Origin of the sequence: Sphingobacterium sp. UBA5639, from assembly GCF_002421245.1 — a bacterium.
In the GTDB taxonomy this organism is placed as follows: domain Bacteria; phylum Bacteroidota; class Bacteroidia; order Sphingobacteriales; family Sphingobacteriaceae; genus Sphingobacterium; species Sphingobacterium multivorum.
Window position 1 is genome coordinate 57672 of record NZ_DIJR01000002.1, and the last position, 46909, is coordinate 104580.

Here is a 46909-nt window from a genome sequence, read left to right on the forward strand (position 1 = left end):
CCTCCTAAAGATCTAACAAAAAGATTTTCCAAAATGTATTTTACATAATTGTTTCCTCGTCCATAAATCATTCCGAGGAAATGAATATGCTGGCAGATTTTGTCCGTGCTTTGCAGTACTATTAAGCTCCGAAGATGATTAATAACAGCCTGTAAAGCTCCTGCAAAATTGTGCTTCCGTAATAGGAAACTAATCTCTGATCGGATTTCTTTGTAATGGAGCGCCATATACAGACCTGCACCGTATTGATTTAATTTTTTCATGTTGTTCGTAAAACTATGTATCAAAATCTACCCGATATAGAGTTGAAAAATCATTGCAATAATCAATACCACTACGATGACCTTCGCTATACGGTCGCCCGACACATTATGAGCGGAACCTCTGCCTTTATTTTCTTGCTTCTCTTTCATATTATTTATTTTATATTTTGCCGAAAAAGTCGACCATTTTATAGAATAACCAGAAGAAAAATAGTCCAGTTATGATGAGTACAATTGTTATTACCATTGTTAAACTTTATTAGTGACTTGCGATTTCATTTTTTAAACTTGAATTTAATGCTAGTAGCTTTGCCGATCGTCCCCCTCGGCGGACTCTTACCACATACTTTTCTTTTCCGTCCTGTTTTCATATTTACATTCATTTGTCCCCATAAGCCAAATCCTGTTCCACTGTACCGAAAAACATCATAAAACACTATTAATCAGATGATATAAAAAAATAAGTCACAAAATAGAATTGGAGAATCCTATCATTTTGATAAGGTTATTTTATCAAAATGAGAATGACTATGCTGAAAATGTGATCAAATCATTATAATGTGTACCTTGTCATCTATGCTTGAAAGGTGACCAAAGAAGTATAGACGGCTTGAGCCGATTTATCTTTTAAAATGATGGGCCAGCACATTTTAAAAATTCATGAATGAATGGGAGAATATGTGAACCTCGGGATAAGTATTAGCAGAAGCACTATGTAACAAATTTGCAAAGGAATATGAAATTGTCTCCAAAAGTTCACATTAAAAATTATTTTAGGGAATACATATTGGTTGGGAAAACGTATTAAAGAGACACTTATAAAAATAAAAACAATGATAAACTTAAACCTTTTCAAAAAAATCACCTTATGGGTCTTTCTGGGCTGTATTTTACTCTCCTGTCAAAATGAAAAAAGCAGTCCCAATACATTGACAGAAGAAGAGCAACGTAATGGCTGGCAACTTTTATTTGATGGTAGCACGCTCAACAATTGGCATACGTACAATAATAGCAAAAATGCGCCTACGGCCTGGATTGTAAAAAATGGAACAATTTACTGTGACCCAAACAGTGAAAGCCAAAAATACGACTTGGTATCGGACAAAGAGTATAAAAATTATGAGTTTAAGTTTGAATGGAAGCTGGAAAAAGAGGGAAATAGTGGCGTTTTTGTCAACGTACAGGAAAGACCCGATATTAATGCGACCTACCATTCTGGACCGGAGTACCAACTGTTGGCAGATTCCCATCCTGATTTTGATAAACCGCTAAAGCGTTCGGGCTGTCTTTATACATTTCTACCGCAACAAAACTTTGTCAACATTAAAACGCAAGATGATTGGAATGAATCCAGTATCGTTCAGAAAGATGGAAAAATTACATTCTTCCTAAATGGAAAAATCACTGCTGAAATGGATTTTAATTCAGCTAAATGGAAAGATTTAGTAAAGCATAGTAATTTCAAAGATTATCCGGAGTTTGGTAAGCATATCAATGGGAAATTAGCACTGCAGGATTGGTCGAGAGGCGTATCGTTTAGAAATCTAAAAATAAAGCTTTTATAAAAAAAGTCCTTCACATATGCGAAGGACTTGGACGCTAAAACAAAAAATTGTTTTAGCGTCTCGATTATAAAAAATATCGCAAGAAGTATTCATTATAAAAGGAGATAATGCTTGGGAAACAGCATCAAGATGAGCTGCAAACTACCGCCATTCAATTCTTGTATCTATCCAAAAACAATCCCTATTCCGCCGAAATAGATCTTCTGGTCTTTGGTGATTGTAGATGAGTTCTTCCAACGCATTAAAATTATAGCGAAACATATCTTCATCCTTTGACTGAATAGGGCGCAAAATTGAATCTTCATCATCGATAAAAATATCGGATTCGAAAATATTGATTTGATGCGTATTCACCCAAGCAATTGCCATTTCCTTACTCATTCGTTCCAATGCTTTGGTCGTTTCCTGATATTGTTTCATTTCCCAGGGAAGATCTTCCGGATAATGAGAAGCAATATAGTCTTGGTACGCTTTTATATCACCTTCACGGAGACATTCATTGCGAAGCAAAAGTCTTGTCGTGTCCCGAGCAAAGCTAATATACTCCGGCCGCATAAATAGGCCGTACCTTTTACTATACAATTCTATTTTTTCTGCTAGTTCTTGCCTCATAATTTGATTATCAAGCAAAAATCATCCCAACCTACTCTTTTATAAGGAGTTTTGATTAAAAAAGTGCGTTTCAAACGACTTTGAACATTCTAGTCAAGCAAATTGAGCTCACCTATATAATTTATTTAAATCTTCCCTAACATAAATAGCATTTCCTGTGGCTTTTTAGAATATTTTTAAACCGATAATTCCAGCGACGATCAATGTTGCTGAAAGGAGCCTAAATATATTGGCAGAATCTCCGAAAAAAAAGATTCCAACAATCAATGTTCCCACAGCTCCCAAACCTGTCCATACGGCATAAGCTGTACCGATAGGAATTGCCTTTTGAGCGTAAAACAATAATCCTCCACTAATGCTCATAGAAACAATAGCCAATATGATCCAACCCAATTTATTTGAATCTGGCTGTTGAGCCATTTTTAATCCGAGCGGCCAGCCAATTTCAAAAATGCCAGCGATGATCAATGCAATCCAATTCATTTTCAATAGTTTAAATTTCTACAGCAAAGATAATCGCTAAATGAGGTGCATTTTTTGACTTATATCAAAATCGTACCTTATCGCCGGATCCGACTAAGTGTTTCTTGTGTAATCCCTAAATATGATGCAATATGACCGAGATTAATTCTATTTAACAAATTGGGCTGTAAGCGTATGAGCGATTGATATCGTTCTACTGCAGATTCGGTATGCAGCGACATAATCCGTTCTTCAAGAATAATACAAACCTCCTCGGCAATCTTCCGACCGATAAGATTTAGTTCAGGATAAATTCTATACAATTCATTTAAATCGTCTACAGAAATAGCATAGATCTCGGAATCTTCAAGAAGCTGAATATTTTCAAAAGAGGGTTTTTCAGTATAAACGGGTAAAATCGATCCAAAAATCTGGTTTTCCTCACCAAACCAGCTGTTCATTTCACGTCCGTTTTTAAAAAAATAAGCTCGTAGTAATCCTGTACTTAAAACAAAATAGCTGGATAAATGCTGCCCTTCTCTCAAAAAATGCTCGCCCTTTTTCTTAAAGAAATAACGCGTTCTATTTTCTACCGCTTTCTCAATTGCTTCATTGAGATAGCCATATTTTTTGAACTGTTCAACTAGGGGATTCATTCTATTATAGATTAAAATCATTCATAGTTCATCGTGTTATCTGCTGGATTATACTTTAGAAGTTCTGTATATGCATCGCCTTCAATTCCCAATAGCTGACAAAATGCAGGCTCAGTTTTTATCCCACTCCTCTTGAGCTGTCTGACCTGTTCAGCGAATTCTCCACCCCTCAATTGAATAATTTCATGCTCTTTAAGCATATGTAAGTATCCATTCTGAATTTCAGTTGCTTTATCCGTTGCATAAATTTCAAAAAGCTGCTCTTCAATCGTGAAACGGCAGACGATTACACGATCGGCCGGCCGCTGTAACCGAAAATGTGCATGTTTCGAAAAATTAAGAGACAGCATTTCTTCAAGAGCATCAAAATCGTTGACACACAGAATAATGTCTATATCGCTCCCACCCACATCTAGCTGAATCGGTATCGTACCAACTACAATCGGATCATAAGCATCAAGAAGAGTAGTAATTTGATAGTCAGTCAATAACCGATAGGCTTTTTTCTGCACGTCGTTTCCAGACTTCAAATAATCTATGTTTTTAAAATTTATGGTCATAAGTAACGATAAAATCCAATCCGGTTAAATAGGTTTGAATATACTAAACAACAAAAGAAAAAACGTAAACATAATCAAAATTAAAAAATAGCCGCAAGCAAGATTGGACTGAATTATCAATAATAAAAAACGGTTTATACCTACGACAGTGGAAACCGTTAACTAATATTTACTTAACACAAAATCAATACTACTCTCCTACCTTTATCGCGGTTTAAAAATCACCTAGTCATTTAAACAGCTACAAAACAAATGAGAAAACATTTGATTACCAGTATTTTGCTAAGCACAATCGGTACCTCACTTACCTATGCGCAAAATGAAACCACCTCTGCTCTGAATGGAACCGTCAGAGAGGGAAATTCGCCAATCAATGGGGCGACAATCGAAGCCATACATTTACCTTCTGGGACAAAGTACGTTACTTCATCGCGAAGTGACGGCCGCTACAATCTCCCCAATATGAGAATTGGTGGCCCTTATCAAATCACCGTAACTTATCTGGGTCATTCACCCAATATCAAGCAGATCGAGAAACTAGCTTTGGGACAGAGCTCAACATTGGATATTCAGATGCAGTCCGCATTGCAGGTGTTGGATGAAGCTGTCGTTGTAGGTACGAGACAGGGCAAAGTCTTCAACTCCGGCCGAACAGGTGCGGCACAAAACATTTCCCGCACAGCGATTCAAAATCTACCCACACTCAATCGAAGCTTTACAGACTTTGTCAAACTGACCCCTCAATTTTCGATGCAGTACGGTAATCCTTCTTTTGCAGGAAGAAGCAACCTTGCCAATAACTTTACCATCGATGGCGCGCTATTTAACAACGCGTTTGGACTACAAGGAACCATCGGAAGCCAAACAAACTCGCAACCTATCAATATGGATGCCTTTGAGGAGATTTCAGTAAACATTGCTCCTTATGACGTAAGGCAAAATGGTTTTACCGGTGCTGCAATCAATGCCGTAACAAGAAGTGGTACCAACGAAGTACAAGGTTCGTTAAATTATTATTTCAGAAATCAGAATTTAGTCAACAAATACAATTCGGCCGGACTAAGAGCACCAGTCAACAACTTCAGCTTAAAAGGCTATGGTTTTACCGTGGGGGGACCAATTATCAAAAACAAGCTATTCTTTTTTGCAAGCGGCGAGCTTGAGCGAAGAACAGACCCAGGAACAAATTTTATAGCTTCACGTGGAGGAAATACGGGGCCGAATGTTTCAACCGTATCTGCGGAGAAACTTGATGAGCTAGCCAACTACCTTAAATCGATCGGGTATAATCCTGGATCTTATCAAGATTATCCTTTGGATACACGCAGTGACAAATTTTCCGTTAAATTAGATTACAATATCGATCAAAAAAATACCTTAAGCGCCAAATATTTCTACTTTCGTTCCTATCGCGACATCTTACCGTCCAATAGTGGTGCGCCCAAAAATAATCGGCAACCGTCCAACCTTGGCCTACCTTTCAGCTCAGCAGGCTACGGTATAAACAACAACATGGACAATGTGAATTTAGAATTACGTACGCGTATCAGTAGCAAATATTCTAATTCATTGACCGTAGGATACAATGTCATGAACGACTATAGAGAGTCGAAAGGTGGCCAACCATTTCCTTTGGTAGACATCATGAACCCCGACGGTAGTAGCATGACAGCATTTGGTTACGAACCATTTACAGCATTTAATAGCTTAAAGACGAAAGTATTTCAAGCAACCAACAACTTTAATATTTATGCCGGAAAGCATGAGATTACCTTGGGAGCCAATTTTGAAAGTTACAAAACCACCAATGGATTTGCACCGAACTATTATGGAGCCTATACATTTGCCAGTTTAGATGACTTCTACAACTCTGCAAAAAATAATGTTTCTAACGCAACCAAATACCAAATCCAATATTCTGTTTTACCTGATGGGTCATTTCCTTATGCAGAAATTTCAGCACGTATGTTTGGTCTATATGCACAGGATGCCTATGCTGTAAATGATCATTTTAAATTGACTGCTGGATTGAGAGCCGATTTGACTAACATATCATCCCCCAATGAACTGAAAAATGATAATGTAACCAAGTTGAATTTTGATCAAGGTGAAAAGATCGATGTATCAAAATATCCAAAGAGTGCAATTCTTTGGTCGCCACGAATTGGATTTAATTGGAATGTCAATGGAACAAATCAAACGCAGGTACGTGGTGGATCGGGAATCTTTACGGGTCGTCCGCCATTAGTATGGATTTCTAATCAGGCCGGCAATAATGGTGTTATGTTTGGTTCTGAATCCATTAATAATCCTACAAACCGCCCATTTACACCTGATGTAGATGCTTATCGCAATGTGAACCACCAAACTGCAGCCAACAACTCGAGTTATAACTTGGCGGTAACGGATAATAACTTCAAATTTATGCAGCTTTGGAGAACGAACCTTGCCATTGACCAAAAATTACCAGGCGGTGTTATTGGTACTTTTGAAGCCATGTATTCAAAAGATATCAATTCGGTCTATTTCCGTAACGTCAATCTAAATACGACGGACGGTAAAGCTTTAGTTGGTGCCGATAACCGTATGCGTTACAATACTCCACGTATTTATGGTGCTGCTCAACCTACTCCCGAAAATCCGAATATTTCCGACGCCATTGTGATGTCCAATACATCAAAAGGTTATAGTTATACCTTGACAGGAACATTGTCGAAAGAGTTCAAAGGTGGATTTTTTGCAAATATCGGTTATACCTATACAGATTCAAGATCTGTGAACGATGGAGGATCTATTGCTCAATCCATGTGGCGTGATCGCTATGTGTCGGGTAATCCAAATAGCGCTGACCTATCTTATTCAACTTATTTGGTTAAAAATAGATTTATTGCCAACTTCTCTTACCGTAAAGAATACCTGGATCATTTAGGAACGACATTCTCCTTATTTTATCAACTGCAGGACGGGCCTCGCTACTCTTATACTTATGGCGGTGACCTGAACAATGATGGTTTGTCTGGTAATGACTTGATCTACATTCCAAATAGTAAAGCTGAAATTGCACTTGTTGGCGACAATGCGCAAGACACTCGGACAGCTGATCAATTATGGTCTCAATTGAACGGATACATTAATCAGGACAATTACCTGAATGCGCACAGAGGCCAATACGCGAAACGTAACGCATTGGTAGGAAAAATGATCGGAACACTGGATATCCGCATCGCACAAGATGTATTTTTAAATACCAGCGGTAAGAAACATCAATTGCAGATTACTTTTGATGTATTTAATTTCGGTAATATGATCAACAAAAGCTGGGGAGTTGCCCAATTTGCCAACAAAGCAAACGGTATCTTAAATTACAAAGGATTGAATGCGCAGGGACAGCCAACATTCTCCTTCCCTTATTTAGATGCTACCAATCAGATTCCTTTAACCAACACTTTCTCGAACAGTGTGGATGAAACTTCACGCTGGAGAATTCAGCTGGGTGTACGTTACCGATTCAACCAATAAACAAAAAATAACGTAAATTTGAACCCATCCTATAACAACGGATGGGTTTTTAGTTTAATAATCATGAAAAAACTAGCGCTTTCCATTTTTACATTTCTTGTGACCATAACCTGTCAGGCACAGCATTTTGACCTTGTCCCGCTGGGAATATATGGTGGCGAACAAGAAGACAATCTTTCTGCTTATTTAGTAGGCACTCCAAGAGATACGGCCTTCCTTTGCCTCGATGCCGGAACCATAAATACGGGGATTAGAAAAGCTATTGCGTTGAAAAGTCTAAATGGATCGGTCGAAACAATTTTGCATAACCAAATAAAGGGATATTTCATTTCCCATGGACATCTTGATCATCTATCGGGTCTTATTATTAATTCTCCTGCCGATAGCAAAAAGAACATTTTCGCTATTGATCCGGTCCTTCAAATTCTACAAAATCACTATTTTATCACGGATACCTGGATCAATTTTGGTGATCAGGGCCAAAAGCCCATACTAAGAAAGTATCATTACAACATTTTACAGGAGGGGCAGGAAATGCAAGTACCAAATACAGCATTATCTTTGACGGCATATGAGCTGAGCCATGTAAATCCGTATAAAAGCAGTGCAGCACTTGTCCGCCATGATAATCACTACCTCCTTTACCTCGGCGATACTGGCGCGGACCGGGTGGAAAAATCCGATCAGCTAGATAAGCTCTGGAATAAGATTACCCCACTGATCAAAAATAAACAATTAAACAGCATATTGATTGAAGTCTCCTTCCCAAATAATCAGCCAGAAAATTTACTCTTCGGTCACCTAACCCCCAATTTGCTGCTAGAAGAACTCCTAAAGCTCAAAGAAAAAACGGGACTGAAAAACTTGGAAGGGCTAAGCATAGTGGTCACACACCGAAAACCAACTGGTAACAACCCTGAAATCATTAAAAACGAATTGCTCAACAATAATCCACTTAAAATAAATTATGTTTTCCCCGAACAGGGCAAAAAGATAAGTTTAAACTAATATAAAAAAGATGAAACCACTATTGGTTTCATCTTTTTTTACCTAGAACTCTTCAATTATATCTGCAATTGTCAAGCGTGATTTTGCGGTAATTGCAGGCTGATTTGCATCCTCCACATGTCGATAGCCAATAGCAACTGCAAATAGCGTCCGATAGCCATCGAGTTCCAGTATTTCATCGTAGACGGAATTTTCAATTCCTTCCATTGGGGTTGCGTCAATATGATTTGCAGCACAGGCTGCAAGGAAAAATCCCAAAGAAAGATACACCTGTTGCTTCATCCAGGATTGAACATGGACCTCCCCTTTCGACTGCAAAAATTGCTTATAGTAATTAATCGATCCCTCTGGAAGCGTGTTTGCGATCTGCTCTTCAAAGCGATCTACATCGGTAAGTGCGCTAAAGACAACCAGATGGCTTGCCTCATTTATCTTCTGTGCGTTCCAATAGGATGCGGCAGCGAGTTTTTGTTTCATCTCTCCAGAAGAGACAAAGAAGAATTTCCATGGCTGGCTATTGATGGAAGATGGACTCAATCGGATTATTTCCTTTAATTCAGCGATTTTCTCCTCCGGAATTAGCGCTTCTGAATTATACTTTTTCGTTGTGTAACGTTGCTTTGCAGTTTCTAAAAAAGCCATAACATACAAGATTAAATTAACTATATATTTTATAGTTGCAAACTTAAATATAGTGTTATATATTTGCAATAACGGTCAAACTTGATAGTAACAGATGTATTTGATAGACAACAAACAATACCCATGCAGTACCAGCCTGACTATGAAATACATAGGCGGAAAGTGGAAGGCAGTAATTTTGATTCATCTAATTGAAAAAAAACGTTATAATGAATTAAGAAAAGAATGTGCACTAATTACCGAGCGAACTTTGAGCTTACAATTAAAGGAACTTGAGGCTGATGGTTTAGTAAAGCGTACAGTACATACCGATAAAGCCCCTTTAAAAGTAGATTATGAACTTACACCATTCGGCAAGACGCTTATTCCGCTATTAGAATCTATTGCAGAATGGGGACGGGAAACGGCTAGTCGGACCGAACGTATTCAACAAATGTAGAGAAGGGGCCGTCGACTTTTAAAACGATTATCCATCATAAAGGATCACTTCCTAGTGTCGGTTTATCTTATCGGCAGCTATTATTTCAGCAAAATTTGGACAAAAAAATTTAATAAAGACAGCATTTACGCATCAGGAAGTTTTTGTAAAAACTTCCTGATGAATTAACAATGTGTCACCACTGCCGGAAAACAGATCAATATGGCCACTAAAAAACCTCATCAACAAGTTCTTTATTAACCATTGCTCCAGCTAGGTTTCCTGCAGCAACCGCATTCGCCACCGAACGCATCATACTGGAATTATCTCCACAGGCAAAAACACCCGCAACTGTTGTTTTCTGGAAATTGTCTGTTTTTATATGTCCCTGATCGGTCAATTCGCAACCTAACATTGCAGGAATAAGCGAATGTTGCCTGAAAGGTATGGCAGCATAAACAGCATCAAAGGCAAGTTCACGACCGTCTTTTAATTGTACCTGTTGGACCCATCCATTCTTATGCTGGATTTTAGTTATTTCTTCTTCAATAATCGAAATACCATGTAACTTCAGTTTTGCTTTCTGCTTAACATCAAAACTAGCCTTACCCGAAGTCAATAGCGTTAAGTCGTTCGAGAGATTATTGACCAATCCCGCTACGTGAAGTGCACGCTCTCCATTGGCCATAATAGCAGTTTTTCCTTTTCGGAATTCATAACCGTGACAATATGGGCAATGGATAACCGAAATTCCCCAACAGGCTGAAAATCCTTGTATACTAGGCATAATATCTTCCACACCAGTCGCAAAAATGAGCTTTTTAGCCTGAAAGACGTCCCCATTTTCGGTGGTTATTTCATACCCTGTAGCTGTCATCATGCCGCTCACAGCAAGCCCTTTCTGGAACTTGACACTCGGGTAGTTCAGAACTTCCTCCCTCGCTTTTTTCGCTATACTAAGCGGCTTTTCACCATCATGCGTAATGAAATTATGAGCGTGCGGCGTCTGTCGATTACAAGGTAGCCCACTATCGATAATCAACACATTCCGCAAGGAACGTCCCAATGCCATCGCTGCAGAAAGCCCCGCATAACTTCCCCCAACGATAATTACCTCATAGCTTCTATCATCTTTCATAAATATATATATTTAAATATTAATCCTCTTCTGACAAATGATGAAGTAGAATGGAAAATTTTCCTCTACCTCCCTAATTTCCATTAATCCATAGGGATCGAATTCGGCATGAATGGAATCAATATCGTAAAAAAACATATGTACTCCTCCAAACATTGCAAATCGATCAGTGCCTATGGCCTCCCCCTTTCCATAGATACTCGCTAGCTTTGATACGGTCGTAAAAATCATATAACCTCCTTCAGCTAATTGGTCAAAGCAATGCTGGATTAACGCATTACGTTCTTCAGCATCCAATAGATGAATAAGCCCGTAACAAAATATAGCGTCATATATATCCTGATCAAAAGGCATTTCATTAACCGAACCATGATGGATTATCGTATTTGTCCCAAAGGATTTCCGGGCGAGTTCTATTGCCGTTTTCGAGATCTCAATGCCTGTAATTTTTATTCCATTTTCCAAAAAAGGGCGACCGTTGCGACCGTAGCCGAACCCAGGAATCAGTATATTTTTGATGTTGTGTTCCAAAAAAAAGCCTACTGCAAACGTTGTAGACTTTGCGGCTTCATTCCCCCACATTTCTTGCTTCTCTATAAAATTACGTTCCCAAAATTCCATACTGCTGTTGCTTATATTGTTTAAAATTGAAATCGATCTTGTTTGCTATACCGATTCGGTACTACAGTGGATTAAAAGTCAACTCAGCGAAGATAGTATTTTTCACTATTGCAACTATGTAGCAAAAACATTAAATGCAATTAAATTGCAAATAAATTACAATAGGATGAATTATTGAAATCATGGTTATTTATCAGTATTGAAAACCTGGGCTATGCTTAAATATCTTTGCTGATGAAAATGAATATCATCACAAAAACAAAAACATGAAAACTATAAAGACATTTTTAGCAGCTTCATTATTTCCATTGCTTACGATGCAGGCCAGCGCACAAAAATTGGATAAGATGCTTTGGTTTAACGAACCAACAGAATGGAACATCAAAGACAATTCACTTTCGATGTTCGTTACGCCTAAAAGCGATTATTGGCGTATCTCTCATTATGGATTTACAGTAGACGACGCCCCCTTTTTCTATACGCTACGCGGGGGAGAGTTTGAAGTCAAGGCAAAGATCTCGGCGAACTACCAAACCCGCTTTGACCAAGCAGGTCTCATGTTGCGCATTGATCAGGAGAATTATATAAAAGCAGGGATAGAATTTGTGGATGGAAAATACAATTTGAGTACGGTCGTTACGCATAAAACGAGTGATTGGAGCATTATTCCAATAGATAAGGAAATCCCTTTTATTTGGATCAAAGCAATACGTCGATTAGATGCTGTCGAATTTTTCTATTCTTTTGATGACAAGGAGTATATCATGATGAGGAATGCCTGGCTGCAGGATAATCACCCTGTTATGGTTGGTTTAATGGCAGCTTCACCAGACGGCAATGGCTTTCAGGCGAAATTTGACTATTTTACGATCAAACACCTTGCAGATCAACGTCGAAGCAAATGGCTGAAAGAGAATAATTCAAACTAAAAAATATCGACGCCCGTCTAAGACAGCCCCATAGACGGGCGTCATCTTAAGTCAGTATGTCCTGCTGCATCTTGTTAAACACACTCACTGCTTCATATGAATTTCGTACACGAAGCTTTTGGAGTATATTTTGCCGATGCCTGTTAACGGTATTAATGCTCAACCCTAGTTTTTCGGCAATTCGTTTACTAATCATCCCCTCCTTGATGCAGCTTAAAATTTCTTTCTCTCGTGTACTAATCGAAGTTTTCGCACCATAGCCATCTAAGTGATGGACTACGCCTGTTACCTGATTGAGGATATAATTTCGAAGATTGATTGAAGTTTCAGTTTCTGGTAGTAAGGTATAACAGCATAAAGCCAGCTGTGGGAATTCCGGTCCTGGGGTGTCCAAGTAAAAAATCTGATGGGACAGCTGGATGATTTGTCCCTCTTTCCCTTCGACCCGTAGGATACTGTTTGCTTGATAATTGAATCGCTCCGCTAGATCCTTTTTTTTGACCAAGTTGAGAAATTGAAGCTCCAAAGCATGCTTAATGGCCAAATCATCGGGGTAAACACGTTCGAGAAGAAAATCTTCCCAAATACCGTTTATTTCCAGCTTCTTGTCATATGAAGGAAGGTAAAGTCGCTCTGCAATTGTCCCTATATAGGTATAACTCCAGTTCGCCGTCAGGTCACTTAGTACGGCTATACCGTTATGAATGTCGGCAAAAGTTTTTGCGTAACTCTTATAGTGTTTTAGCACAGATAAATCTATGCTGCTATTTCGTAATCTACGCTCAGCAAAATTTCTATCTAATTTTTTTTTGATCTCCGATTTCATTTTATACTTAAAAGCTTCGTTTTAGGTCTTTAAAAAGAAAGTCCAATTCGGAGATAGGGCAAGGTTGCTTCTTTACTGAACCCTATTACTCCTTGAATAGTTAATAGATCTCCTGGCATAAAATAAATTCCGCCACCATATCCCATATGCCAGTCATTGGAATTTTCATGACTCATCCAGACCCTTCCTACATCATAGAAACCAATTGCCCCGACTGTTCCAGGAACGATATAAGAAGAGTAGCTAAATAATTTCAATCGCATGTCAAAATTATTATAAAGCGCTGTTTTCCCAGTAAATCGCCGAGAATTATACCCTCTTAAGCTCATTTCTCCTCCAATTTGTGCGTGCTGATAAAAGTAGGGATCTCCCCATACCGCATCAAATCCCACACGATTAGCAAAAGTAATATAGTTGTCGGCAACCGTTTTATAAAAACTCATGGAATGCTGTAATTTTGTATAGTTGCGGCCCTCCCCTCCGATTTCAGCATTCCACCCCAATCTAGTGTGAAAATGTACTCCCGATTTTGGATTACTGATATTATCGCGGGTATCGTAATCTATACCAGTGGTGACCCCAGTGAAAAAATTACTACCGTAGATAGGCTCCGAAGGATATTTTTCATGAAACTCTTCAAAGTATCGTCCAACATTATTTAATTCTTTACTATTATAATATTCGGAGGAGGATCCATAGAAAACCTTGAATTTGGGGGCTAGGTATCTTTCTAGAAAAATATCACCATTCACAAGATCAAATCGATTTCGGTAATAGGAAATGCGCTTTGAATCCGATTTATCAAAAATGGTATTATTTCCATACCCAAAGAAGTTGCTCAGGTTTTTGGGCCCAAGGGATGAAAGATGAATGTAAAGATCATGCCCTGCAATGAGTTCCTTATAATTACCTTTGTAATCAAACATAAATGATTCGCGACCGGTCAAATAACTGGCAAGAAACTGATGCCTATACGCATAAGGTTTCTTTCTGAATCCTTGATTTTCGATCATATACCCCAGTCCAAAAATAAGTCCGCGGTCAACGCCATAGTCCAAATTAAAAACAACTCCTTTACGATCATAGACAAAATTGTCATAGTCAAACGTATGGACAGCGCTGTCTTTGCTCAATTTCAGATGAATAGCATCATCAACCTGGATAGTACCCTGAACCTGGTCTTTACCATCATAAATATAAACTTTGCTGCCATTGACAAATTTGTCTGTTGTACGGTACAAATCCTGACCATCACCACCAATAATCCGAAACTTTATGGGCGATTTGCCCGATCCATGGAACTTATATTCATCAACGCCCGATATACCATATATGCGAACTTCTTTGGTCTGATCAGGTACAAAAGTACGTTTTAGCAATTTTCGCCCTTCGGTGCCATCCTTTTTCTTGTTATGGATATTGACAGTGACCGAACCATCACTATTGTAATCGACATCTACAAATTCAGATTTGGCGGACAATGGTAGTTCAACGACACGGGCTAGAAATCGGTAGTAGGTTAATCCACTTTCCATCAGTTCGTCCCTTCTTGAACGAATATTTGTTTCCAGTTCATTCGCGCTCATTTTCACAATGGTATCAGGCATCGTTAACATAGCCTGATGAATCAACGAATCCGTCAATGTTTTCTGAACAAATTGTATTTCGTCAATCCACTCGTCCACCGTAAGATGCGTGAGAAAAAAATGATCAAAAGTACTTGCATTAAAATTCCAATGGGGCACATTTCGGATATGTGGACTAAAGGGTTGCAAATGGGCCTTCAACCATTGATAGGAAAGTAATGTTGGAAATACCCCCGAAGTTTTATAATACACCTTATCCCTATCTCTAGGGACAGGCGTATAGATCTTTTTACCTTTTTCTTTTTCAGGGTCCCAACGCCAGTTGTCTTGATGGCGATCCCAGTCGCCCAACGTAAAATCTAACAATCGTGCACGTAGTGTGAGCTTCTGATCAATTTGTGTATCATTGTCTTCCAACACTTTACGCATGACTTTTGCGCTATTATCCGTTTTTTGATCCTCAAAAGGGGTACGCGCCTCAAACATATAGGCCCTATTCTTAAATACCTCACGATACTCGCCAAACCTTGGATCATCTCCCACAAAAACCAGTTCCGGCGAGGCTGAAGGAATTCCTAAGGCTTTGTTAAATGGCGGAACGGTCAATGCTCCAAATGGATGATGTATCGAAATCTGATCCTGTACAATATCTTTTGCAAATGTCTTTCGGAGGCTTTCCGGGAGACTGCGTTCAGGATATTTCTGAATGGACCTGAGAACCCACTCCCTACCCGAAGAATCTACCAGTCGAAGCGACTGGGTCTGCATTCCGCCGCCCAACTTGACGATCTGAAGTCCACCTCGCTCTGTAGCGAGATCCATCACACGCATCTTAACAGGAGTATTGTATAATTTACGGTAACTATCTCCAAGCCAAAATCGATGCAATAATCCCACTCGGTCATACTCAGGTGCGATCACCGTGGTAATACTGTCCATACGCTGCGCATGCGAATTAAAAACACAGCAACAGGCAATTAATGTAAAGATTCTTCTCATTTTATCTAAGTCGGGTCATCGAGAAATCAACAGTCGATACAGGTAGAATGTTTGATGGTCTCGATATCTATTTGGGCTAAAGTTCACCTTTTAAAGCAAAGAATCAAAAACTTTCTGCTCCTTTTTTAGTATAAAACCGCTATTTTGATAAAACTTATGGCTCTCGGTTCGAATGGTATTACATCTAACACGCAAACGGCGACACCCTATTGACCTAGCCGAATCGGATGTCGCATGCAATAATAATCGACCCAGCCCCCGACCTCGATATTCTTCATCGACAACCAATCCCATGATTTCCGCATAAACACCAGTCTCCATACTGATAACTTGATGAACTTGAATCCAGCCAACAGTTTTATTGTCAATGGCCCCCACAAATACAGCATACTCCTGCTGCCGTAATAGATCTTTCCAAAATAATTTTCATTCCTTCAATATCGGCTGGATAACCCAGTTGCTCGGTCAACCTTACGAGCTCCAAGGCATCAGATAATACCGCTTTTCTTAAGTCCATACTATAAATTTGTTTCCTATGTTTTAGAATAAGAATAGATCACCCAATACTTCAGTTATGCATCAGGTTGATCCAACAATCGGCGGTGATAATTTATTTGGCCAAGGTGATAAGTTAGATGGGTGGTCAGATGAACGAGCAAATACTGCGTCGTTGTTTTTTCTTCAAACACGAGTATGGGATATATCTCTTGCAGATTCTCTTCTGACAAGAGATCCAAAGAGCGGGTAACCACATCAATCGTATCATCTACCTGATCTATTAATCGTGTTCGAGGAATATCTTTTAACGAAAACTCAGCAGCTCGATCCCTAATATACCCTGTCTTTCCTATTTCAGCACCGATGTACGTTTGAAGATTTCCAATCAAATGTAGACATAGATTGCCCGCTGAATTGGCAATATTTGGTTCAATAAGCCATATATTTCCTTCTTGTTTGTACAATGAAATTTCATCCCGCAGCCTGTTTAAGTCCCGTTGGAAAAGGCTTTTTAAAGTTTCTATAAGCATAGACTAAATTTAGATATATTTCTACTCAAAAAAGCAATTTCTATATCAACACATCAGCTTTAGCCTTAAATAGCCATATTGATACGAATCAGAAATATACATCTCCACATGATATTATGTAATTTTAAACAACTTAAAGAGCTATAACCATGAAGATAGTTTCAAATTTCCCAAAGAAAACTTGGGTAATTTTTAGTGTAATAACAGTCGCGGCTACCATTCTCTTCGCTAAATGCGATGGCCCATCCGATGGAAATGACAGATTGGGTTTTCCATTTCCTTTTTATGAATATATGGGTGGCAAGCGCTCAATGGAACCTGAGAATCGAAGTAGTTTCAATCCTATTTATCTTCTTTTCGATCTTATTATCTATTTTGGACTTGCTTATTTTTTCACATTTTTAATCAAGAGATCTAAAAAATAGTGTACATTGAAATGGAATTAATCGACCAAATTATTTCCATCTTTTTTTACAAGTTTTAAGCTAAACCGCCTTTCCGATGAAGAGGAGCACAAAAATAACCAACCAAAGTATCGAATCTGCAGGACTTCCCAAAGACCCTAAACATGCCATTGCTGAATATTTCTGGAATGGATTTGATGCAAAAGCCACACAGATTGAACTCTCTATAGACAGTAATGAATTAGGCTACATTAATCGTGTAAGCATACAGGACAATGGCGAAGGCATACCCCTAGAGACACTTTCTTCCTCATTTGGAAACTTTTTGGATTCTATAAAAAAAAATAGTCTCAAACGGAGCTCCTATACCAGAGGAAAAAAGGGAAAGGGTCGATTTTCTTTCTCGTTTTTTGCAACACGTGCGATTTGGGATACCGTTTTTCAGGAGAATGAATATTTCTCAAGCTACCGAATTCAAATTGATCGCGAAAGTAAAGAGCAATACGATATCAGTGAAAGCAGGCTGGTAGAATCTAAAAATACGGGAACGCAAGTTACTCTTGAAGGCGTTTTTGGACTTAATGCTACATTTTTTGAAAGCGACGACTTTAACAATTTCCTCGCACAAGAGTTTGGCTGGTTTCTCTACTTGAATAAGGATAGGAATTACGCCATACGCGTCAATGGGAAGCTATTAGCTTATGACCATTTAATCGAAGAGACAGACCAGCTTTCTTGGACAGGCTATAGCCCTGATCGTGATACTTCTTATCATTTTACCATCAATTACATTCGCTGGAACCAACAAATTGGTGATCGATATTATTATTATTTTCTGAATAGCGATAAAAAGGAAATTGCCAAAGTACTTAGCAGTTTCAACAATAACGCGATCAATTTCCACCACTCCGTCTATGTTGAATCTACCTTCTTTGATCATTTTGAACAACAAGATATCCTCCTATCTACAGAAGATAATCTTTTCTCGGGGAAGGCCAAACAAGTTATTTATCGGAATTTACATGCTGAGTTACGTGATTTACTGGATAGAAAGCAAAAAAAATATGTACTAGAGCACGCTGTCGCGGTAAAATTAACAGATCTAGAAAGAAAAGGCCTATTGCCCGAATACAGCAGCTCGGAACAAGATAAAAAAAGAAAAAACCTATTGTTAGCATTAATACAGGAACTATTTATTGTAGATCCACGCATTTTCTTCGGCATTAAAACAGACCTTATCCGCACCTATCTCGGTTTCATCGACTTGTTATTGCAGTCGGAAAAAAGCACGGAAATCCTCCCTATCATCGAACAGGCACTTCCTCTAACTGACAAAGAAAAGAATCGCATAAAACAGCTTATAACCCGCGCTGTGAACGATGAAAACACTTCTTCCGAGCAGAAAAAATAACACATTTTTATTTAATGACTTTTAGATGTCAATAAATAAAATTAAAAGTATCACTTTTGCTTAACACTGTTAAATTATTTACGCATAGCATGGGTAGCAAAGAACGCATACAACGGCTCAAAGATGAGAATAGAACTAATATTCTAGATGCTGCGCTCCAAATCGTCAAAGAAGAAGGATGGCAGGCCTTGAGTATGCGCAAAATTGCAGATATCATCGAATATACTGCCCCCATGATATACGAGTATTTCGCCAATAAAGATGCCATTCTGATGGAGCTTGCTAACCAAGGTTATCTCCTGCTTGCCAAAAAAGTAAAACAAGCCAAATCAACTGAAACCGATTTGGAGAAACAATTGGAAGCAATGTGGTTTAGCTATTGGGATTTCGCCTTCGAAGAACGCGAATTGTACCAATTAATGTTCGGTGTGGGAACGGCCTGTTGTGGTTTTGAAAAAACCTATAAATGTGCTGAATCCCATGGAAAATTGATAAGTGATGTCATCCGTGAAATCATGAAAGAGAAAAACCCATCCGAAGAATTGATCTGCAGGAAGTATTTTACGTACTGGTCAATTATACATGGATTGATTTCGATCAATTTGGTAAACCAAGGCAATGGCGACAATACCAATCAAGAGGTTTTAAAGGATGCTATTTACGGCATCACACGCTCCCTGACTGATTAATTTTTTTACACCAAAAAATACAACGTTAAGAAATCTAACACCGTTAAATATACCAAAACTTCAATTTTTAATATCACATGAAAACAAATCTATCACCAAGTCTTAAAAGGATTTACGTTCCAACACTTAACAGTGTTAAACGAATTAATATCGTAAAGACTGCATATGTGCTCAGTGCAATCTTTCTATATAGTTGTTCAACAGGCACGAGCAAACCCATTGATCCACCACCGGTTAACCTTCCGGTCGTTACCATCGAGAATGGTAACGAGACGGTTTATCAAGAATATCCAGCAACTATTGAAGCTTCGGCCAATATTGAGATCAGGCCACAAGTCGAAGGGATTTTGGAAAACATCTATGTCGATGAAGGTGCTAAAGTAAATAAAGGTCAGGCGCTTTTTAAGATTAACGACCGCCCTTATCAGGAACAATTAAATCAAGCTAAGGCAAATTTGCTGGCAGCAAAAGCTTCCTTGGAAAACGCCGAGTTAGAAGTGGAAAAGAAAACAAAGCTGGTGAACACCAAAGTACTGACAGACTTTCAGTTAAAAACTGCAATTAGCGCACGTAACGCCGCTAGAGCAAATGTACAACTGGCACTGTCGGCGGTTGAAACGGCAAAAATCAATGTCGGATACACGCTAATACGGGCTTCAGCAGAAGGATACATCGGTAGATTGCAGCGCAAACAAGGGAGTTTAGTGGGACCTACAGACTCCCAACCACTTACAGCATTGTCAAATGTAAGGGATCTCCATGTCTATTTCTCATTGGGAGAAAATGACTTTATCGCATTCAAAAACAATACAGAAGGTAGTAATTTACAACAAAAGCTTCACAACCTACCTCCGATCAGCTTAGTTCTTTCGGATCAGACAATTTATGATCAGAAAGGAAAAATTGATATGGTGGATGGCCAGTTTGACAAAAATACCGGTGCGATTACCCTCCGCGCGACGTTCAACAATCCGGAAGGGGTTTTACGTAACGGAAATACCGGCCGTGTAAGACTACAGAAGAAGTATGCACAAGCATTATTGGTACCTCAACTTGCTACCCTTGAAATGCAGGATAAAATCTTCGTTTACACCGTTGGCAAAGAAAATAAAGTTGTTCAACAGCCCATTACTGTCATCGGAAAAAGTGGTGCAAATTACCTCGTAAGCAAAGGACTGAATGCGGGAGATCGGATTGTCTACAAAGGCATTGACCTGCTTCAGGATGGGCAGAAAATTACGCCACAAGCTTTATCAAGGGATAGCATCAATTCATTATAATATTAGAAAATCACATGCTTAAGAAATTTATAGAAAGACCTGTACTTGCTACCGTTATCTCCATATTACTTGTCATATTGGGGGTGATTGGTATCCTTAAACTGCCTTTGCAGCAGTTTCCCGATATTGCACCGCCCGCGGTGCAAGTAACGGCATTATATCCTGGGGCAAATGCCGAAACGGTACTCCGTGCCGTAGCTCCCTCACTCGAAGAGTCAATCAACGGTGTTGAAAATATGAGCTACATGAGCTCTACTGCCAGTAACGACGGCTCGTTAATGATTACCGTATATTTTAAACTTGGCACTGACCCTGACCAAGCTGCTGTGAACGTCCAAAATCGTGTGGCTCAGGCAACCAGCCAATTGCCCGCTGAGGTTGTACAAGCCGGAATTACAACAGCAAAACAGCAAAACAGCTTGATCATGGTATTGGATCTCTATACGGAAGATCAGAGTAAATACGATCAGACCTTTATTACCAACTACGCGCAAATCAATATTATTCCCGAACTGAAACGGATACCTGGTGTTGGACAAGCATTGGCGTTTGGTGGTAGCAAAGACTACTCCATGCGGGTATGGCTTAATCCAAATCAAATGGCGACCTATAAACTAACGCCTGAGGAAGTTATGGCTGCAATTCAAGATAAAAACGTTGAAGCTGCTCCTGGTAAATTCGGCGAGAGCAGCCGTGAAGCTTTTGAATTTGTGATCAAATATAAAGGTAAACTCAACCAACCAAGTGACTACGAAAATATTATTATCCGCTCCAACACTGACGGTTCAGTACTTAAACTCAAAGACGTCGCTCGTGTTGAACTGGGATCCTATACCTATGCGAGCCACACCCGTATCAATGGCAAAGCAGGATTGAATATTGGGGTAATGCAGCTGGCAGGTTCGAATGCAAATGAAATTCAGATCGCGATTCAAAAATTCATGGAGAAAGCCTCTTTAAGCTTTCCGAAAGGTGTCAAATATCTCGTTTTATACAACACAAAAGATGCACTTGATCAATCTATTGACCAAGTAAAACATACACTAGTTGAAGCATTTATATTGGTATTTTTAGTTGTCTTTCTATTCCTTCAGGACTTTAGATCGACATTAATACCAGCGATTGCAGTACCAGTAGCCATCGTTGGAACATTTTTCTTCATGCAGCTCTTCGGCTTTTCAATCAATCTATTGACCTTGTTTGCCCTGGTGCTTGCCATTGGGATTGTCGTCGATGATGCAATTGTGGTCGTCGAGGCAGTGCACGCCAAGATGGAACATGAAAATCTCCCACCTAAGCTCGCTACAACATCTGCCATGAGCGAAATCACCGGGGCAATTATCTCGATTACATTGGTGATGTCTGCCGTATTCCTTCCCATCGGCTTTATGGAAGGTTCTACCGGAGTGTTTTACCGACAATTTGCTTTCACGTTAGCGATTGCAATCGTTATTTCAGCAATTAATGCCTTGACACTAAGTCCTGCGTTATGTGCACTCTTCTTAAAACCAACGCATCATGGTCATTCTGATGCTAAGAAACTTAATTTCAAGGAACGTTTCTTTGCTGGATTCAATGTTGGATTTGACCGGTTGACTAAAAACTATTTAGGTAGTCTACGCTTCTTGATCCGTTACAAGTGGGTTGCATTTGCAGGATTGGCGATTACCCTACTTTTGACAATATTTATGATCCGTAAAACACCTACTGGATTTATTCCGTCGGAAGACCAAGGATTTATTGCCATTTCTTTATCCATGCCTGCAGGCGCTTCGTTAGATCGTACTTCTGGGGCATTAGCCGAAGCTGAGAAGCAACTACAACATGCTGATTTTACCAAAACTTTAAATGTACTTGCTGGTTTCAATATTTTAACACAATCCACAAGTCCTTCAGCGGGTGTTGCATTTATCCTCCTTAAACCACATGAAGAACGTGGTCAGATAAAAGACATCAATGCGATTATGGCCGATGTGAATCAACGCCTGGCAAATATCAAAGGCGCAAATTTCTTTGTCTTTACCTTCCCTACAGTACCAGGGTTCAGTAATGTTGACGGTCTCGATATGGTATTGCAGGACAGAACCGGTGGACAACTTGGAAAATTCAGTGGCGTAGGCCAGAAGTTTATTGGCGAACTGATGAAACGTCCTGAAATCATGATGGCTTTCACAACCTTTAAAGCAGATTATCCACAATATGAGCTCCAGGTAGATGATATCAAGGCAGAGCAACTTGGCGTAAGCACAAAAAGTATATTACAAACCATGCAGGCCTATTTTGGTAGTGCCCAAGCTTCAGATTTTAATCGTTTTGGAAAGTACTATCGTGTGATGGTCCAAGCTGATGCCAAGGATAGAAGTGAACCTACTTCAATGGACGGTATTTTTGTAAAAAACAGATTAGGTGATATGGTTCCCATCAATACATTAGTCAAATTAGAACGTGTATATGGACCGGAAACAGCATCGCGGTACAACTTGTTTAATTCAATTGGCATAAATGCAATACCAAAACCCGGATATAGTTCTGGAGACGCTATCCGTGCAGTTGAGGAAGTTGCAAAACAACAATTGCCTACTGGATTTACCTATGAATTCTCAGGTATGACCAAGGAAGAAATTGTCTCCGGAGGACAGTCTACATTGATTTTTATTCTCTGTCTGATATTTGTTTACTTCTTGCTTGCGGCACAATATGAAAGCTACATCATTCCATTAGCGGTTATTCTATCCATTCCGACCGGCATATTTGGCGTCTTTGCAGCAATTAGCTTCACTGATATCGCCAACAACATCTATGTACAAGTTGCACTTGTCATGTTGATTGGTTTACTGGCCAAAAATGCCATTTTAATTGTGGAATTTGCTATTCAAGGGCGCAAACAGGGGCTATCGATTCCTAGCGCTGCACTTAAAGCCGCAAGATTACGTTTGAGGCCTATTATCATGACTTCTTTAGCCTTTATTGTTGGTATGATTCCAATGATGACAGCCGTAGGTCCGTCTGCTCAAGGAAATCATTCCATCAGTATTGCCGCTGCGGGTGGGATGTTCACCGGAGTAGTTTTAGGACTCTTTATTATCCCGATTCTCTTTATTTTCTTCCAATTTATCCAAGAGAAAATAGCTGGTGTCCCGAAGCAAAAACAGTATGAAAGCGAGACCGCTTCGTTGGAAATACCCGTGCATACAAACAATTAGTATATCATGACAAAATTTAAATATATGAATAGTAAAGCAAAGTTACTGACGGTTTTCATCTTATCTTTTGTCGCATGGTCCTGTAAAACAGATAAGTTGGTCAGCAATCAACACCTTGCCCCTAACTTACCCGAACAGTACCGCGACCAAGCTAAAGCTCCGCAGGAAACTAGCATTGGCTCTATTCCATGGCGTGATTTTTTTAAAGATCAAATCCTACAGACATTGATTGACAGTGCAATACAACATAACTTAGATATGAAGCTAGCACTGAAAAACATAGAAGCGTCTCAACTGAGCCTGAAACAAGCAAAAGCGAACTATCTTCCTTCAGCCCAGCTACAGATCAGGGGAAATAGCACCAATCCATCCAATAACAGTATGAATGGATTGAGCCTCGGACAGTTTTTAGGCCAACATCATGTGGAGGATTATACGGCATCCTTAGGTTTATCCTGGGAGGCCGATCTATGGGGTAAAATCAAAAATCAAAATATCGCTGCTTTAGCTTCCTATCTGCAGACAGAAGAAGCTAAAAAAGTAATTCAAACCCAATTAATTGCACAAGTTGCACAAGGTTACTATCAACTGCTGATGCTATATCAATTGCGTGATATTGCCAAACAAAACTTGCAATTAAGCGATACAACCTTACGCATCGTCCAACAGCAATATGAAGTTGGTGACATTACGCTGCTTGCGTTGGAACAGGTTGATGCGCAACGATTGTCCGCAGCGGCGTTAATCCCTGACTTTGAACGGCAGATCACTATTCAAGAAAATGCCATTCAGATTCTTAGCGGAAAACTCCCCCAAGAGATTAAGACAGCGGAGAAATTGACAGACCTCCAGTTCCCCGAAGAGCTAGCAACTGGCATACCAGCTGATTTGTTGAGCCACCGTCCGGATGTAAAACAGGCCGAACTAGCTGTTACAGCTTCACAGGCCTATCAACAGTATGCAAAAGCGCGCATGTATCCTTCCTTGGTGATTAGTGCCGAAGCTGGCGTAAACGCATTCAAAGCAAGTAATTGGTTCAACTTGCCCGCGTCATTATTTGGTGCAATTACAGGGAGTATTACACAACCTATTTTCCAACGCAAGGAATTAAAAACGCAATATGAGCTGGCGCGTGTCGAACAAGAAAAGAATGTATTGATCTTCAAGCAAAAAGTAATTTCAGCCGCTGGGGAAGTATCCGATGCTTTAATTTCAATTCAAAAATTGAAAGAAAAACAAAAGATTACTTCGGATAGAACGACGCGTTTAAAGCAAGCGACAAAGCATGCCAATCTTTTGTTTGAAACAGGAATGGCCACCTACTTGGAAGTAATCACAGCGCAAAGCAATATCTTACAAAGTGAGCTCGAACTTGCTCAGGTAAAAAAAGCGGAGCTTTCTGCTGTTGTTGATCTATACCGTTCATTGGGAGGTGGATGGAGCAATAACTAATGCGGTATAAAAAGCAATTTTCTAATTTTATTATACATATCTGGTAGATGGGGGGCCCTTAGGGTCCCCTGTTTTATTTTTATCCGAAGTTCATTTTTACACCACCTTTAACATAACGCCCTTTAAAGCAAACTTCAAATTAGGCAATACATAAGCTTTTTCTATTTTTTAGAATTTCTTCAACAACCCGATCGCATTCAATTTATAAATCCTTCAAACCTTGGAATAAAAGAGACAAATGCAACTGAACCAATGCGATTACTTTTGTTTCATAATATAAATTTTATAAAATGAGAGATTTAAAAAAGATTGCACTAGCGGTATGTATCGCCTTATGCACATTAGCAGTCGTGAGCTGCAGTAAAGATGATGAAACTGTTGTTGAGCCCCAGCTTACCCCAAGCGAAATATTAGCCAGTACGCCATGGGAAACAACAAACGCAAAGAATAATAAAGGTGAAAGTGTAGTATTAACAGATGCTAACGTCGCAAATTTTGTAGGATTTGCTTATTTCAAATCTGATGGTACTTTTACAATGTTCAATCTTGACAATTCTCCAAAAATGCACGGCGACTGGACCGTATCTGCAGATGGTAAAACGAGAACAATTGTTGCTAAAAATGCTGCTGGAGAAACGTTGTTTACTCGTGTGGTTGATATTACGGTATTGACAAAGAAAGAATTCACTTATAGAGTTTATCCAAACGCTAATGACAAAACGATCTATTTCGATATCATCCATACACCAACAACTCATCAAGAGCCAAAATAATTTATTAGATAACACATCGAAAAAATAGTAACCACAATAAAACAGAAAGGCTTGACGAAATGATGTCAAGCCTTTCTGTCTATCGCTAAAAACGAATTCCATATTCAAAGTCACTCTTTGACACGATTAGATCAAATGATTATAAAACAAAAGATAACTACAAGATTTACAATCCATTAAAAAAAACAGAACATCCGAATTTCATAAAAAATTATATTCTGATATGCCAAGGCAAGATAATCTATCGGCCTTCGTCAATATACGTCTGAGTACATCAAATTGATATTTCAGTCGGGGCTTTATACGCTTCAGCAGAAATTTGTCGTCCAATACTAAAAGGAATTACGAAATTTGCATAGATTTCACCGATACATATAAGTTAAAAGAATGCAGGATATAGCGATCTATAAAAACGATAAGACTCTAATTAGTACAAATAAAAAAAGGCTGATATTTACCTTTCTGTCCTTTCTGCTTATTTATCTCGTCGCCTATATTATTGATCCTTTCTCGAGTTGCTGGGATGGCTATTTTAAACGGAATATGTTCGAAATACTCGGTGAATGGACATTTACGATCATTTACAGCTTTATCATTTCCGAATTTAGTATCATTGTCCATGACAAGCTTAATAAGTTCTTAACTTGGAAAGATAGTCCGACAGAGCGACTTCTACTTGAAACCGTCATCAACCTTTTTGCAGTACTCTTTATCAATTTACTGCTGGAGTACCTGATTTCAAAATATTATTTTGGACCTCAAAATGTTACTATAGCCCCATCTTTGGAGGAAAAAAGGGGGATGATTCAAAACATTACAATCAGTGTATTGATTGCGCTCATGATAATGGGGATCAATATTGGTAGTCATTTGATCACTAACTGGAAAAATGAGTCCATGCGTGCGGCAAAGCTCGATCAGGTCATTCTTGAAACAGAACTTCAATCGTTAAAATTACAGATCGACCCCCATTTTGTCTTTAATAACCTGAGCGTGCTCTCAGAAATCATCCTCGAAGACCAACAATTAGGCTATGAATATGCAGAAAACTTCTCCAAAATATATCGCTACCTTCTTGTCAATTCCAAAAAGGACATTATCTCACTCGACGAAGAACTCAACTTTCTAAATTCATACATATTTCTCATCAAAAACCGATTTGGCGATGGCGTAAACTTCGAAATAAACGTCAATCCCGCCAAACGCAATTGCCAATTACCTCCCCTTACCTTACAATTATTGGTAGAAAATGCATTAAAGCATAATCAGACAAATAAGAAAAAACCGCTGAAAATAAAGGTATACACCAACTCCCAGAATCAACTTGTTGTTGAAAATATATTAATCCCTATTGAGAATGTATCCGAATCATCGGGAATCGGGATTTCAAACATCATTAAGAGATACGATTTGCTATCCAACTTAAAACTGCAAATAAAGAATGATGGCAAAACATTTAACGTTATCCTCCCACTTTTAGCGCAAGCATAATGAATATAACCAAAGTATTAATCATCGAGGACGAAAAACTCAATGCCGATCGTTTAAAACGACTTTTGAAGGAAATAAAGCCATCCATCGTTATTTTAGATGTGCTGGATAATATCGCTGATAGCATCAACTGGTTCAATGGCAATGAACTTCCCGACCTCGTGATGATGGATATTCGTCTATCCGATGGTTTAAGCTTTGAAATATTAGAGACTATAAAAATAGATTGCCCAATCATATTTACAACAGCATTTGACGAATACGCTGTGAGGGCCTTTAAATTCAATAGCATAGATTATTTGCTTAAGCCTGTAGAAAAAACAGAGCTGGAAAACGCCATCCAAAAACTTGACTATCAAAAAGATCTCCAGATCAACCAACAACCGCTTCAAGGTTTATTGGATTTTATCTATCCGAAAGATTTTCGCTCACGCTTTCTAATTCCATTCAAAGACGGCTATAAAACCGTTCTTGTTGAAGAGATATTATACTTCTACTCCGAATTTAAACTTACCCATGCGCAACTCAAATGTGGCACTGTCGAAATTGTCCCTCAAACAATGGAAGAACTCGAACAGCAATTAAATCCAAAAGTATTTTTTCGCGCCAACAGGCAATTCATTGTGCATATAGATGCGATCAAAAGATTACATAACCACTTCAACGGAAAACTAAAAATAGAAATTAAAAATAACGATCAAGTGGAAATCCTTGTGAGCAGAGAAAAGGCTCAACTGCTAAAAAATTGGTTAGACTATTAATATTAAAACTGATCCGCTTACTCCTTTTTTCGTCAGAAAGGTAAAGTAAGTTTTTCGCGATGAAGAAGGGGATGTCAATCGGTAAGACCAATATCTCCAACACAATTGGATCGGATCATTTAATATCGTAAAATTCAGATCATCACTGATACGTTTCAGTAAGCAATTGTAACGTCTCGGTAGATTTCTTTGCCTTATGGCTTAAAAGAATTCTTTTCTTTGTTTCATTATAAAATGATAAAATGGCACAAAGAACGATGACTTTAAAACCTTTCCTTACACTTATTACAGCAGCAGCATTATTATCGTCCTGTGGAGGCAACCAAGAACAACCGCAAGAGCAGGCAGTTACTGTTGACTTTATCGAATTATCTCCTACCCACGCGGAGACCGAAAAAAAATATCCTGGTACATTAGAGGGGACCGTCAACGTCGATGTCAAAGCGCAGGTAACGGGGTATCTCGAGCAGATTTATGTCAAAGAAGGAGACTATGTATCCCAGGGTCAACCCCTTTTCAAAATAAAAGCTGATGTCTACAACGAACAAGTAAACAACAGCAAGGCAGCTTACCAAGCTGCTTTATCGGCAGAACAAAACGCGAAATTGGAGATTGAAAAAATCAAACCACTTGTTGAGGGTAAAGTGTATACCGAATTACAGTTAAAAACTGCAGAGGCCAATTATGCCGCAGCTAAAGCGCAGGTAGCGCAAGCACAAGCTGCACTCGGTTCATCTCAAATAAATGCCAAATTTACGTTGATAAATGCGCCAGTGAGTGGTTATATCGGCCGTATTCCTAATCGGATCGGAAATTTAATTACCGCAGCAGATGCGACACCTTTAACAACGCTATCTGAAATCAATACCGTAAATGTATATTTTTCATTGAGTGAGGCCGATTTTATAGCCTTTATCAAAGATCATAATAACAAAACATCCAATCAACAAGCAACGCTATTACTGGCTGATGGAACAGCATACAACCATTCGGGGAAAGTAGAGTTAGCCAGTGGTAACATCGACAGAACAACAGGAAGCATGGCACTTAAAGCAAGTTTCATCAATCCCGAAAAAATTCTCCGTTCGGGTGGCTCAGCAAAAGTAATCTTGAAAAAAGCGCATGAAAACGTATTGTTGGTACCTATGGCCGCTGTCAAGGATATTCAAGACCGCTATTTCGTTTATGTTATTGGTGAGAAAAATAAAATTTCCATGAAACAGATTGAAATTGCAGGAAATACCGCTAACGCCTATTTACTAAAATCGGGACTCACAGCTGGTGAAAAAATCGTTATGAATAGAATTGACATGCTTAATGATGGAATGCAAGTTCAACCGACTAAAAAATCCACCATGTAACAAGAATAGCAGGTATAGCAAAAGCTGAACTGCTCAAAGAAAGGCAAGGCAACAAGCCTATACATTCAGTATTCACTTTTGGAAAAAAACGGTACTAAAAGCTTTATAAAATTTAAACTAAAATGTTAAAGAAATTTATTGACAGGCCAGTTTTGGCAACTGTTATATCGATCATATTTGTCATACTGGGGGTCATCGGTCTTTTTAGGCTGCCTCAAACGCGATTCCCGGATATCGCCCCGCCCACGGTTCAAGTTACCGGAAGCTATCCCGGAGGAAATAGCGAAACAGTATTGAGATCAGTTGTTACACCCCTTGAAGAGCAAATCAATGGTGTGGAGGACATGGAATACATTACATCTACTGCAAGTAATGACGGTACATTCTCTGTACGAATTGTCTTTAAAGCAGGTGTAAATCCAGATCAGGCAGCCGTTAATGTGCAAAACAGAGTACAACAGGCTACTCCTATCCTGCCACAGGAAGTTGTCCGAATGGGATTAACGACCTCCAAGCAACAAAATAGTATGATCATGATATTTAATATCTATACAGAAGATAATAAAAAATATGATGAACTATTTTTACAGAATTATGTGAACATCAACTTGATCCCACAGATCAAGCGTGTACCTGGCGTTGGTCAGGCCATGGTATTCGGTTCCAAAGACTATTCGATGCGTGTATGGTTGAATCCGCAAAAAATGGCGAGTTATGGACTTGTGCCACAAGAAGTCATTGCTGCAATTTCCAAACAAAGTTTGGAATCTGCACCTGGAAAATTAGGGGAAGAATCAAAAGCACCACTGGAATATGTCATACGCTATAAAGGGAAAAAGAACCTTCCTGAACAGTATGAAAACATTATCGTCAAAAACAATAACGTTCAGATCGTACGCTTAAAGGATGTGGCACGTATCGAATTTGGCTCAATTAGTTATAGTGGTAATTCGCAAAATAACGGCCTCAATACCGTTACCATTGGTATATTCCAGACATCAGGCTCCAACGCCAATGAAATTGAAATCGGAATCGATAAACAGATTGAAATAGCGCAACGCTCTTTCCCTCCTGGGATCAAGATTTTTAAATTGATCAGTACTAAAGAACGCTTGGATGAAAGTACGGCACAAGTACGTTCGACATTGATTGAAGCCTTCATTTTGGTTTTCCTCGTTGTATTTTTGTTCCTGCAGGATATACGGTCAACTATTATTCCAGCAATTGCAGTTCCAGTAGCCATCGTAGGTACTTTTTTCTTCCTGCTGGTGTTTGGCTTTACCATCAATATATTGACGTTATTTGCCTTAGTACTCGCCATTGGTATCGTTGTCGATGATGCAATTGTCGTTGTCGAAGCAGTACATGGAAAGATGGAGACTTCCAACTTAACCGGCAAGCAGGCTACCCATAGTGCCATGAGTGAAATCACAGGGGCTGTAATCTCCATTACCTTGGTTATGTGTGCAGTTTTTATTCCCATTGGATTTATGACAGGTTCATCGGGCATGTTTTATAAACAGTTTGCCTATACCCTTGTTATCGCCATTGTGATCTCCGCGATCAATGCCTTGACTTTAACACCAGCACTCTGCGCATTATTGCTTAAAAATACGCACGCCGAAAATCACGATGGGCAGACCCCAAAAACAGGATTTTCTCAACGTTTTTTCAAAGCGTTTAATGCTGGCTTCGAAAACATAACCAACCGATACATTGGTTCATTAAAATTCCTGGCAAAGAAAAAATGGATTTCGGCACTTTTGATCCTGGCTACAATTGGCGTTGCTGGATACCTCATGACAAGCACTTCCAAAAGTTTTGTACCAATGGAGGATGATAACTTTGTTGTATACAGTTTGGAAATGCCCCCGGGAACGGGACTTGATCGAACCACAAAAGCAGTAGAAAAAATCGAAAAACTACTTGCCGATATCCCTTCTATTGAAAGCCATACAAGTATTACTGGATTCAATATGATCGGTAACAACTCCAGCGCAGCCTATGCAACAGGATTTATACGCCTGAAAGATAAAAAGAAACGTGGTGAGATGAACGATATCGATCAAATTCACCAAGTGATCTCGCAAAAATTATCCAGTGTCAAAGAAGGTAACGCTATGGCCTTCCGCTCCCCTCCTGTTGATGGTTATGGTATGATGAATGGTGCGGAACTCGTTTTGCAGGACAGAGCTGGTAAATCGCCGGTAGAGCTCAAAGCAATGTCCGACTCCGTTATTGCGCAGATTATGAAACAACCCGGGGTGCAGTTTGCTTATACCATGTTCAGAGCAGATTATCCACAGATGGAGTTAGAAGTAGATGAAGACAAAGCTGCCCAACTTGGCGTAGATGTCAGTGAAATGCTTTCGTCCGTTCAAACTTACTTTGCGGGTGACCAATCATTGAATTTCAATCGTTTCGGTAAATTCTATCGGATAGCAGTTAAAGCGGATGGCATCTATAGAACCGATAAAGAAGCCTTCAACGAAATATTTGTCAAGAATAATCTTGGCCAAATGGTTCCGGTGAACACTTTGGTTACACTTCGTAAAGTTTATGGTCCTGAGTCGGTAACCCGTTATAATTTATACAATTCACTCACGATAAACGTGGTTAGTACACCTGGTATCAGTAATGGTGCGATCATGGAAACATTGGAGAAAAATGTATTGACCAAATTACCGGGAGACTATAGCTACGAATGGACGGGACTTAGCTTGGAAGAGAAGTCTTCGGGCAATCAGACTGTGCTTATCCTAGCATTAAGCTTACTATTTGTATATTTCTTACTATCAGCACAGTATGAAAGTTATTTATTGCCCCTTGCCGTCCTGTTATCAATCCCAACAGGTATGATCGGTTCTTTCCTAGGAACACGTGCCATTGGATTGGACAACAATATCTACGTCCAGGTCGGCTTGATCATGCTCATCGGTCTTTTGGCAAAAAATGCCATTTTGATTGTTGAATTTGCTTTACAGCGGAGAAGAGCAGGCTCCTCACTCATTGATTCGGCTTTAGAAGGCGCAAGAGCTCGTCTACGCCCAATCTTGATGACTTCATTGGCTTTCATTGCGGGTATGGTCCCCTTGATGTTTGCGACCGGCGGAACGGCTACAGGTAACCATTCCATCAGTACCGGAGCAGCAATGGGTATGTTAAGCGGTGTTATCCTTGGGGTAATTATTATACCATTACTGTACCTGGTGTTCCAATATTTGCAAGAAAAAGTTTCGGGTAAAAAGCTTACGGACAATACAGTACACAATACAAACGATTAAAATGAAAAGATTTCATCACTATATAACAATTTTTGCAAGCACTACCCTGTTGTTGTCCGCATGCAGCGTGGGGAAAAAATACACACGTCAGGAGATAGCAATGCCCGAAAATTTCAAAAACAGCGAGGTTGTCGTAACATCTGATACGCTACAACTATCCTGGCGTAACTTTGTACAGGATCCCTTGTTGACCTCACTCATTGAGAAGGCATTATCCAACAATACAGACGTCAATGTTGCACTCCTCAACATGCAACAATTGGAACTCGCGTACAAGCAGTCTAAGAAAGGGTTACTGCCAACAGCTGATTTAAGCGTTGGAGCGAATAGAACCTGGTTATCGAGCAACTCATTGAATGGCTCGCTGAGTGACCAATTTATCGGGACACCTTATATGGACGATTATAGTGCCACGCTCAGATTGTCTTGGGAAGCCGATATCTGGGGAAAGGTAAAAATGCAAAAAGAGGAATCTATGGCCAATTTTTTTGGCCAAAAGGAAAATTTATCGGCTCTGAAAACCCGGGTGATTGTACAGGTCATCCAGTCCTATTATAATCTGATTGCTTTGGATGAGCAGCTTAAGATTGCACAAAGAAATGTTCAATTGAGCGACAGCACACTGAATATGATACGTTTGCAATACAACTCATCACTGGTCAGTTCGCTTGCCGTGGAGCAAGCCGAAGCTCAGAAGAAAACTGCTGAATTGTTGATTCCCCTAGCCCATCAAAACATGGCTGTAGAAGAAAATGCACTGAGCATTCTTTGCGGAGGTTTCCCCCAGGGCATTCAACGTACAGCAAGTTTAGATGATACGATTGTTGGAGACGGACTTGCTACAGGGGTGCCGGCAGAACTCTTGAGCCGCAGACCAGATGTCAGAGCAGCTGAATACGCTGTTGTGGCTGCGACAAGCAGAATGGGACTCGCTAAAGCAGCAATGTACCCCTCCATAAGCTTGACTCCATCCATTGGTACAAACTCCATTCAATTTAGCAAATGGTTTGATCTACCGGGTTCTATTGTGAAAACAATAGCAGGGAATATTGCTCAACCGATTTTTCAGAAAGGGGCCTTGAAAACAAACTATGAGATATCGGTCATCGAACGCGAAAAGATAGCTTTGCAGTTTAAACAGTCGGTTATGGTCGCAGTTTCGGAAGTTTCTGATGCCTTGGCAAAAATCAAACATACAGAACAGCGCCTGCGACTTATCCACGCCAAATCAAATGCCCTCGCCAAAGCCACCGCTGATGCGGCCTTACTTTACAAAAGTGGGATGGCAAACTATTTGGAAGTGATAACTGCCCAAAACAATGCACTTCAAAATGATTTGGAACGTATTACAGTAAAACGGGAAAAGCTCAATGCGGCCATAGATCTTTACCGTGCACTGGGGGGCGGAACGGATACTTTACCGCCAAATACGCCATAAAAGCAGAAAATAAAAAGCACAAAATAAAGGCAACTGAATAAATATACGCCCCTAGAAGCAAAAACTTCCTAGGGGCTTTTTCATTACTTTTTTGCAGCTGCGCCCAAAATTCCCTATCTTCGGGTAAATACAAATATGATGAATAGAACGAGTTGTCTTCCTCCTCCAGTAGCGTAATATTTTTTCCCGATATTACTGAAGCCCAATACCAGAAATGGACCGATTTGCTGTGCTTCTTATTTTCTATCAATTTTATTATTTAACATCTTTCGTCCTTATTGGGCGGAACTGGAAGACAATTTCTTATGAAACATTCATATTTCATGCTGCACCTTGCTGTGCTGTGCCTGGGACTATCTGGCGTATTTGGAAAAGTGATTTCACTCAACGAGGGGATACTCACATGGTACCGTGTATTTTTAGCTGCCGTTATCCTATTTTTTATTCTAAAATGGTATAAAATACCTACAGATTTTACTTTCAAAGAGAAACTGCATATTGCAAAAAATGGGCTACTATTGACAGCATCCTGGCTATTATTCTATGCTAGCATCAAATATTCAAACATTTCCATCGGCGTGATCTGCTACTGTATGGCAAGTTTTTTTACCGCTATTTTTGCACCGATGATCAATAAAACCAAATTTAGATTGTCTGAACTTCTGTTGAGTGGACTTACGTTGTGTGGGATAGCACTGATATTTCACTTCGATACCTCGCACCAGCTTGGCATAGTCTTAGGGATAATTTCTCCGGCTTTTGCCTCACTCTATGCGGTTCACAATGAAAAATTGACCAAAAAGTACAATGCAATATGCATTAATTATTATCAAATGATCGGTGGAACAATAGGGCTGGCATGTCTACTTCCTTTTTACATTCAGCACTATCCAATCAGCACTTTCATTCCCAATGCCCTGGATATTTTCTATCTGATCATCCTATCTTTATGTTGCACTGTGGGAGTCTATCTCGCATTTACAGAAATCTTAAAGAAGATATCAGCATTTACATTGAACTTAAGCTTAAATCTTGAGCCAGTATATGCTATTTTGATTGCATTTTTACTTCTTAATGAAGCAAGAGAATTAAACCTATCCTTCTATGTTGGACTGTTTTTGGTAGTTTCATCTGTGTTATTGCAGTATTGGATCAGCAGTAAAAAGAGCGCTTAAGAACCTCCATTCATTTCCCAGTCCAACGAAGATTGGGAAATGAATATTGTTTCCTCCTTGTGCCAAGCAGGTAGCCCCGATAAACAGGTAGCCCCGAAAAAACATGTTGAAAAGAAAAATGTGTGTCATTTTCAACAAAGCCTTATATTTATGAAACGATTCGGGTTAATTCCAAAACCGGCACAACCGGTCAAGCAATTTATTATATATACATTAAATAGATAGTTCCGTTATGAGCAATAGCAGTACAGAAAACAAATTTGTCAACCAGCAGATCCAATACCTTGAGTTTGTATCAAGCGACCTTGAACGTGCCAAAGCATTCTACTCAACGAGTTTCGGTTGGGAGTTTACGGATTACGGACCAGCATATACGGCTTTTGGCGGAAAATATGTTGATGGTGGTTTTACACTTGGTGCCCCCAGAAATGGCAGTATTCTCGTCGTTATCTATGCCGACGATCTACAGGCTACGCGTGATCAGGTTATCCGTGCTGGCGGGACCATATTAAAAGATATTTTTAGCTTTCCCGGAGGAAAAAGATTTCAGTTCCAGGATCCTGATGGATATGAATTAGCCGTATGGACTGTTGAATAAAAGTTAAATACAATATATACTCAAATACAAAGCCCCCATATTTTTCTCATCTGGGGGCTTTGTATTTTAAAATCAGGCTCTTTTAGCTTTCTGATAGTTTTTATTTTTATTCCTATTGAAACGCTTCTTCTTATGCTGTGGATTCTTTTTGGCAGGATTGTAAGTAGGTCCCGCTTCAAACCCCTCTGGCAATGGAAGTTGTTCAATCGGATAACCTATTAAATTCTCGATCTGAGCGAAACGGTTTTGGTCTTTCTCATTGACAAAGGTAATGGCTGTTCCTGTAGTTGCTGCCCGTGCAGTACGTCCAATACGGTGTACGTAGTCTTCCGGATCTGGTGGAACATCGTAATTAACGACCAAACTGATCCCCACCACATCGATACCGCGAGATATCACATCTGTCCCTACCAGTACCCGTACCTGACGAGACCGGAATCTAGCCATGATATCTTCCCGTTTCGACTGCTCGAGATCCGAATGGAAACCCTCCGCATCAATCCCCTGCTTCTGTAATTCCTGAGCGAGAAGTTTGACCGTAGTTTTTTGGGACGCAAAAATAATAACAGATACATAGTTCGGATCCTTCAGTATATTCTTCAGAAGCTCCATTTTCTGTTGATCATACGCAAGATATACACTTTGATCTATCCCTTCCGAAGGTTTAGAAATGGCAATATTAACTTCCACAGGCTCTTGCAGAATTTTTCGGGCAAAAGATCTGATCTTCATCGGCATCGTCGCCGAAAACAAAAGCATCTGCTTTTTCTTCGGTAGATAACTTACAATACGTAAAATATCGTCTTGAAATCCCATATCCAGCATACTATCGGCTTCATCCAAAACAAAGTGCTTTAAATGAGAGAGATCAATCTTCATGGAGGTAAGATGGCTTATCAACCTTCCCGGCGTAGCAACAATAATATTTACCCCCTCTCGTATGGCCCGTTTTTGCTGTTCATACCCCATACCATCACCACCACCATAAATGGCTATGGATGTTGCACCCGTATAATAAGACATGCCCATAATCTGCTGGTCAATTTGCATAGCAAGTTCCCGGGTCGGAACAAGGATAATAGCGAGGATAGATTCCCTTGAATTCCGTGCTATTGCATCGAGGATCGGCAACATATAAGCTGCTGTTTTACCTGTACCTGTCTGTGCACAGGCAATCATATCTTTTCCCTCTTTAATAATCGGGATGGTCTGTTCTTGGATCGGCGTAGCCTCCTCAAACATCATACTTTCTAAACCTTCTTCCAAAGCCGGAACAAAGCCAAATTCATCAAATCTCAACGTATTGTTTTTATTGTTGTGCCCTAAATTACTAAATCTAATTCATAAAAGTCTAAAATTAATACCTATAGCTCGTTATCCGCTTTCAAATAGATGCCCAAATAGGATTAATCTTTAACCTTCGACTGCTATCTATTCAAAATCTAATCAATAACCCCTGTTTTCTTTGTAGCTGACACAGCGCTCAAAACGACGTAGCCTAGCAGGCCGGCGCATAAAGAAGCGATCAGAACCGCGAACTTGGCCTCTTCAATCAGCATGCTATCATCAAAAGACAGTATCGAGATGAAGATCGACATCGTGAAACCGATTCCCCCCAATAAGCCTACTCCAAAAATCTGTTTCCAGCCAGCCCCTTCCGGTAATTGCGCAATCTTCAACTTCTTCGCAATATAACAGATCAAAAATATACCAATTGATTTACCAGCGATAAGACCAAGGATAATACCAATCCCCAATTTTGAAGTCAAACCACCAATCATTTCCCCATGGATTGGAATAAGCGTATTCGCAAATGCAAACAGCGGAATGATAATAAAATTGACGGGTTTGGTCAATAGATGCTCCAATTTTTCCAGGGGAGATTCTTCCGCATCCGGTGTTGTTGGTAACGTCATAGCCACCAACACGCCAGCTATTGTTGCATGAATTCCCGAGTGGTGAACAAAGTACCAAATAAATAGACCCGGAACAAGGTAAGCCCATATCGCTTTAACGCCCAGTTTATTCAACACGATCAAAAACAGAAAGATGCCTAAAGCAATAAATAAATAGGTCGCATGAATACCATTGCTATAAAAGATCGCAATGACCAAAATGGCAAGTAAGTCATCAACAATGGCCAGAGCAGCCAAAAAGATTTTAAGACTGGCAGGAACCTTATTTCCCAGAAGCGTGATAACAGCTAAAGCAAATGCAATATCCGTCGCCATAGGGATACCCCAGCCGTTTGCCGTATTGGTTCCCTGATTTAATACAAAATAAATGATGGCTGGCAAAAGTGCCCCACCAACCGCAGCCAAAATGGGCAGGATTGCTTTACTTGGCGATGAGAGTTCACCCTCTACAATTTCACGTTTTATCTCGAGCCCCACCAGTAAAAAGAAAATAGCCATCAAACCATCGTTGAGCCACAATAACCACGAATATTTTAAATGAACATAATCGCTCTCAAAGCCTACTTCCTTGTTCAGGAATTCCATTACACTGGCATACAAAGGTGTATTTGCAACGATCAATGCTAGAATAACACAGGAAAAAAGTATAATTCCACCTGCAAAGCTGGATTTTAAGAATTCTCTAAAGACAGTTAAATTGATAAGTTTTGACATGATTTGAATATCTAAAAACGCTTACAAAGGTTCACAAGATACGATTTTTAGGACCATTTACCGAATTCGAGCGACGATATCCCGGGCTATATCCAATGTAGCTACCCTTTTATTTTTCGAACCTAACAAATCAAATGGGAGAAACAGACATTATACATTAAATTTTTATAAAAAGCTTTGTCATTTTTTAATGAAATAATTTGGCTTTGTTGCAAAAAATACTTAGCTTGCTACTATAGTTAATAAACCGTTTATTATGTGCAAGAAGTGGATTTTCATGGTACTTCTTTTCGTGGCAAATTTTACATATGCGCAGACGACAGAGGATAAAACCCAACATTCAGGTTCCCATTACATTATTTTAGCAATCATCGCTATTATTGTCATTGTTTATATATTATACAGGAGGCAAAAGAGGAAATTTAATGAATAAGGGAGATCAGTAGATCTCCCTTATTCATTAAATTTCCTCTTTATACCCTTCTCTTTCCTATCGACCTTTCAATGCCTCACATCTTAATCACGAATCGGTTCATTCGTTTGTGCTAATCGTTGCGATCCCGTATTTGCCGGACATGCAATATCGTCTGTTGCATCGTATACAAGCTTCTTGCCATTCAATTTTGTAATCAACTCTTGAGGGACATACACCTGAACTTTGGTAATCGCATAACCACTTGGAAAATAGCGAACATAATAACCATCGGGGTGAAGCGTCCAAATACCACTTGGCACGTCCGTACGAGGTTCAGCCATACCAGCTAAGATTGCATATTGTTCAAAATCAGCGTACGAATAGTTTCCTGAGGAAACGAGCTGCCGAATATTATTTTCCGCTTCAAAGATTGTCTGTACTGCAGGAGGCATTTGGTCTTTTGCCTTTTGGACAACATCGAATGGCAAAACGCCGAGCGCACCACCTTCCAAATGCAAAATTTGTTCAGCTGTAAGCAATTTTAAGGCTGTCTCTTTCACCGGACCCGAATAATCAATAAATTTTGTCTTCGCTATGATCGTCCACAATAGCATCTGTATGTCAGATTGTGCAACTTCCGGGTGCTTTTCAGCACTTTTCAAAATTGCAATGACCACTTCTCTCTTCTTGCCCAATGTAGGTGCATACATATATCCATCACCTTTTGAAGGCGCATAAGTACCTGCTTTCAAGCAATAGCTCTTATTGGTCATTTCAAAATGTCCAGCCTCCAATAAGTAACCATCATTGCCATTCTTTTGCAAATTTTCTAAAGGTTTATAAACAGCCGTATTTTGAAAATCGGGCATTTGCTCCCCCTTCCTATTTACATCTTCAAAACTTGTACTAATCGCTTCTGGTTCCTTTAGCAGTTTATCCAAACCCAACATTTTGCTTCCCTTGGAAGCAACGGCTTTGCTTGCCTTATCCAATAGCCCTCCAAATTGAGCCGAGGCTCCTTGGATATTAAATAAAAAAGCAACTGTAAGTATAACGACACCGGTTATTCTATTTCTTTTCATAATTGATTTCATTTCAGCTCTTGTCCACAAAAAAGAAGCCAATTTAAATCACCAACACAATATTTATAATTTATTAATTCCTTGTTTGCACACATTGCCGGATTTCACACGTCATTTCAAGATCCTCTTCATCCTTTGAAATTTCAGACCATACAGGTTTTCAAAAGAAGCTAAAAACAGTTGATTTCCCCAACATTACTCTCCGCAATTTCTCCTGAAACTGATCACCGTAAATAGTTAAAAATACAATATTAAAACGTATCTTTGCTGCATGATTAATGTGTCAAATCTCTCCCTTCGTTTTGGTAAACGTGTACTATTCGAAGATGTCAATCTAAAATTCACACCTGGAAACTGTTACGGTATTATTGGCGCTAATGGAGCAGGTAAATCTACTTTCTTAAAAATTATCTCAGGGGAAGTTGATCCTTCGACAGGTTCAGTGGCATTCACGCCAGGCGAACGCATGTCTGTTTTAAGTCAGGATCACTATGCTTTCGACGAGTTTACTGTTCTTGAAACTGTCATGATGGGTAACCAAGAGCTTTACAAAATCATGAAAGAGAAAGATGCCATTTACATGAAAGAGGATTTCTCTGATGCCGACGGCGAACGTGCCGGCGAATTGGAAAGTCTTTTTGCTGAAATGGATGGATGGAATGCCGAATCAAATGCCGCAACTTTATTGAGCAGTTTGGGTATTAAAGAAGAACTACATTATAAGTTGGTTTCTGAAATCGACGGTAACCAAAAAGTGCGCGTACTTTTAGCGCAAGCATTATTCGGTAAACCCGATATTCTGATTCTCGATGAGCCTACCAATGATTTGGATATTAATACCATTGCATGGTTAGAGGATTTTTTAGCGAGTTACGAAGCAATCGTCCTCGTTGTATCCCACGACCGTCACTTCTTGGATGCTGTATGTACGCATACAGTGGATATTGATTTTGGTAAGATGACAATCTATACGGGTAACTACTCATTCTGGTACGAATCTTCTCAATTAGCGTTAAAGCAACGTTCTGATCAAAACAAGAAGATGGAAGATAAAGTAAAAGAACTCCAGGAATTTATCCGTCGGTTCTCTGCCAATGCTTCCAAATCCAAACAGGCTACGTCTCGTAAAAAAGCCTTGGATAAGATCAATATTGACGAGATTAAACCATCCAACCGAAAATATCCTGCCATCATGTTCAATACCATGAATCGTGAACCAGGAGATCAAACGCTACAAGTTGAAGGATTAAGCAAAACGGTCAATGGCGAGGTATTCTTTAAGGATATCACGTTTATGATTAATAAAGGCGATAAAATCGCTGTTCTAGGTCCAAATTCATTGGTTACCACAGCATTTTACGATATTATCACTGGTAGAGACACCGATTTCGGCGGCGAATTCAAATGGGGCGTTACCATCACTCCTGCCGATATGCCGATTGAAAATGCCGCGTTCTTTGAAGGAAAAAGTGATAATTTGGTTGAGTGGTTGAGAGAATATACAACTAACCCAGAAGCAGATGAACAGTTTATACGGGGATTTTTGGGGAAAATGTTATTTTCCGGTGAAGAGGTTATGAAGAAAGTATCTGTGCTTTCGGGAGGAGAAAAAATGCGCTGTATGTTCTCCCGTATGATGCTTCAAGGTGCCAACTTCCTGATCTTCGATGAACCAACCAATCACTTGGACTTGGAATCTATCACTGCATTGAACAATGGAATGTCTGATTTTAAAGGATCCATGTTGTTCACATCCCGTGACCACGAATTGACTGAAACTGTTGCCAATAGAATCATCGAATTGACGCCGAAAGGTATCATCGACAAATTGATGACTTACGATGAATACATTAATAGCGATGTAGTGAAAGCACAACGTGAAGAAATGTATAAATAAATAAGATAATTTATCCCAATTTAATAAAGGCTCCATAATTCATTTTATGGGGCTTTTTTGATGTCCATTAAAAAAGCACTGAGGGGTTCAGTGCTAATCGCGATTGATATGAAAGAATTGAGAAAGTTTTTATTTTACTGAACCGACGGTTTGACAATACGCCAGCCTAATTGTAAGGACACTGCACAATGATCGGATAAATCTTGGCCCTTTTCGTTTTGAAAAAGCTTTTTTTGAACCTGATAATTCTTTGCCTCAAATAGCAAATGATGATCGTTGCGATAGTAGATTTTATCAATACCTTCACAATCCTCTGTTAACTCCAACGCCGTTTTCGCTTCAAAGTTCGCTTGATGCGCAGGAATATCACCTTTGTTGCGTAAACTTACCCATGCATCTACCAAACCTAAGTCCTTCTGAAAAGAACCGATGTTATCCAGCTCGTAAGCATAATGTGCATTAAAGTCACCCATAATCAAAAGTGGTCTGCCAGCCGAATACTTTTTGATATAGGCTTTTAGCTGATTTATATTCTTCTGCCGGGCAATCGTTGCATTCTGATCATCCTGCGCTGTAGCATGTACATTATAAACATCAATAAATACTGCCTTGGCCAATTGAATTCGAGCATAAGAAAAGCCTTTAGGCGTCAGACAATCTGCACCATTGCAATCGGTCCAGCTTATTCGCTCAAACTCTACGATCGGATATTTTGAAAGTGTACTCAGCCCGTCCCCAAAAGGTACTCCACCCATATTTGCCGTTCGGTAGCTATGCTTATTTTCGCTGTAAAGAAACTTGTTGTAGTTAAAGTCCTCCTGTACATTGACAATATCAAACGCATTGATCCGATTGCCGATCGACGTAATACTGGAAGACCGCTCGGTTACAGCACTGGAAATCAATTCAGGAAGGCCAGCTATATTGTATGTTAACAAATTTAGCTTTCCGTATGTCGCCTCCGGCATAGCTGCATACACCGAATTACTAAACTTCGGCTGTTGTTTTGGCTTCAACTTAAAACCCAACATAACACCGGCAGACGCACAAATAAATAAGATGACAATCTTTCGAAAACCCTTGGGTCTAATTTTTTTTTCGAACAATAGATCTAATAGCATGGACTGAATATTTTGTTCACTCCAAAGGTACTCCACCAACATTAGCTCTATTATCATATTCAATTAATTCTACTTTTAATAATCATGCACAAATCATTAAAAACTAATAATTTATAAACACTATAATGACAAAAGGTTAATACCTGCATAGCATAGGGGTTACAGCTTTCAACTATTTTTATACAACCCCTAATAAGAATAACATGAGAAAGGTAGCCTTCTTTACAGAGATACTCGTCGAGGATTTTGACGGTGCATCACGGACAATGTTTCAGCTGATAAACCGTATAGACCAGCAGAAATTCAACTATTTCTTTATTTATGGCGGCGGCCCTACGCAATTTCGAACTTTCCATTCTTACAAGGTTCCCACATTCAAAATACCGGTCAATGACGATTATTGTCTCGCTATTCCACAGCTTATTAAAAAGAAACTTGAGCTCGCTTTAGATAAATTTGCTCCCGACATGATCCATATTGCGACTCCTTCCCTTTTAGGTTTTTTTGCATTGAATTATGCCAAACGGAAAGGTATTCCTGTCCTTACAATCTATCATACACACTTCATTTCATACATTGCCTATTATTTCAAAAACATATTACCCTTAGTCAAACCGACTGAACAATGGATGAAAAAAGCAATGAATAACTTTTACAACAAATGTGATATTGTCTATGTACCGACCAAATCCATTCTAAATGAATTACAGCAGATCGGCTTACAACAAGAAGGATTAAAACTGTGGCAAAGAGGAATAGACACAGCTCTGTTTAACCCCCAAAAAAAGAATCTATCTCAACTGCAGACCATCACAAAGAATGACAAACCAACAATCCTTTTTGTCAGTCGTATCGTCTGGGAAAAAAATATTAAAACGCTTATTGAAATCTATCAACAGATACAGGCTCAAAACCTCGACTATAATTTCATTGTTGTCGGTGAAGGAACAGCCAAAATAATTGCGATGCAAGAGATGCCTAAAGCTATTTTCTTAGGAAAGAAAAGCCATGATGAGCTCGCAATTTTATATGCTTCGGCCGATGCCTTTGTTTTTCCGTCGGTCTCAGAAACGTATGGAAACGTCGTCGTCGAAGCATTAGCATCCGGACTTCCTTGTGTTATCGCCAACGGCGGAGGCTCGGCCTCCTTGATTCAGCACGGAAAAAATGGATTTAAGTGTCAACCTGAAAATGCGGCTGGATATGTTTACTACCTCAAAAAAATTCTCTCCGACGCAAGCTTAAAAAAGAATCTCGTCATTGAAGGTCTATCCTATGTTGGGCAACTGGATTGGAATAGACTAGCTGGACGCTATTTTAATGACATTGAACTATTGATAGACAAAACACAGGAAGTCGATTTGGCATGGGCAAATTAACAAACCCAAGCCAACTCATCAAAGGTGTTTTTTTACTTTTGATTCTGGCGTCCATCACGATCTTTTTAGCGAAAAGCGATTTAAATGCGTTGAAAAAAGAGCTCTCCTCTGTTGGTTATCGCTTCATCGTTATTTTGTTTACAACTTGCGCGGCCTATTTTTTAGGTACATTAGCTTGGTGGATATGTTTAGGCCCTGCAAAAAAGAAGGTCAATCTGCTCGAACTCTTTGCCGTCCGTCAAATCGGGGAAACCGTTGGACTATTCAATCCCACCAGCATTATCGGTGGCGATTTATTAAAGGCACAATTGATAACCCGTTATGACATTCCTTTAAAAGAAGGATTGAATTCGGTTGCAATATCCCGTATTACTGCCGTACTGTCTCAATTGACACTCTTTTTGATTGCTATGATTTGGTTGATATTTTCTCCTTTAAAAAATGAAATTATACGCTACGCAGGCCCAGTAATTTATATGATCTGTATGTTCTTATTTCTTTTGATGATCTTGATACTTTACTGGTTAATAGCTGCAAAAAGTCCCTCACAAACCAAGGCTTCAACAGCAACACCTTTTGGAAAAACACAAGCGCATGTTCAGTCACTACTTTGGAGTGTAAAAGACTTTTATAAACATCAAAATAAGGTTTTTTGGTATTCTTACTTACTTTTTGCACTACATTGGATTATTGGCAGCCTTGAATTCTATTATATTCTAAAATTTTTGGGTGTTTCAGTACAACCAATACATGGTTTAATAGTAGATATGAGCGTCATTGTGCTAAAAAGCATCGGTGCTTTTATTCCAGGACAACTGGGTATTGAAGAAATCGCCAATAAGCTCCTACTCCATATGATCGGTATTACAGGAGGTAGTATTTGGCTCAGTGCTTCATTATTACGTCGCGGCCGACAGCTCACCTGGGTAGCACTGGGTTTTATATTTTATCTATGCATCAAAAAGAAACCAGTACATGTACCCCTCTGAAATAGAAATACTTTTTGTCAGCCACAAATATCCCCCAAGTGTTGGCGGTATGGAAAAACAAAGCTTTGAACTGATCAATACTGCGGCTCTTTACTTGAAGGTACACACCTTAGTCTATGACAATAGGGAACCTCTTTTAGCCTTCTTCTTCCTACTGAATCGCCGCATTCTAGCCAAAATTAACGATAACCCCGGCATCAAGCTTATCCACTTTAATGATGGATTAATTGCATCCTTCGCCTCTTTTCACAAAGGATATACCCATTTAAAACGTGCTGTCACGCTTCACGGTCTGGATATCGTTTTTCCACTTCGTTATTTTCAACGTAAGATTATACCGCGGTTTAACACTTTTGATCAGCTTATTGCCGTTAGCCAAGCCACCGCCGACGCCGCACAGTTACGCGGTATCGATCCATCCAAAATCATTGTTATACCCAACGGTGTAGATCCGATACACTGCTCCACTCAAAACAATGAACCAACCTGCGAAAGCAGGCCCTATTTTATCACTTTGGGACGCCCTGTTAAGCGGAAGGGCTTCTCGTGGTTGATGAAACATGTCATCCCCGCGATTCAGGGCGATTTCAAATTACTAATGGTGGGGCCATTCGATCAAAAACCGCAATGGAAAGAACGCCTATTGCAGCTTACACCAAAAAAGATAAATCATTTAATCACCCTATTCCTCGGATTTCCCACCGATCAAGGGGCCATCCGAAAATTACTGAAAGCATACCCCGAAAAAATTGAACATCTTGGAAAAGTTCCATTCGAACAACTGCAAAGCCTCCTGACCAACGCACAGGCCTTTTTGATGCCCAATATTGAAATGGCCGGTGATATGGAAGGCTTTGGGCTCGTCTGCCTAGAAGCTTCCACAGCAGGCACAATTGTTGTTGCCGCCGAATTAGAAGGAATTACAAGCGCCGTTACACACAATTACAATGGGCTTCTCCTGCCAAGCGAAAACCAAAACGCATGGATCGAACAACTTCAAGCCATTTTAGAAGATCCAGTCCACTATAAAAAGCTAAGCCTACAATTTAAACAGAATACCCTAAAACAATATAGCTGGGATATTATGGCCAGATCCTATTGCCAATCATTTGCAGACTTAATTACAGCAGCAGATAAATAATTGAATTTAATACCGCATCAAGTTGACTGCTTCTGTCATCCACGCGGAAAGCTCTTCAAAAGGCATTGTTTATAGAACTTACTTGCTTGCTTGCTTGCTTGCT

At 39.5% G+C, this 46909-nt stretch carries 41 protein-coding genes (1 of these 41 running past the window's edge); 23 read left to right on the forward strand and 18 right to left on the reverse strand.

Features of this window, described 5'->3' with window-relative positions; translation table 11 throughout:
* Nucleotides 1-263, reverse strand: the 5' portion of a protein-coding gene (locus B4Z90_RS01035) for a DUF7674 family protein (protein WP_112376186.1). The gene continues 115 nt to the left of window position 1, outside the view; only the first 263 of its 378 coding nucleotides appear in the window; it begins with the start codon at nt 261-263; its stop codon lies beyond the left edge, outside the window.
* Between the two features lie 27 nt (nt 264-290).
* Nucleotides 291-413: a hypothetical protein gene (locus B4Z90_RS01040; RefSeq protein WP_256604641.1), complete on the reverse strand. Its 123-nt coding sequence runs from the start codon at nt 411-413 to the stop codon at nt 291-293.
* A 683-nt stretch (nt 414-1096) separates the two neighbouring features.
* Here B4Z90_RS01040 and B4Z90_RS01045 point away from each other — a divergent pair.
* The gene (locus B4Z90_RS01045; protein WP_115045806.1) at nt 1097-1828 is read left to right on the forward strand and encodes a 3-keto-disaccharide hydrolase; all 732 of its coding nucleotides are present in this window, start codon (nt 1097-1099) and stop codon (nt 1826-1828) included.
* A gap of 141 nt (nt 1829-1969) precedes the next feature.
* Here B4Z90_RS01045 and B4Z90_RS01050 read toward each other — a convergent pair whose 3' ends face one another.
* From B4Z90_RS01050 to B4Z90_RS01065, 4 genes are all read right to left on the reverse strand, one after another.
* The gene (locus B4Z90_RS01050; protein WP_046674568.1) at nt 1970-2440 is read right to left on the reverse strand and encodes a hypothetical protein; all 471 of its coding nucleotides are present in this window, start codon (nt 2438-2440) and stop codon (nt 1970-1972) included.
* Between the two features lie 165 nt (nt 2441-2605).
* Nucleotides 2606-2923: a DMT family transporter gene (locus B4Z90_RS01055; RefSeq protein ID WP_046674567.1), complete on the reverse strand. Its 318-nt coding sequence runs from the start codon at nt 2921-2923 to the stop codon at nt 2606-2608.
* 77 nt (nt 2924-3000) lie between these two features.
* A complete protein-coding gene (locus tag B4Z90_RS01060; RefSeq protein WP_070565449.1) occupies nt 3001-3558 on the reverse strand; it encodes a Crp/Fnr family transcriptional regulator in 558 nt (185 codons plus the stop codon).
* A 17-nt stretch (nt 3559-3575) separates the two neighbouring features.
* Complete coding sequence (locus B4Z90_RS01065; RefSeq protein WP_159333048.1) at nt 3576-4088, reverse strand: DUF4269 domain-containing protein; 513 nt, start codon at nt 4086-4088, stop codon at nt 3576-3578.
* A 282-nt stretch (nt 4089-4370) separates the two neighbouring features.
* Between B4Z90_RS01065 and B4Z90_RS01070 the strand changes: the two genes are divergently transcribed.
* Nucleotides 4371-7637, forward strand: coding sequence for a TonB-dependent receptor (locus B4Z90_RS01070; protein ID WP_286801199.1), 3267 nt, complete (start codon nt 4371-4373; stop codon nt 7635-7637).
* Nucleotides 7638-7700: 63 nt separating this feature from the next.
* On the forward strand, nt 7701-8645 hold the full coding sequence (locus tag B4Z90_RS01075; RefSeq protein WP_286801200.1) for an MBL fold metallo-hydrolase: 945 nt from the start codon (nt 7701-7703) through the stop codon (nt 8643-8645).
* A gap of 42 nt (nt 8646-8687) precedes the next feature.
* Here B4Z90_RS01075 and B4Z90_RS01080 read toward each other — a convergent pair whose 3' ends face one another.
* The gene (locus B4Z90_RS01080) at nt 8688-9287 is read right to left on the reverse strand and encodes a nitroreductase family protein (RefSeq protein WP_286801203.1); all 600 of its coding nucleotides are present in this window, start codon (nt 9285-9287) and stop codon (nt 8688-8690) included.
* A 142-nt stretch (nt 9288-9429) separates the two neighbouring features.
* On the opposite strand from B4Z90_RS01080, the gene B4Z90_RS01085 reads away from it, so the two are divergent.
* A complete protein-coding gene (locus B4Z90_RS01085; RefSeq protein WP_286801204.1) occupies nt 9430-9726 on the forward strand; it encodes a winged helix-turn-helix transcriptional regulator in 297 nt (98 codons plus the stop codon).
* A 208-nt stretch (nt 9727-9934) separates the two neighbouring features.
* Here B4Z90_RS01085 and B4Z90_RS01090 read toward each other — a convergent pair whose 3' ends face one another.
* Nucleotides 9935-10843, reverse strand: a complete 909-nt coding sequence (locus tag B4Z90_RS01090; protein ID WP_286801205.1) for an NAD(P)/FAD-dependent oxidoreductase — start codon at nt 10841-10843, stop codon at nt 9935-9937.
* A 12-nt stretch (nt 10844-10855) separates the two neighbouring features.
* Entirely contained in the window at nt 10856-11464 is a 609-nt protein-coding gene (locus B4Z90_RS01095; protein ID WP_286801206.1) for a class I SAM-dependent methyltransferase, read from the reverse strand.
* Between the two features lie 266 nt (nt 11465-11730).
* Here B4Z90_RS01095 and B4Z90_RS01100 point away from each other — a divergent pair, with 266 nt between their 5' ends.
* Nucleotides 11731-12393 (forward strand): DUF1349 domain-containing protein, encoded by a 663-nt coding sequence (locus B4Z90_RS01100; protein WP_286801207.1) that lies wholly within the window; start codon nt 11731-11733, stop codon nt 12391-12393.
* A gap of 46 nt (nt 12394-12439) precedes the next feature.
* On the opposite strand, the gene B4Z90_RS01105 is transcribed toward B4Z90_RS01100, so the two are convergent.
* The 5 genes from B4Z90_RS01105 to B4Z90_RS01120 form a co-directional block, all read right to left on the reverse strand.
* Nucleotides 12440-13219 carry a helix-turn-helix domain-containing protein gene (locus tag B4Z90_RS01105; protein ID WP_286801208.1) on the reverse strand — a complete coding sequence of 260 codons (780 nt, stop codon included), beginning with the start codon at nt 13217-13219 and terminating at the stop codon, nt 12440-12442.
* Nucleotides 13220-13248: 29 nt separating this feature from the next.
* Entirely contained in the window at nt 13249-15804 is a 2556-nt protein-coding gene (locus tag B4Z90_RS01110) for a BamA/TamA family outer membrane protein (protein WP_286801209.1), read from the reverse strand.
* A 90-nt stretch (nt 15805-15894) separates the two neighbouring features.
* Nucleotides 15895-16182 carry a GNAT family N-acetyltransferase gene (locus B4Z90_RS25100; RefSeq protein ID WP_115045762.1) on the reverse strand — a complete coding sequence of 96 codons (288 nt, stop codon included), beginning with the start codon at nt 16180-16182 and terminating at the stop codon, nt 15895-15897.
* Nucleotides 16169-16321 carry a hypothetical protein gene (locus B4Z90_RS01115; RefSeq protein WP_159333051.1) on the reverse strand — a complete coding sequence of 51 codons (153 nt, stop codon included), beginning with the start codon at nt 16319-16321 and terminating at the stop codon, nt 16169-16171. Before B4Z90_RS01115 ends, B4Z90_RS25100 begins: the two co-directional genes overlap by 14 nt.
* A gap of 55 nt (nt 16322-16376) precedes the next feature.
* The gene (locus B4Z90_RS01120) at nt 16377-16832 is read right to left on the reverse strand and encodes a DUF1572 family protein (protein WP_115045761.1); all 456 of its coding nucleotides are present in this window, start codon (nt 16830-16832) and stop codon (nt 16377-16379) included.
* 149 nt (nt 16833-16981) lie between these two features.
* Between B4Z90_RS01120 and B4Z90_RS01125 the strand changes: the two genes are divergently transcribed.
* The 14 genes from B4Z90_RS01125 (at nt 16982) to B4Z90_RS01190 (ending at nt 36152) form a co-directional block, all read left to right on the forward strand.
* Nucleotides 16982-17257 (forward strand): hypothetical protein, encoded by a 276-nt coding sequence (locus B4Z90_RS01125; protein WP_115045759.1) that lies wholly within the window; start codon nt 16982-16984, stop codon nt 17255-17257.
* Nucleotides 17258-17333: 76 nt separating this feature from the next.
* Entirely contained in the window at nt 17334-18647 is a 1314-nt protein-coding gene (locus B4Z90_RS01130; RefSeq protein ID WP_286801210.1) for an ATP-binding protein, read from the forward strand.
* An 89-nt stretch (nt 18648-18736) separates the two neighbouring features.
* Nucleotides 18737-19336, forward strand: a complete 600-nt coding sequence (locus B4Z90_RS01135; RefSeq protein ID WP_046674552.1) for a TetR/AcrR family transcriptional regulator — start codon at nt 18737-18739, stop codon at nt 19334-19336.
* Between the two features lie 77 nt (nt 19337-19413).
* Nucleotides 19414-20616 (forward strand): efflux RND transporter periplasmic adaptor subunit, encoded by a 1203-nt coding sequence (locus tag B4Z90_RS01140; RefSeq protein ID WP_115045755.1) that lies wholly within the window; start codon nt 19414-19416, stop codon nt 20614-20616.
* Between the two features lie 14 nt (nt 20617-20630).
* Nucleotides 20631-23819 carry an efflux RND transporter permease subunit gene (locus B4Z90_RS01145; RefSeq protein WP_070565477.1) on the forward strand — a complete coding sequence of 1063 codons (3189 nt, stop codon included), beginning with the start codon at nt 20631-20633 and terminating at the stop codon, nt 23817-23819.
* Between the two features lie 24 nt (nt 23820-23843).
* On the forward strand, nt 23844-25271 hold the full coding sequence (locus B4Z90_RS01150; RefSeq protein WP_201639078.1) for an efflux transporter outer membrane subunit: 1428 nt from the start codon (nt 23844-23846) through the stop codon (nt 25269-25271).
* Nucleotides 25272-25561: 290 nt separating this feature from the next.
* Nucleotides 25562-26044, forward strand: a complete 483-nt coding sequence (locus tag B4Z90_RS01155; RefSeq protein ID WP_201639077.1) for a DUF4822 domain-containing protein — start codon at nt 25562-25564, stop codon at nt 26042-26044.
* Between the two features lie 387 nt (nt 26045-26431).
* Entirely contained in the window at nt 26432-27535 is a 1104-nt protein-coding gene (locus B4Z90_RS01160; protein WP_088162106.1) for a sensor histidine kinase, read from the forward strand.
* Nucleotides 27535-28296: a LytR/AlgR family response regulator transcription factor gene (locus B4Z90_RS01165; RefSeq protein ID WP_075993255.1), complete on the forward strand. Its 762-nt coding sequence runs from the start codon at nt 27535-27537 to the stop codon at nt 28294-28296. The genes B4Z90_RS01160 and B4Z90_RS01165 overlap by 1 nt, the downstream gene beginning before the upstream one ends.
* Before the next feature lie 242 nt (nt 28297-28538).
* Nucleotides 28539-29657, forward strand: coding sequence for an efflux RND transporter periplasmic adaptor subunit (locus B4Z90_RS01170; RefSeq protein ID WP_088162107.1), 1119 nt, complete (start codon nt 28539-28541; stop codon nt 29655-29657).
* Between the two features lie 122 nt (nt 29658-29779).
* Nucleotides 29780-32941 (forward strand): efflux RND transporter permease subunit, encoded by a 3162-nt coding sequence (locus B4Z90_RS01175; RefSeq protein WP_286801212.1) that lies wholly within the window; start codon nt 29780-29782, stop codon nt 32939-32941.
* A gap of 1 nt (nt 32942) precedes the next feature.
* Nucleotides 32943-34379 carry an efflux transporter outer membrane subunit gene (locus B4Z90_RS01180; RefSeq protein WP_286801213.1) on the forward strand — a complete coding sequence of 479 codons (1437 nt, stop codon included), beginning with the start codon at nt 32943-32945 and terminating at the stop codon, nt 34377-34379.
* Nucleotides 34380-34684: 305 nt separating this feature from the next.
* Nucleotides 34685-35554 carry a DMT family transporter gene (locus B4Z90_RS01185; RefSeq protein WP_115045744.1) on the forward strand — a complete coding sequence of 290 codons (870 nt, stop codon included), beginning with the start codon at nt 34685-34687 and terminating at the stop codon, nt 35552-35554.
* Nucleotides 35555-35786: 232 nt separating this feature from the next.
* A complete protein-coding gene (locus B4Z90_RS01190; protein WP_286801215.1) occupies nt 35787-36152 on the forward strand; it encodes a VOC family protein in 366 nt (121 codons plus the stop codon).
* A 72-nt stretch (nt 36153-36224) separates the two neighbouring features.
* On the opposite strand, the gene B4Z90_RS01195 is transcribed toward B4Z90_RS01190, so the two are convergent.
* From B4Z90_RS01195 to B4Z90_RS01205, 3 genes are all read right to left on the reverse strand, one after another.
* Nucleotides 36225-37451, reverse strand: coding sequence for a DEAD/DEAH box helicase (locus B4Z90_RS01195; RefSeq protein WP_286801216.1), 1227 nt, complete (start codon nt 37449-37451; stop codon nt 36225-36227).
* Between the two features lie 143 nt (nt 37452-37594).
* On the reverse strand, nt 37595-38782 hold the full coding sequence (gene nhaA, locus B4Z90_RS01200) for a Na+/H+ antiporter NhaA (protein WP_286801217.1): 1188 nt from the start codon (nt 38780-38782) through the stop codon (nt 37595-37597).
* A 516-nt stretch (nt 38783-39298) separates the two neighbouring features.
* A complete protein-coding gene (locus B4Z90_RS01205; RefSeq protein WP_115045738.1) occupies nt 39299-40279 on the reverse strand; it encodes a hypothetical protein in 981 nt (326 codons plus the stop codon).
* Nucleotides 40280-40550: 271 nt separating this feature from the next.
* Between B4Z90_RS01205 and B4Z90_RS01210 the strand changes: the two genes are divergently transcribed.
* Nucleotides 40551-42176, forward strand: coding sequence for an ABC-F family ATP-binding cassette domain-containing protein (locus tag B4Z90_RS01210; RefSeq protein WP_115045736.1), 1626 nt, complete (start codon nt 40551-40553; stop codon nt 42174-42176).
* Between the two features lie 134 nt (nt 42177-42310).
* Here B4Z90_RS01210 and B4Z90_RS01215 read toward each other — a convergent pair whose 3' ends face one another.
* Nucleotides 42311-43354 (reverse strand): endonuclease/exonuclease/phosphatase family protein, encoded by a 1044-nt coding sequence (locus B4Z90_RS01215; RefSeq protein ID WP_115045734.1) that lies wholly within the window; start codon nt 43352-43354, stop codon nt 42311-42313.
* 146 nt (nt 43355-43500) lie between these two features.
* Here B4Z90_RS01215 and B4Z90_RS01220 point away from each other — a divergent pair, with 146 nt between their 5' ends.
* The 3 genes from B4Z90_RS01220 to B4Z90_RS01230 are packed head-to-tail and all read left to right on the forward strand — an operon-like array spanning nt 43501 to nt 46806.
* Nucleotides 43501-44676: a glycosyltransferase family 4 protein gene (locus tag B4Z90_RS01220; protein WP_115045733.1), complete on the forward strand. Its 1176-nt coding sequence runs from the start codon at nt 43501-43503 to the stop codon at nt 44674-44676.
* Complete coding sequence (locus B4Z90_RS01225) at nt 44664-45665, forward strand: lysylphosphatidylglycerol synthase transmembrane domain-containing protein (protein ID WP_115045731.1); 1002 nt, start codon at nt 44664-44666, stop codon at nt 45663-45665. The genes B4Z90_RS01220 and B4Z90_RS01225 overlap by 13 nt, the downstream gene beginning before the upstream one ends.
* A 49-nt stretch (nt 45666-45714) precedes the next feature.
* Nucleotides 45715-46806 carry a glycosyltransferase family 4 protein gene (locus tag B4Z90_RS01230; protein WP_236560225.1) on the forward strand — a complete coding sequence of 364 codons (1092 nt, stop codon included), beginning with the start codon at nt 45715-45717 and terminating at the stop codon, nt 46804-46806.
* The last annotated feature ends 103 nt before the right edge of the window (nt 46807-46909 follow it).

Coding starts and splice junctions, on each gene's coding strand:
- B4Z90_RS01040 (WP_256604641.1), bottom strand. CDS start 413: ATGAAAGAGAAGCAAGAAAATAAAGGCAGAGGTTCCGCTCATAATGTG.
- B4Z90_RS01045 (WP_115045806.1), top strand. CDS start 1,097: ATGATAAACTTAAACCTTTTCAAAAAAATCACCTTATGGGTCTTTCTG.
- B4Z90_RS01050 (WP_046674568.1), bottom strand. CDS start 2,440: ATGAGGCAAGAACTAGCAGAAAAAATAGAATTGTATAGTAAAAGGTAC.
- B4Z90_RS01055 (WP_046674567.1), bottom strand. CDS start 2,923: ATGAATTGGATTGCATTGATCATCGCTGGCATTTTTGAAATTGGCTGG.
- B4Z90_RS01060 (WP_070565449.1), bottom strand. CDS start 3,558: ATGAATCCCCTAGTTGAACAGTTCAAAAAATATGGCTATCTCAATGAA.
- B4Z90_RS01070 (WP_286801199.1), top strand. CDS start 4,371: ATGAGAAAACATTTGATTACCAGTATTTTGCTAAGCACAATCGGTACC.
- B4Z90_RS01075 (WP_286801200.1), top strand. CDS start 7,701: ATGAAAAAACTAGCGCTTTCCATTTTTACATTTCTTGTGACCATAACC.
- B4Z90_RS01080 (WP_286801203.1), bottom strand. CDS start 9,287: ATGGCTTTTTTAGAAACTGCAAAGCAACGTTACACAACGAAAAAGTAT.
- B4Z90_RS01085 (WP_286801204.1), top strand. CDS start 9,430: ATGAAATACATAGGCGGAAAGTGGAAGGCAGTAATTTTGATTCATCTA.
- B4Z90_RS01090 (WP_286801205.1), bottom strand. CDS start 10,843: ATGAAAGATGATAGAAGCTATGAGGTAATTATCGTTGGGGGAAGTTAT.
- B4Z90_RS01095 (WP_286801206.1), bottom strand. CDS start 11,464: ATGGAATTTTGGGAACGTAATTTTATAGAGAAGCAAGAAATGTGGGGG.
- B4Z90_RS01100 (WP_286801207.1), top strand. CDS start 11,731: ATGAAAACTATAAAGACATTTTTAGCAGCTTCATTATTTCCATTGCTT.
- B4Z90_RS01105 (WP_286801208.1), bottom strand. CDS start 13,219: ATGAAATCGGAGATCAAAAAAAAATTAGATAGAAATTTTGCTGAGCGT.
- B4Z90_RS01110 (WP_286801209.1), bottom strand. CDS start 15,804: ATGAGAAGAATCTTTACATTAATTGCCTGTTGCTGTGTTTTTAATTCG.
- B4Z90_RS01115 (WP_159333051.1), bottom strand. CDS start 16,321: ATGGACTTAAGAAAAGCGGTATTATCTGATGCCTTGGAGCTCGTAAGG.
- B4Z90_RS01120 (WP_115045761.1), bottom strand. CDS start 16,832: ATGCTTATAGAAACTTTAAAAAGCCTTTTCCAACGGGACTTAAACAGG.
- B4Z90_RS01125 (WP_115045759.1), top strand. CDS start 16,982: ATGAAGATAGTTTCAAATTTCCCAAAGAAAACTTGGGTAATTTTTAGT.
- B4Z90_RS01130 (WP_286801210.1), top strand. CDS start 17,334: ATGAAGAGGAGCACAAAAATAACCAACCAAAGTATCGAATCTGCAGGA.
- B4Z90_RS01135 (WP_046674552.1), top strand. CDS start 18,737: ATGGGTAGCAAAGAACGCATACAACGGCTCAAAGATGAGAATAGAACT.
- B4Z90_RS01140 (WP_115045755.1), top strand. CDS start 19,414: ATGAAAACAAATCTATCACCAAGTCTTAAAAGGATTTACGTTCCAACA.
- B4Z90_RS01145 (WP_070565477.1), top strand. CDS start 20,631: ATGCTTAAGAAATTTATAGAAAGACCTGTACTTGCTACCGTTATCTCC.
- B4Z90_RS01150 (WP_201639078.1), top strand. CDS start 23,844: ATGAATAGTAAAGCAAAGTTACTGACGGTTTTCATCTTATCTTTTGTC.
- B4Z90_RS01155 (WP_201639077.1), top strand. CDS start 25,562: ATGAGAGATTTAAAAAAGATTGCACTAGCGGTATGTATCGCCTTATGC.
- B4Z90_RS01160 (WP_088162106.1), top strand. CDS start 26,432: ATGCAGGATATAGCGATCTATAAAAACGATAAGACTCTAATTAGTACA.
- B4Z90_RS01165 (WP_075993255.1), top strand. CDS start 27,535: ATGAATATAACCAAAGTATTAATCATCGAGGACGAAAAACTCAATGCC.
- B4Z90_RS01170 (WP_088162107.1), top strand. CDS start 28,539: ATGGCACAAAGAACGATGACTTTAAAACCTTTCCTTACACTTATTACA.
- B4Z90_RS01175 (WP_286801212.1), top strand. CDS start 29,780: ATGTTAAAGAAATTTATTGACAGGCCAGTTTTGGCAACTGTTATATCG.
- B4Z90_RS01180 (WP_286801213.1), top strand. CDS start 32,943: ATGAAAAGATTTCATCACTATATAACAATTTTTGCAAGCACTACCCTG.
- B4Z90_RS01185 (WP_115045744.1), top strand. CDS start 34,685: ATGAAACATTCATATTTCATGCTGCACCTTGCTGTGCTGTGCCTGGGA.
- B4Z90_RS01190 (WP_286801215.1), top strand. CDS start 35,787: ATGAGCAATAGCAGTACAGAAAACAAATTTGTCAACCAGCAGATCCAA.
- nhaA (WP_286801217.1), bottom strand. CDS start 38,782: ATGTCAAAACTTATCAATTTAACTGTCTTTAGAGAATTCTTAAAATCC.
- B4Z90_RS01205 (WP_115045738.1), bottom strand. CDS start 40,279: ATGAAAAGAAATAGAATAACCGGTGTCGTTATACTTACAGTTGCTTTT.
- B4Z90_RS01210 (WP_115045736.1), top strand. CDS start 40,551: ATGATTAATGTGTCAAATCTCTCCCTTCGTTTTGGTAAACGTGTACTA.
- B4Z90_RS01215 (WP_115045734.1), bottom strand. CDS start 43,354: ATGATAATAGAGCTAATGTTGGTGGAGTACCTTTGGAGTGAACAAAAT.
- B4Z90_RS01220 (WP_115045733.1), top strand. CDS start 43,501: ATGAGAAAGGTAGCCTTCTTTACAGAGATACTCGTCGAGGATTTTGAC.
- B4Z90_RS01225 (WP_115045731.1), top strand. CDS start 44,664: ATGGGCAAATTAACAAACCCAAGCCAACTCATCAAAGGTGTTTTTTTA.
- B4Z90_RS01230 (WP_236560225.1), top strand. CDS start 45,715: ATGGAAAAACAAAGCTTTGAACTGATCAATACTGCGGCTCTTTACTTG.